This is a genomic window from Flavisolibacter ginsengisoli DSM 18119, from assembly GCF_900129295.1.
Classification (GTDB): Bacteria; Bacteroidota; Bacteroidia; order Chitinophagales; family Chitinophagaceae; genus Flavisolibacter; species Flavisolibacter ginsengisoli.
Genome location: NZ_FQUU01000011.1, coordinates 57,672 through 115,342, shown reverse-complemented (window position 1 = coordinate 115,342; position 57,671 = coordinate 57,672). Strand labels below are relative to the sequence as shown.

Below are 57,671 nucleotides of genomic sequence, written 5' to 3'. Positions count from 1 at the left end.
CAATAGGTGATCAAAAAGGACGCAAGACCTCAATGACTATTTCTGTATTATTAATGTCATTGGGTTCTTTGATTATTGCCTGTATTCCTGGTTATGATACCATCGGCGTGGCGGCCCCGGTTTTATTGGTTTTGGCCAGGATGGTACAAGGCTTAAGCCTGGGAGGTGAATATGGAAGTTCTGCTACTTACCTGAGCGAAATGGCCCAATCTCACAGGAGAGGATTTTATTCCAGCTTTCAATACGTAACACTAATCGGCGGTCAATTGATAGCCCTGGGGATTCAATTGATATTGCAACAATTTATACTTACGGAATCACAACTGTTGCAGTGGGGATGGCGCATCCCTTTCTTTATTGGCGCCATACTTTCTGTGGTTGCTTTTTATATCAGGAATAACCTGCAGGAAACTGATCATTTTAAAAAGATCAACATCCACGAAAACGACAGGGGTACAATCAAAATGCTCCTGCTGCATCCAAAAGCCATCCTGACTGTTATAGGATTGACGTTAGGTGGAACAGTGGCATTTTATACCTATTCCATTTATATGCAAAAATTCCTTGTCAATACAGTTCATTTAACCAAATCACAATCTACACTTGTGTCTTTCACGAGCTTATTTGTATTTGCTTTAGTCCAACCACTATTTGGCTTGTTATCAGACCATATGGGACGTAAACCTTTACTGTTAGGATTTGGTATCATGGGTTCTATACTAACCGTGCCCCTGTTATCTGGCTTGAGCAGGGCTACTACTGCTCCTGGTGCCTTTATATTCATTATGGCAGGGCTCTTTATCGTAAGTGGATATACTTCCATCAATGCTATAGTGAAAGCTGAATTGTATCCTTCTGCCATCAGGACCCTTGGTGTGGGTCTGCCCTATGCTGTTACTACGGCCATATTTGGCGGCACTGCAGAATACATAGCTCTTTGGTTCAAAAACCGGGGAAATGAATCTTATTTCTATTGGTATGTATCGTTTTGCATCCTGGTTTCATTGATTGTATACCTGACAATGCAGGACACTAAAACTAATTCACGGTTAAATGATTGATTGTGTTTGTAACGGGAAGGTTTAATTGCAATAAACTTTCAATTCAGGATGCCTGTCAAAAGTCTATTATTATGATTTATATTTATGCAATTCATACAGGGTTTTGCTCAATTCATACCCAGTAAATTTCAAATAACCTCCTGCTCCCTGAACTGAGCAATTAAAGGCCTTAACTTTAAAATGATGGCTGGTTATATAAAGTTTGAAAAATATAATAGCAAGGAACTGCATATCATGGTGCTCACCATGTTTCCTATGGCCATACTTATGAATTATTTTTTATTTGGCTCAGTTTATTTCAGCGAATTGCGGGTTTTTGCCTGGGCCACACTTGTCACATTTATTGTATTGTGTTTAGCGTTTTTTATATATGGACAAATAGCAGTATCCCTTCGCAACCGCTTCCCAAATGCACACGAAGTTTACAGAAGATTGTTTTTGACCATAACTGTATTTGTATTATTAACAGGGGTTTACCTGTCTGTACTATGCCGCGCCTATGACCTGTTTCATTTTATGGGTTACTCCTATGATGAATCAAACTTTGGCAAATGCTTTTTGACGTTTGCTGTAATGAATGTATTCCTCACTTTTTTGAACGAAGGTGTTTCGCGATATGAAAGTTACCGGGTAACCTTATACGAAACAGAGCAACTCAAAAAAGAATACATGCAAAGCCAATTGCTGGGATTAAAAAGCCAGATGAATCCGCATTTCCTTTTTAATGGTCTAAACACCTTATCCAGCCTTATACATGAAGATGCAGACAAAGCAGAAGATTTTCTTGATCATATGAGCAAGGTTTACCGCTATTTACTTCGTAATAATGAAGAGCAATTGGTGAGCCTGCAAACTGAAATTACCTTTATCAGGTCCTATTATTTTTTATTAAAGGCCCGGTATGCCGAGGGGTTGCAGCTGGCAATTTCCATAGATACAGAACAATACGAACAATATTTGCCGCCGCTTACATTGCAAATGCTTTTTGAAAATATTCTAACATTCAACGAGTCAAGTAAATCAAATCCCCTGTTAATTGAGATCAGCAGCAAAGGGCCTAATGAACTGGTGATCAAAAACACGGTACAACTAAAATTAAATTGTAGTGATTGTTTTGACGAAGGAATTGAAAACATTTCCAATAAGTTCAAACTGCTTTGCCAAAAGGAAGTCCAAATTACAGAAACTCCAACCTATAGAACCATTCAACTGCCTTTATTGAAAACTAAAGAATTAACTGAAGCATGATCAAATGGATCAAACCAACGAGGACTGAATGGACATCATTTTTTATAATGATGCCCTTTATATGTCTTCTTTTGAATAACCTTTTGTTTGGTTCAAGGGCATTTACAGATGTGAAAGTCTGGCTCTTTTCGTTTCCATTGATCTATTTCATTGGTTGCGTTTCCTGGTATCTTCAAATAGCATTAATGAACCGACTGAGAGAGGAATTTCCTGATATCAGGCAAACGCCACGGCGCCTGGCCATATTAGGACTATCACATTTTTTAATCCGAACGTTAGCCTTTATTTTCATTTTCACTTTTTTTGATTCACTGCATTTCCTTGGTTATGAATTAAACCTTCAGAAATTGGGTTTTGCAGTTTATTGTAGCCTGGGGCTTACGCTTATGTCTACCTCTATGTGGGAGGCTAATTATACATTCAACCAATGGAAATTATTGGTGGTTGAAAAGGAAAAGCTGGAACAACTTACCATACTGCAGGAATTTGAAACACTTAAAAGCCAGGTCAATCCCCATTTCCTGTTCAATTGTTTCAACACATTGTCATCACTTATTTCTGAGGACAGGAAACAGGCAGAGGTTTTTTTAAATGAATTAAGTAAGGTGTATAGATACTTGCTTAGAAACAATGAGGATGGCTTAAGCACTTTGCAGACAGAGATACGCTTTATTGAATCGTATTACCAATTATTGAAAACAAGGCATGGAGATGCGGTTCAACTGGAGATAGAAATTGATAAAAAATATGACCAGTACCTTTTGCCATCTCTTTCTTTACAATTATTGCTGGAAAATGCAGTCAAACACAATGTGCTCTCAAAAAACAAGCCCCTTGTCATAGATATATTTACTACAACAGGAAATAAACTTGTAGTAAGTAACACGCTTCAAACCCGGTCCATAAAGGGCCCTTCCAACAAAATAGGATTGGAAAATATCCGGAACAAATATGAACTACTAAGCCAGCCAGGATTCCAGGTGTTGGAAGACAAAACAAGTTTTAGCGTGGTGCTGCCGCTTATATGGAATAAGATCACCCAACAGAAATTAGTATCTAATGAATTCATAATAAAACCTTGGAAATGAATATTCTAATAGTAGAAGATGAAGAACTGGCTGTAAAAAAGCTTAAAAAGACATTATTGACAGTTGACGAATCTGCCAACGTTGTTGGAGAAGCCGACAGTATAAAAAGCACGGTAAACTGGCTGCAAAACAATCCTTCTCCTGACCTGATACTCATGGATATTGAGTTGGCTGACGGTCAGAGTTTTGAAATATTCAATCATGTCCAGGTAAAAAGCCCCGTAATATTTATTACTTCTTATGATGAATTTGCTTTGAAAGCATTTAAGGTGAACAGCGTAGATTATTTATTAAAACCTGTACAGAAAGAAGACCTGCAAGCCGCACTGGAAAAATACAGGGAAATGAAAAAAATGTATACTTCGGATGTATCTACACCTAAAGTATTGATTGAAGATCTTGTAAAGGAATTGCAGCAAAAATTACAGACAAAAGAATTCCGCAAAAGATTTTTAGTCAAACATGGTCAAAAACTGGTTTCGGTGGAAGTAGACGATATAGCCTATTTTTTCAGTGATGGCAGGTTGAATTTTTTTAAAACATTGGATAATAAAAAGTTTGTGGTGGATTATACCATGGATGAATTAAATGAAATGTTGGATCCCGATAAATATTTCCGCATCAGCCGTTCATTTTTTATTTCGGTAAATAGTGTAGCACAGATCCATGATTATTTTGGAAACCGCTTGATGCTACAATTAAAACCTGAAACAGATAAAGAAGCAATCGTTAGCCGTGAGAAAGTAACTGAGTTTAAAAACTGGCTAGGTAAATAGAATCTCCCGAAAATATTTAAAAAGCTGGGGCAATAAAAAAACTCAGCTTTTTAAGTTAACCAACAAAACCACTGAAATGCTTTTATTGTCTGTAGTGACTTCCATATTTGCTGAAAGATTCTCTGATCGTTTATGCATGGCTTTTTGAAACCGGCTTTTAAAATCAGCTGTTGACTCATCACATTCTGAGAGAATTTCTACCATCATTTTAGACTTTACCTGGTTGATGTTCACAAAAATCTGGTTGCAACAAATATTCTCAAGCATATAGGTCAATGCTTCTTTATAGAAGAAAAATATATCATGCCGAAATTTCATGTCCAATTCCAACAGCTGCACTTTATGATCTACGATCAGGTCTATATCAACATCATAAGAAGATCGTAACCCTTCTGTCAACTCCTTGATACGCAGGATAGTTTTTTTCATGCTGTCATTCTGCGGATCTATGCTCCACAACATATCATCCATAGCCTCCATCATATACCTGCTCTTGGAACTTATTTGTGTGATGAAATCTTTTGATTGCTCTATGTTCTTATCAGCCTTGATCTTAGCGATCTCACTCAATACATTAATATTATTCAGTGTTCGGCTGATCTCCTGGTGAAGGTTTCCTGCAATTTGCCTCCGCATTTGCCTTAATGAGGCCCTTTTATTGATCCTTTCCTTATCAAGAACATAGAGAATGGTAATGATCAATAAGATCACCAACCCATAAAACCACCAGGTACTCCAGAATGGCGGCCTTACGATAATTAAAAAAGAAGCGATCTCGCTGCTCGTAATACCATCCGTATTTTCTGTTTTTACCTGGAATGTATAACTTCCCGGCGCCAGGTAATTATACAATGCTTCCGAAGGCTTATCAGCATGTATCCAATCCTTATCAGCACCCTCAAGCCTGTAGTAATAGTGCAGCTTTGTTTGTTGTAAATAGCTTAAAGCACTGAAATTGATGCCTATGGAGGTATTATCATAATTCAGGATCACTTTGCCGGCTTTCGAAAGCGAATCCATTGACAGCGCTTTTCCTCCCAACATAAAAGAGGTGAGATAGGGCTTATAAGGTTTATTACGCTGCGTAAAAATGGAAGGGTTAAACACCAGGAAATTATGATCGGTAAAAAATACCAAACGACCGTCATTTAACTCCTGCACACCCGTTTTTGCAAATTTATCATAAGCAATACCATCCCTCCTGTCATAATAGCTGATCAGCTTTTTGGAAAGATTTACCCTACAAATTCCATTGGTCATTCCCACCCAAAGAATTCCATTGTCGTCCTTTTCGATTGATTCTGCAGTGTTAGAAGGAAGTCCGTCAACATCACTAAGAAAACTAACTTTATTCGTGCGGGTATTCACGATATTAATAGCCCCCCCTGTCACTATCAATGTTGTGTCATTATAGTAAGTCATGTCGGAAGGAAAATTGTTAAATATTCTTTCTCCCTCAACACTTTCTTTGGTAAACCGTTTGACGATTCTTTTTGTCCTGGTATCAATCTTTAAAAGACCATCTCCGAAGGTACCTACCCAGATAAAACCCTGGTAATCGAAATGCACTTTATAGACCATAGTAGTCTGGCATACCAACTCATATCCTTTGGATGGATCCCCATTGGCTTTGTCTATATCCCATTTAATGACTTTGCCATTTTGAGTGCCGAACCACATATTACCTGATGTGTCTTCATCTATCTGCCTGATGGTTGATTTGCTAAATATTTCCGGGTAAGACTCAAAGAGCTTATTGGTTTTAGGATTGTAGATCACCAGCCCCCCTGCCTGCAGGGTGATCCATAATTCACCTGTTTTACTATTTACAGCCATATCCCAGACCGTATAGTATTTTCCTTTTTCCTTCATGCAAGAAGGCAAGGGAATAGGGTTGAAATTCTTGTCAAAACAATATATTCCACTAGAGCCCCAGGTACCCACAAAGATCCGGTCATCCTTTAACTGGATCACTGCCTGTACAGGCCTCTCTTTTGTGGCCTTGTCTCCCGGGCCCACTAATCCATAAGTATTAAATATCTGTGCATCGGGATTAAAAAGGAAAACTCCATTATCAGTAGAAATCCAAATATTGCTTTCCCTGTCTTCAAATGCCTGGTAAGCATAGTCATACTTGATCTTTGGCTCATCAAGGTTTTCACCGGATAAAAGAATAAAGGGTTGCTTTTCTTCTGTCCACTCCATAAAAAATGGCATACCGTATACCCATAACCTGCCATTTCGTTGCAAGAGGAAACCATTGATCTCGTGGTAACCCAATTGGGACCATAATTTAAAACTCTCCGTTTTTTTTGTTTCTTGATTATAGCGTTTGATCTCGGGTGCTCCCTGGGTCGGTGGCCAATAAACAAATACAAGGTTGGAATGTGCGTCAGAAAATGCGCCAAAAGGCTTTAGCTGGTTTTTGAAAGCCTCTATTACCGGATCGTTATCAACATTATGACCACGATAATTTACATGCTTAGATTGAGGGTCATATTGAACCAGGCCTGAATCGCAACTGATCCAGTATCTTTTCCTGGCAGTATCCCAATAAATATCATTAAGCACCCAGTTATGTGGCAATCCGCCAATTAACCTCGCCGGCGCAAAAAAATTTTCCTTTTCACTATACTCATATAAAAGCCCATAAGCTTTTAATATTAATTCCCCAGTAGGCAACTGTCTGAAAGATACAGGATCATAAAAGGGCTTTTTATCCTGTACAGACACTTCTTTAAAAATAAATTTGCGTGTATCAAAAATGCCCACCTTTTGATTATCACCATAAAGCCATAGACGTTTTTTATTATCAAGGAACAGAGTTATGATATGAGTGCTTGGAATAGCGTGGGGATCCTTTTCGTTTGATTTAAAAGTGATAAACCCATTGCCATCATAACGTTGAAGGCCATTAACTGTGGCAAACCACATATACCCCTGGTCGTCCTGGATAGTGGCACTAACTGTATTAGAGGCCAATCCATTGGAAACAGAAAAATGCTTAAAGGAATACTGCCTGGCATGCTGGGAATAGGCAGTAACAGTTAAGAACAAAAGCAGAATAACAGAATTGACAAATCTTACCAATGCAGCCAGTATTATAATTTCAAATTTAATGCGCAGAAATATTATACAGGAATATTTCATCCCAACATAATTGCAATTGATTACAATAATCACTCAATTCATCTTTTTATTAAAGGAATTGAGTGCATTCAAAGCCGTTTCAACTCATTGCCGCATATGTCCAATTCATGCATAAACCGCTTTTCCTTGATCGCTGCATGACTGAATTTTACATCCAACAAATCATTAACCACAATAAAAACAAACCAAGAACAGTTTTATGAAAAAAGTTATTGCATTATTTACCATTGTTGTTGCCCTGGTGTCCTGCAAAAAAGATAAGGATAATACCAATTTCTTCAAAGGACCCGAATCAGAAGTTTACCATGGTAAAGCCTGGAGCTCTTTAAAACTTAATAGCGAGGGAAATCCTGAAAAACTAACCTTAACTCTCGATGCTGCTACATTGGCCTCCGTACAAGTAGGAGAATCTGGATCAGGAGAAGGTCATACACACGAAAACAATATACTGATCACATTACCGGGAAAAGCACTTGAAGCAACTCCTTTCAAGTTTATTATGCTTAATTGGAACCCAATGGGACATGAACCTGCCGGGGTATATGATACAGCTCATTTTGATATGCATTTTTATTTAACGGCGCCAAACGAGGTAATGAATTATGTAGATATGGCAAAGATGGAAAATCTGCCTTCCACTGATTACGTGCCCGCCAACTACATCGCAGGACCTCCTGTACCTATGATGGGAAAGCATTGGATTGATGTGACTTCACCTGAACTTCACGGCGTTCCCTTCACTCAAACATTCTTATATGGATCGTATGATGGCCAGGTTGTATTCTATGAACCCATGATTACCCTTGCTTTCTTAAAAGCAACTTCTTCTTTCCAACGCACCATTCCTCAACCTTCTAAATTTAAAGTATCAGGATATTATCCTACCCGGATGACAATTAATAAAGAAGCAGGTACTACTAATATTTCACTCGAAGGCTTTGTGTACCGCCAGGCTTCCTGATAAGTACTATATATTATTACTTAACCATAAATACATTAATCATGGAAAGGTTCAATATTTTTAACCAGATACACAAAGGTCTTCGGGCAGCCTTATATGATACTGCACTACAATTGCAACAGGCAGATTTCACCTCAGTCTCTGAATCAGAATCAGCCCTAGAAAAAGTAAGGGAAGTGGTGATGTTATTTGACGAACATGCCCACAAGGAAGATACATTTGTTCTTCCTGCTATTTTACAATATGAGCCCTCAGTAGTAGATAGTTTTGAGCAGGAACATGTGGCTGACCTTGCATTGGCAAGCCAATTATCTGATGCGGTAAAACAGCTTGACAATTTATTGAAAGCCGCTGACAGGGAAATCGCAGGCAGAAAACTCAATGTAATATTCGTGGAGTTTGTTGCCTTCAACCTGAAACATATGGCTAAGGAAGAAGATGTTATCAATAACATACTTTGGAGATATTACACAGATGGAGAAATACTTCAGATACAAAACAGGATCGTTGAATCAACTGAGCCCTGGCACCAGGATTTTTTCTCAAAATGGATGTTGCGTGGTATAAACAATAAAGAGGCTGCTGCCTGGCTCATGTCAGTACAACGCACAGCACCTGCAATTGTTTATCAAACGCTGTTTGATAAGGCCAGGCAGGAATACCCAAAAAAACGCTTCCAGAACCTGGTGGAATCTTTACAGGAAAGCGTGGTTTTAAATTAATAAAATCATATAAAATGAAAAAAGTATCGATAGTCCTGTGTACCATCAGCTTGCTGGCTGTCACAGCCATTATAGCCTGTAATAGTGATAAAACTCCTTCCACTAATAATGAAGGTGTAGTGGAAGTGAAAGGAATTACAGAAGCAGGCAGTAAAGAAAACATGGTCAGACGCGGGCAATACCTGGTGACAATAATGGGATGTAATGATTGTCATTCACCAAAGGTCATGACGGCACATGGACCGGAAATAGATAGCGCAAGAATGCTTTCCGGTCATCCTGAAACTATTCCAGTGCCGAAGATCAATGCGCAGGAATTGCAAAACTGGGTGCTGTTTAGTCATAACCTTACCACCTTCGTAGGACCCTGGGGTGTATCGTTTGCTGCTAACCTGACCTCAGATGCAACGGGTATAGGCAACTGGACCGAGGGACAATTTATCAATGCTATCAGGCATGGAAAATATAAAGGATTGGAAAATTCACGTCCCCTATTGCCTCCAATGCCATGGGCCATGTATAAAAATGCAACGGACGATGACCTGAAGGCCATTTTCGCTTATTTAAAGTCAACACCGCCAGTGCAAAACAGGGTGCCCGGGCCAATAGCACCTGACCAAATAGCTAAACTGAACTAGATAAATACGGGCAATTTTCATGTGTTAACCCCTCTGTATCAACAGAGGGGTTTTTAATTTGGATTATTTTCTATACCAGGTTGTGGTTATTATATTCCATTTGACTTACTACCTCTCCATAATGATTGAACGGAAACCGCTCTCTTACTTACCGACAGTAAATATTAAACCGTTTGATTTACAGCAATGCTGAAGATGACTGGGAAATCCAGAATACAAATACCCGATGCACTCCATGAATTAGTTTTATTGTAGTAAGTATGTAATGAAGAGGCTAACCTGGCAGAACATGACATTTCTAGAAAATTAATAAGGATGGCAGGAACCTATTGGCTTTAAAATCAGCAGTAGCCAGAATCTCCTGGGTCCCTTCCTGTAGCTTGAAATTATTGTTAGCGCAATAAATTTTTTTACTGGTGCCAGCATGCAGTAGCACAACGCAGAGTAGAAAAGTCAAAATCAATGATAGGGTTAAAAGTATTCTGGTGTGCATGTCGAATGGTTTACTGAATTATTCTTCTCCCCTTTATTAAATTTTGAACAAGCTATGACCATCGATCCCAGCTTGCAATTGGAAGGTGTATGAAGTGCTTAATTACAGTAATGATTTGTGTTAAAATAATACAATCACATTTCATGAACCGCATGCAACAATTCATACAATACAGGGTTGAATTTGCTTTCAGCCGCATTTAGCTTCGCTGTGTCATTTTAAATACATCAAATAATTTTTAATAACCTGATCATGAACATTGATTCCATACTTCCTGGCAGCAAGGTATTATTTGCCAATTTTCCTGGCGACGGTCATTTTAATCCTTTAACCGGTCTGGCCATGCATTTAAAAAGCCTGGGTTGTGATGTACGCTGGTACACTTCAAAAAAGTATGAACAGAAGATAAACAAACTGGGCATACCATTTTATGGCTTAAAGAAAGCATTGGACTTTGCTTCAATGCCGGATATTGATGCTGTATTCCCCGATAGAAAAAAATATAAAGGACAGGTTGCCAAGCTTAAGCATGATATGATCAATGTTTTCATTCTTAGAAGCCCGGAATATTATGAAGACATATTGGACATTTATGAAGAATTCGAGTTTGAAGTTATGGTGGCCGATATAACCTTTGGTGGAATCCCTTTTGTAAGGGAAAAGATGGGCATTCCTGTGATTGGGGTTGACATTATTCCTTTAACGGAAACTTCAAGGGATCTGCCTCCAGCCGGGTTAGGATTGACACCTTCTACTGGTTTTTTTGGTAAAAGAAAACAGGATGTACTCCGCTTCATTGCTGATAAGGTCTTATTTGCCAAACCCACCCGTGTAATGACAGAAATTCTTGGCAAATATGGAATTGATACAGGTGGTTCCAACTTGTTTGATATCCTTATTAAAAAATCAACCATAGTTGTACAAAGCGGTACTCCGGGTTTTGAATATAAACGCAGTGATCTAAGCAAACACATTCATTTTATCGGGCCGTTACTTCCTTACCATCCAAAAAAAGAAAGGCAGAGCTGGTTTGATGAAAAATTAAATCAATACAGCCGGGTGGTCCTTGTGACGCAGGGAACTGTGGAAACAGATGTAGAAAAAATCCTGGTACCTACTCTTGAAGCATTTAAGAACACAGACGTTCTGGTTGTTGCAACTACTGGAGGCTCGCAAACCGAAAAATTAAAAATCAGTTATCCTGAGCCTAATATAATTATAGAAGATTTTATCCCCTTTGAAGATGTGATGCCTTATGCAGATGTGTACATTACCAATGGTGGCTATGGGGGTGTTTTGCTTTCAATTCAAAATGAGTTGCCACTGGTAGTAGCAGGAGTACATGAAGGGAAGAATGAGATCAACTCCAGGGTAGGTTATTTTAAATTAGGAATAAACCTTAAGACAGAAAATCCAACTGCCGCGCAATTGCAAAAGGCCGTGGAAGAAATATTCGAAAACCCGGTCTATGCAACCAATGTAAGCCAGCTTAATAAGGAATTCAATGAATATGAACCCAACAGCTTGTTTGCCGATCATGTTGCGTCCCTGCTCAGAAGATCCAAAAGACAATTACAGGCAAAGCAAACCCTGGAAGAATCCATATATTGATAAATGCAACCGGTTATCCATTGGTAACCGGTTGATTTTTTATTAACAAGAATAAAATTTTATAAAGCCACTTGTTTGTAGAAAAATAATCCCATCCATAATTATAACCATGGAGCATATTCTAATGTTCAATTTGTTTTTAGTTAAATGTTATACAACTTCTTACGTCGAAACACTTAATTCATTCCTTTTGCCTTGCTAAATCTATTTTATAACTGCTTGGGTACAATATTCGATTATAACATGCTAATTGAAAATACCCTTATGTTACTTTTCTCAACTGTTTTATTTGTAGATGGAAACCCGGTAGGCTACCAGGTATTTGAAGAAAATGACCAATTGATATTAAATCCTGCTGAAAATCCAAGCCGTGAAATTGTGCCTCCAAGGTTATCTGCAAGTCAATCTTCCGGTAGTTGGAAAGTTGAAGGAACTTTAAACAGGGACCTGATAGACCAGGTAATTGAGGATATCAATTACAGTAACTGCCTTCCCAAAAATGGTTTGAGTGCTGCACCCTGATACACGATTGATAGGTAATATTTCCAAGTCGCTCTACTCTATTCCTGCTGTTTTCCGTTCTTTGCTAATAAAGCAGCGCCATGAAGATTTCCCTTTGGTCGATAGGTAAGTCAAATGATACATATGTGAAGGAAGGAATTTCCGAATTCACCAAACGCATATCTAAATATTTTCCCGTTGAATGGACCATTATTCCTGTTCCAAAGAATGCCGGCATGCTGTCAGAGATGGATCTGAAGAAAAAAGAAGGTGAGATTATTTTACAATGGATCAGCCCTACTGATTTCCTTGTAGCCCTGGATGAAAGAGGAAAGGAAATGACCTCAGAAGGCCTTGCCAATTTTATCCAGCAGAGGGCAACAGAAAGCACCAAAAACATTGTATTCCTCATTGGTGGTGCATTCGGTATTGATGAATCAGTAATAAAAAGAGCTAATCTGAAATGGTCTCTTTCCCAACTTACCTTCCCCCATCAACTGGTACGTCTTATACTTGCCGAGCAGGTTTACAGGGCCTGTACCATATTGAGAAATGAAAAGTACCATCACAAGTGACCCTTTCATATTTGGTGATTGATATGGTGTGCATTAGTTTAGCACCTGTTTGGTTCATTCATACATATTATAGCATATGGAGCTTTCAATAACCGTTATCATTATTATTGTAACATCGTTAATTTCTTTTGGAGGCTTCAGTAATCAAAAGATCATAGACGACCTGATATTTTACCCACCAGCAGTTACCCAAAGAAAACAATGGTACCGTTTCTTCACCTGTGGTCTGATACATGCAGATTTCGGACATCTCATATTCAATATGCTATCGCTCTATCTTTTCGGAAGATTTGTGGAGAACAAATTCACGGAAATATTCGAAGCCAATGGAAAATGGTTTTACCTGGCCATGTACATTTCTTCCCTGCTGGTATCCATACTTCCTACCTATTTCAAACATCAGAATGACTATTCCTACAGAAGCCTGGGCGCTTCAGGTGCAGTCAGCGCCGTGGTTTTTGCAGGCTTGATGATAGCTCCTTATGTGGAAGTAGGTTTCTTTATTATTCCTCCTATCATTCCGGGTTTCATTTTTGGTCCTCTATACTTGTTAATATCTGCATTACTGGATAAACGCGGAGGTGATAATATCAACCATAGCGCCCATATCTGGGGAGCTATCTATGGTGTTTTATTTATAATTATTGTTGGAAAGCTGGCTGGTTTCAATGCCATACAGGAATTTATAGACGGTGTAAAATTTTACCTAAGATCTAAGGGTTGGTCAAATTGATCTTCAGCACATTCCTGGTTGTTGGTATTATTTTGAACCTTTCATCTATGCGCATTCCTACCACCCAGATGATCTTCTTTCCTGATTCAAGAATCCAGGTGTTTTCTTTTACATTTCGGGAAAGCTTTTGATCGATAAAAAAACGGGAAACCTTTTTCTTTTTGGTCATACCCAGTGGATAAAAATAATCCCCTGTCTTCCATTTTCTAAGTACAAGTGGATATTCTATGTGTTTCGCATCCAGCAAGGCGATGTTCGCCTCATTTTCCAGCTTTAATTTTCCTGCTGAGAGTAGGTTGAATTCCAACATGCCTCCGGGAAACCGAACCATTTGCTGGTCCTTATCGATGGCAATAATCCCAGTAACTGGAGTTTTTAAGGCTATAATGAGCCAGTTTCTATGCCTGATCACCTGGAAGTTTTCATTTTCAACAAACCTTCCGGATGTGGCATTCAAAAGCTTTTGAACATCGGGCACCTGCTTCTCTCCAAAACCATAATCTTTTATGATATCATATATCAAAGATGTATCACTGTATTTCTCCAGCTTTTTGATGGGAATACGGATATCATTTTCACCTTTTTCACAGATCTTATCTTTTAAATCTGCAACCATTTGCTGGTACAGCTTATATATTTTAGTGAATCGTTCAATGTTATCTAAAAGGTTTTCTTCTACCTGGGGAAATACTTTTTGAATAGAGGGAATCAGTTCATGCCTGAAATAATTGCGCGTATACTTCACAGAACTGTTAGATGAATCCTCTACCCAGGTCAAACCCTGCTCATGCGCATATTCAATAATTTCCTTTCTTCGAATAGTAAGCAACGGCCTCAATAAACGTTTTTCTTCTTTAGTTCCCCCCGGTATAGCTGTCAAACCTTTCAAACCTGTTCCCCTGAAAAAATTCATTAACGCTGTTTCGATATTGTCATCGGCATGGTGCGCCAATAATATAAAATCAAAGCTGCCGCTGTTTTTTAATTCATCAAACCATTGATAGCGGAGTACACGCGCTGCTTCCTGTATAGACAACTTATTTTGCTGCGCAAACTGGCTGGTATCAAAATGTATCACCTCTAAAGGCACTTCCAGTTTCTGAGCTAAAGAACGGACGAATGCTTCATCCCTATCGCTTTCTTCGTTCCTGAGACGAAAATTGCAATGCGCCAACCTGAAATGAAAACCTGATCTCTTGCAAAGATCTGCCAGCACTATAGAGTCTATACCTCCACTGATAGTAACAATAAATTGGCAAGACGTTGGGTCGATTCCTATTTCCTGGAAATACTGATTAAAATGCTGGAGCAAAGCAGGGATGATTTGAGTTAATAAACAAGATCTTCATATGCGGCCCTTAATTCGTTATAGGCATGATCATCATGTGCTTCTTTTGCTTTAAGCATTCCTGTCTCATACCATTTGATGGCACTCTCTTTAGCATCATTTCTCTCAAGCAACCTTGCCAAATGATAATAACTGCCAATGTAATTTTCATCTCTTTCCAGGAGTTCCTCTAATAACCGGCGGGCCTCTGCGTCATCACCTTCTTTAACATACTCAAGGGCCAATGCATGTTGAACAAAGCTGTCCTGGGGATTTTCAATTAAAAAGGCTTTCAATTTTTCTATTCTGTTCATGCTATTGCAAATTCTTGTTCAGGTATCTTTGCGCACTATATTTGCAAAAGTATTAGTTGCATAAGCAACTAAATCAATTTTTCTTTAAATTAGCTATATGAAAATTCTTGTCTGTATAAGTAAGACACCTGACACCACAGCAAAAATAGCTTTCACTGATAACAACACGAAATTCGCCGAAGCTGGCGTACAATGGATCATCAATCCTTATGACGAATGGTATTCCCTTGTAAGAGCTATTGAATTAAAGGAGAAAGATCCCTCTACCATTATCAATCTTGTAACGGTTGGAGGTGCAGATGCTGAACCTATCATAAGAAAAGCCCTTGCATTGGGTGGTGATGAAGCCATACGTATAAATGCCGAGCCATTGGAAAGCTACCAGGTTGCTTCCTTGATAGCAGAAATTGCAAGGAATGGAAACTATGACCTGGTACTTACAGGTAAAGAAACAATTGATTATAATGGTGGAGCAGTAGGTGGTTTGCTGGCGGAGGTGCTGGATCTACCATATATTGCCAATGCTACAAACCTGCAGGTAAACGGGTCAACTGCGACAGTAAAAAGGGAAATAGAAGGTGGCGAGGAAACCATTGAATGTCCCTTCCCTCTTGTGTTAAGTTGCCAAAAAGGAATGGCAGAGGCCAGGATACCTAACATGCGTGGAATCATGGCTGCCCGCACTAAACCATTAAAAGTAGTGGATCCTTCTCCAGTTCAAACCTTGACCAAATTCTCTGAATTTCAATTACCTCCGGCTAAGCAAGGTGTCAAACTGGTTTCTCCGGACAACGTTGATGAATTGGTCCGATTGCTTCACGAGGAGGCCCGCGCTATTTGATATTTTAATTGTTTATTAATCCATTAAACCCGGAAATACAAGGGTTTCACTATAAATAAGAATCATGAGTGTTTTAATTTTCGTTGATCACATAGATGGACACATCAAAAAAGCTTCACATGAAGCATTGAGTTATGGTGCTAAAATAGCAGAACAGACAGGTACTACTGCGGAAGCCGTTATCCTCGGAACTGTTAATGATGACCTGGAGAAGCTTGGAGAACATGGGGTGAAAAAAGTTTACCAGGTACAAAATGAACAATTACAGCAATTCGATTCACAGGTATATACAAAAGTAATAGCGCAGGTAGCGCAGCAATCAGGCGCTAAGGTGATTATATTTTCTAACAACAGTAGTGGAAAGGCATTAGCACCCAGAGTAGCTGTTCGCCTTAAGGCTGGCCTGGCTGCAGGCGTTAATGCCTTGCCTGATACATCCAATGGATTTACTGTAAGAAAAACCGTTTTTTCAGGAAAGGCATTTGCCCAGGTTGCTATTGATACAGAAATAAAAGTTCTTTCATTAAATGTAAACGCTTTTACCATCATTACTGGTGAGGGAAAAGCAGAGGTTATTCCATTTGATGCAATAGTGGAATCGCCAAAACTAAAAACCATTGATAGTACTAAAACATCAGGGAAAGTCAGTTTAACAGAAGCCGATGTAGTAGTGAGTGCGGGAAGAGGCCTTAAAGGTCCGGAAAACTGGGGTATGGTAGAAGAACTGGCAGATACTTTAGGAGCTGCTCTTGCCTGTAGCCGCCCTGTTGCCGACGCGCATTGGAGACCTCATAATGAGCACGTTGGTCAAACTGGTATAGCTATAGCTCCTAATTTATATGTAGCGGTTGGTATCAGTGGTGCCATACAGCATTTGGCAGGCGTTAACCGAAGTAAAGTTATAGTAGTGATCAACAAGGACCCTGAGGCGCCCTTCTTTAAAGCCGCAGACTATGGAGTGGTGGGCGATGCCTTTGAAATTGTTCCTAAACTGACGAGCGCCATTAAAAAATTAAAAGGACAATCTTAAGTTGATATTTCTTATTAAGAAATTGAGCTTATTAATAAAGATAGTACCGCATGGTAATATGGAAGTTGAAACCATAATTTTGTAATGAATAAGTGTCCTGCACGGTAAGTTTCGGGTTCAGGCTGAGTTTTCAGGTTTTGGCTTAAAATCTGTAGGTTTGCAAACCTTAGCAAAAGCGTTGTTTTATTTATAGTTATGAAGAAAATTGAATTGGAAATTGTGGCACTATCACATAGTATAACTCAGACCCATTCTTATGCTGTAGTGCTGGGAGAGGTAAATGGTTTGCGTAGATTGCCAATTGTTATTGGTGGGTTTGAGGCCCAGGCTATTGCAGTGGCTCTGGAAAAAATGCAGCCCAGCCGACCTCTTACACATGACCTGATGAAGAACTTCATGACTGCATTCAACATTGAACTTCACGAAATTATTATATCAGACCTCCAGGAGGGTATTTTTTATTCTAAGCTGGTTTGTTCCTCCGATAATGATACCATAGAGATAGACTCAAGAACTTCGGATGCACTTGCATTAGCTGTCCGTTTTGGTTGCCCGGTTTACACTTACGAGCATATCCTGGAAAGTGCCGGCATTTTAATGGAAGATCCTGGCACAACAGGTAAAAAGAAAAAATCTCCTTCCATTTCATCTCCCGAAGAAGAAGCCGGGAGTAAAGGAGACTTAAAGTCCATGAGTCTTGAAGATCTGAATACTTTACTGAATGAGGTTTTAGAACAGGAAGACTATATAAGGGCCATAGCCATCAGGGATGAGATCAACAATCGAAAGAAGGACTAACCTGCTTTAACAGCTTCCCGTGATCACGTTTCCAAACTGCAAAATCAATATAGGTCTTCGTGTTACCGGGAAAAGATATGATGGTTTTCATGACCTGGAAACAATATTCTATCCTATTCAATTATGCGATGGTTTGGAGATCATACAAAACCAGCATTCTTCAGAAACAAAATTGGGATTATCAGGATTGGTAATAGACAGCCCAATCCAGGATAACATTTGCTATAAAGCATTCAGTTTATTAAAAATAGACTTCCCTGACCTTCCCCCGCTTCAAATACACCTCCATAAAGTAATTCCAACCGGGGCAGGATTAGGAGGTGGTAGTTCTAATGGTGCTTTCACACTGTCATTGATCAATCAAAAATTTAAACTTGGACTGGATACGCAACAGTTGCTGAAATATGCATTGCAACTCGGCAGCGACTGTCCCTTTTTTATTATTAATAAACCTGCCTACGCAACAGGACGTGGTGAAAAACTGGAAACCGTCCAACTTGATTTATCTGATTACAACATTGTACTCATCAATCCAGGTATTCACATTAATACAGGATGGGCTTTCTCTAGGATAAACCCCGGATCTTCCAACTTTAGTTTGAAGCAAATCGTTGACACTCCTGTTTCAACATGGAAGGATATTGTTCTTAATGATTTTGAAGTTCCTGTATTCATGGAATATCCTGCTATCAAGAAATTAAAGGATCTGTTTTATAATAAGGGAGCAATTTATGCCTCAATGACAGGGAGTGGATCAACCGTCTTTGGTCTTTTTGAAAAATCCTTTACACCTCAATTAGATATCCCCTCCCACTATTTTATGAAATCCCTATAAAGGCATATTATACGCTTCACTTACTTTTGCGCCAGAAATAACAGCATGGAAATTTATAAGGAGTTTTCTTTCGATTCAGCACATTTTCTTCCCAATGTTCCCGATGGACATAAATGTAAAAACATGCATGGCCATACCTATAGATTACGGGTATTTATCAAAGGTCCTATTGATCCCCAACTTGGCTGGATCATGGATTTCAAGGAATTAAAAGATGCTCTTTCTGGTGTTATTGACCAGTTGGATCACCAGTTGATCAATGATATAAAAGGCCTGGAAAATCCCACAGCTGAAAATATCACTTCCTGGATCTGGACACAAATCAAACCATTACTTCCGCTTTTATTCAAAATTGAACTCTACGAAACGCCTACTACCGGGGTCATTTACTATGGGGATTAATCTTTCTGAGTTTTTACCTATTAAAGTATAACCTCTTTTGATTCATTGCTGCAATAATTTTCTTTCCATATCGCTCCATTAGATTATCCAGAAGGTTTGACAAATTGAATTTCCTGCCGGATTTCGTTAGTTTTATATAACAATACATGTAATGAAATACAAGGTTTCCTTTTTGTCCGCCAACCTGGACCTCCTCAATCACTAACCGTAGTACTGTTGCTAACGGTTACTCTTCCCCTATAATTTTTAAACTTCATTACCATGCAAACAGTAAATGTTTCAAAACATAGTACCCAATATTATTTAGATTTAGAAGAAAAATACAGTGCCCATAATTATCACCCCCTTCCTGTGGTTTTGTCCAGGGGAAAGGACGTTTTTGTCTGGGACGTGGAAGACAAACGCTATTATGATTTTTTAAGCGGTTATTCTGCTGTAAACCAGGGACATTGCCATCCGGCGATTGTTAAAGCCCTGGTAGAACAGGCGCAGCGCCTGACATTGACCAGCAGGGCTTTTCACAATGATCTTCTTGGTGAATACTCAAGTTATATTACCAGGCTTTTCAATTACGATAAGGTCCTTCCAATGAATACCGGTGTTGAAGCCGTAGAAACCGCGATCAAGCTTGCAAGGCATTGGGGCTACTTAGTTAAGAGAATTAATGACCAACAAGCCAGGATCATTGTTTGTGAAGGAAACTTTCATGGCCGTACATCAGGAGTAATTTCCTTTAGCACAGACCCCTCTGCCAAAGATAACTTTGGTCCTTTCATGCCTGGCTTCATACAAATTCCCTATAATGACCTGGATACTTTAGCTGCTGTATTGAAAGATGATTCTATTGCAGGTTTTTTAGTTGAACCTATACAGGGAGAAGCAGGAGTATTGGTTCCCGATGAAGGATATCTAAGAAGTGCCTACGAATTGTGTAAAAATGCCAATGTTCTATTTATTGCAGATGAAATTCAAACAGGCTTATGCCGGACAGGCAGGATGCTTGCCTGCGATCATGAAGATGTTCACCCTGATATATTGATTTTAGGAAAAGCTTTAAGTGGTGGCTGTTTACCTGTTAGTGCCGTATTAGCCAATGATGAGATCATGTTAACGATCAAGCCAGGTGAACATGGTTCAACATATGGTGGAAACCCCCTTGCATGTAAGGTAGCTATCGCTTCATTAGAAGTATTGCAGAATGAAAACCTTTCAGAAAACGCTTCTGTTATGGGCGACTATTTTAGAAAAAAGATACAAGAATTGCAAAGTCCTCATATCGAGAAAATTAGGGGAAAGGGGTTGTTGAATGCTATAATTGTAAAACACAAAGACAAAAATGCCGCATGGGAATTGTGTTTAGAACTAAAAAATAATGGATTGCTCGCCAAACCTACCCATGGTGATAAAATAAGAATGGCCCCCCCATTGACCATTAACATGGAACAAATTGATGATTGTATAGAAATAATCCGCAAAAGTTTATTAATCTTGGACTGAAGCTACCCTTATAATAAATCATACTTAGCCAGGTAAACTTACCAAAACGAAAATTGATCATTGGAATGGACATTCATTTACACCACACAGAAGAGCATTTAGAAAGCAGTGATTTCATCAAGGATATTGTTATTGGCATGGCTGATGGTCTGACTGTACCCTTTGCGTTAGCGGCTGGATTAAGTGGTGCGGTAGACACTACAAGCATCATAGTAATTGCCGGTATTGCTGAAATAGCCGCAGGATCGATAGCCATGGGGTTGGGAGGATACCTGGCAGGTAAAACAGAACAGGATCATTACAATAGTGAGAAAAAAAGAGAGTATTACGAGATAGAGCATCTAAAGCACCTGGAGATCGAGGAGACAAAGGAATTTTTCGCCAATATTGGTCTGAGTGAAGAACTGCAGGAAAAAGCCACGGCAGAGATCTCCCAGGACAAAGATAAATGGGTGGATTTTATGATGAAATATGAATTAGGGCTGGAAGAACCAGATCCTAAACGGGCTGGAAAATCTGCTTTCAATATAGGAGCTTCTTATATAGTTGGAGGTCTTGTCCCACTATCTCCTTACTTTTTCGTTGACCATCCTATCGATGGGCTGAAATACTCCGTGATGGTTACGCTTTTATGTTTATTCATCTTCGGATGGTTTAAAAGCAAAATAACAGGCATTAATCCATGGTGGGGCGCCATCCGGGTTACGCTTATTGGTGCCATGGCTGCAGCTGCTGCCTTTATGGTGGCCAAAATTTTTGAAGGCAGATAATAATTCGGTTAAAAGCAAAGCAATTTGCGTTTTTCAAATGAGGGATTACCAATTTCCATTTTATTTAATTTAAAAGCATTTAGCACCCCAGGGTATGGTCTAAAGCTTACTTTGCTAATTCTAAAGGATACTATTACCCCATCATTTACTTTCTATAGTTATTTCTCAAAAGCTATTTCTTGAAATCAGTGACAGGCTGGCTTTATAGTTCAGCTATAGCAAGAGTTTAGCTACTCTATAGTTGCAGTATAGATACTCCGTGATAGTACGGAGTATCTATACCTTAGATAGGAAGTTGACAGGCCTCAGCTATATAGGAAATGTTTAGTAATTACCATAAAGGAAGGGTTGAACTTAAGAGGAAGAAGATTGCGCCAGAATGGCACTAATGATTGATAATTGAAATTCTAAACTTTGTATTACCTATTTATATAAAAAAAAGACCGCCCTGGAAAGGCAGTCTTTTTACATAAGTATTATAAAAAGTTATCTCAGGTCCACAACTTCTACTCCAGGATACCTGGATTTATCGAAAATGAAATATGAATCTGAAATAGATGGTGATGATTTTAATGAGTTTACAACGTAGCTATATCGCTCACCAGTTTTTTCCAGGAATTTGGCGCTATAAATTCTATTAGTGGCCTTATCTATCAATACATAGATTTTATGAAAAGGACGTGTTTTATCTGTAGGAGTTAATTCGATTTCCTGCAATGATTTGCCGCCTTCTTTTTTGACGCCATTTAATTTATAATAGAAGTCCCTGTCATAGAAATTAGTGAAAAGCTTTTGCGGGGTCATGGCACTGCCACTGGAATTAACGTTATCAACAGTCACTTCATTGGCACTTTTATCAAAATTCCAGGTGGTTTTACCATCTGAATAGATTTCCATTCCATCAAGGTTTACTTTATACCTGTTTCCCTTCATGGTTACCACACCCTTTTTTGAAGAAAGCACCTTTCCCTGGGCATTTTCCACATTATAGGTAAATGTAGCCTGCGGGGCGTTCAAAGCTTTAAACCCGGAACTTACTTTATCCAGGATCTTTTTAGCATCCGGGTCATTTTGAGTTGGGTTTTTTCCAGGTTGGGCCTGTGCGATAAAGGTCAATGATACAAAGCTCAGCAGTGTAAATAATTGCTTCATTTATTCTTATTTGATTATGAAATCAGGGCAAATATAGCCCTTACCATATCTTAGAAGGCAATTGGTATACCGTGTTTAACAACAAGTTTGATCTTAACACTAACTTAAATTATCAAGATATTCCAGTAATTCAGATTCAGTTTTAATTAATACCTCGCGGGCCTTACTGCCCTGGTTAGGACCAACAACTCCGGCAGCTTCCAATTGATCCATTAATCTTCCTGCCCTGTTATAACCTAATTTCATACGACGTTGCAGTAAAGAGGTAGAACCAATCTGGTTTTGAACGATCAGCTTAGCCGCATCTTCAAATAATGGATCTTTATCTGATGCATCGAAATCTTTCCCTTCCAGTTCTTTTTCATCAACATATTCCGGAAGCATAAATGCCTGGGGATACCCTCTCTGATCTGCAATAAACTCCACTACCCTTTCCACTTCAGGTGTATCTACAAAGGCACATTGCAACCGTACAATTTCTCCATTATAGGAGATCAACATATCACCTTTACCGATAAGTTGTTCAGCTCCCCCGGCATCCAGGATAGTCCTGGAATCGATTTTGGAGGATACTTTAAAAGCGATACGTGCCGGGAAGTTAGCTTTGATGGTACCTGTAATGATATTTACCGACGGTCGTTGGGTGGCAATGATAAGGTGAATGCCAACGGCTCTTGCCAACTGAGCCAGGCGGGCAATAGGCATCTCCACCTCTTTTCCGGCTGTCATAATAAGATCGGCAAACTCATCAACAACCAGCACAATAAAGGGCAGGTATTGATGGCCTTTCTGTGGGTTTAGCCTTCGCTTAGTGAATTTTTCGTTGTACTCCTTGATATTCCGTGCACCTGCTTCTTTTAACAGGTCATACCTGTTATCCATTTCAATACATAGCGCATTCAGTGTATTGATCACCTTTTTTGTATCTGTGATAATGGCATCTTCCTCGCCAGGCAATTTTGCCAGGAAATGCTTTTCTATATGACGGTAAATGCTAAGCTCAACTTTCTTAGGATCAATGAGCACAAACTTCAATTGAGAAGGATGTTTCTTATACAGCAGGGAAACAAGGATTGCATTTAATCCAACAGATTTACCCTGTCCTGTTGCACCAGCCATTAATAAATGCGGCATGCTTGCCAGGTCGACAATGAAGTTTTCATTATCGATCTTTTTACCAATGGCAATTGGCAGGCTGAAGTTATTATGTATAAATTTTTCAGAAGCCAAAAGAGTTTTCATACTAACCACTGACTTCTTGAAATTGGGCACCTCTATTCCTATGGTACCTTTCCCAGGTATGGGTGCTATGATACGAATTCCTAGAGCAGCCAGGCTTAATGCAATATCATCTTCCAGGTTCTTTATCCTGGATATACGTACACCCGCTGCGGGAACAATCTCGTATAAGGTAACAGTAGGTCCAACTGTAGCACTTATTTTCTGGATCGTTATATCATAGTTTTTGAGTGTAGTAATAATCTGGTTTTTATTAGCCTCCAGCTCTGCAGGGTCTTGCACTATCTTTTCGCTGCCATGAGTTTCCAGCATATCCACTTTTGGATATTTATAATCCCGAAGGTCAAGCGTTGGTTCATAAGGCGGCAGGTCACTATAATCTTTTTCAGAGGTCTCATCATCGGGCGACAACTCTTCTGCAGATTTGATTTCTAAAGGAAGATCCTCAATGATGTCCTTTTTCGAAGGCCTTGAAACGGGCAGTTCCACAGGCTCCTCCTGTGGTTTAAATTCATCATGTTTATGTAATAGATCCTCTGTTATCTCCTTTTCAATAATTGGCTCATTTATAGTGAGCGCATTTACATCTTCGTCTTTTTCTATTACGTGAAATACATTATTGTCATCTTCAAGATCTCCGGCACCATTAATAAGCATTCCCCCTTCTCCCTTAAGGATATTACCTTTTTCAGGCATTTCTCCTTCTGCTTCATCCGCATATAGATCATTAATTGAGGCTGGAGCCAACCCTGACCTGATAGCCGGTGCTATGGGTCCCTCCTGTTCAACATCATCTTCGATAACCTCCTCATCCTGCCTTTCTGTACGTTTCCATTCAGGTACATTAAAAGTGGGGTTGAACTGCCAGATCAGGTAAGAAATACCTACTACTAATAATAAAGCGGCAGTGCCAAGTGTACCCAGGAAATTAGAAAGCCAATTGCTGATCATATCTCCTACACGACCACCAAAAGGAAAATCAGCGCTCGAGAAGATGAAGGCGAATGTTACAGACACTATCAGTAAACCTATAGTAACATACTTCAGGTTTCTCCAGATTGAGAAAACCTTTCGGTTTACCAGTAAATTGATACCCACAACAAAAAAGAAGGTACAAAATAACATAGATGCTATTCCAAAACCCCGGTAAATAAAGAAATGAGAAATATAGGCACCTAGTCTGCCTAATAAGTTAGCTACGCGGGTATCATTATCTGTAAGAAAAGAAGAATCATTATTTAATACCTTATCCTGGTCTTCTTTCCAGGTGAAGAAATAAGATACAAAAGCAATAAATAAGAATATAGATGTAAGTAGGGAAACAGTACCTATGATTTTCCAGGTGCGTTCATCACGGGCCAGCTTTTTAAAGTCTACCTTTTCCTCCTTATCTGTTTTAAATTTATCAGCAGAAGGTTTAGGGCTTTTTTCCTTTTCAGGCTTTTCTGGTTTTTCCGCAGCAGCTTTAGGTGTAGTGGATTTCTTTAGCTTGTTAGCCATAGAATCAAAGATAGTAATATGAACAATGAAATGCAGGCCAGCAGGCCGTTTAATCCAAAATAAACATTATTTTCTGATAATACCGAGGAGGAGTAAAATCCAGCCGATTATAAACAGCAATCCTCCTACGGGAGTAATAATGCCAATATAGGTTGGGATAGCTTTATTCATAGCCTGCATAGACACGATCAGGTAGAGCGATCCGGAGAAAAAAACCACCCCTCCCAGGAACATAAGGCCGGAATAATTGAGAAAACTGTTGGCTGTTCGTTCCGTTAAAATACCCAGGAATATCAGTGCCAAAGCATGGTACATCTGGTAATGCACACCAGTCTGGTAGGTGGCAATTGTTTCGGGTGCAACCAGTTTCTTTAAACCATGAGCACCAAAAGCACCTAAAGCCACCGCTAAACCACCTAATACAGTTCCGAGTATTAAAAATATTTTATGCATGGATTCATTGTTCATGAAATATACGTTCTATTAATTTGTCAATACTAACCTCGTCATCATTAATAATGATATTAGCCTGCTGGTAAAAGATCTTCCTGTTGGAGAACTTTTTTATTATAAAAGATTTCAGCTTATCATCTGATACATCCCTGATCAGTGGTCTTTTGTCTTTTTCCTTTATAAGGCGATGGTACAAACAATCAACCGAACAATTTAACCATACTACAGTTCCCTTCTTTTTTAAATAATCTATATTATTATAATAACAGGGAGTTCCACCGCCACAGGACATCACAAAGGTCTCATGGCTTTCAGTGAGCATATATAAGATCTCTTTTTCAAGCAACCTGAAATGTTCCTCACCATTTTCAGAAAAGATTTGAGGGATCTCCTTGCCTGCCTGCTCCGCTATTTTTTCATCCAGGTCAAAAAAAGGAATAGAAAGTTTCATGCTTAATTCCTTCCCCCAGTGTGTTTTACCACACCCCATAAAACCAATGAGGAAAATTTTCATATCAATATGTCAATCCTGCAAATCTACACTTACATCTTAAGCAATGATCACTTACAAAACAATTTACCTTTCCCCCATCAGAAGGCCACCACGGAATGCTTGAAGTATTTGAATATCCGCGGATATTAGAAGCGCTGTATTATTTAAAGGCATTCAATCCCGTAACGTCCATACCTGTAATTAACAGGTGAACATCATGTGTGCCTTCGTACGTTATAACACTTTCGATGTTCATCATATGACGCATGATACTATACTCACCGGTTATTCCCATACCTCCCAACATTTGCCTTGCATCCCTGGCAATATTCGCTGCAATTTCACAGGAGTTGCGTTTAGCCATTGACACCTGCTGAGGAGTAGCCCTACCTTCATTCATCAAAGTCCCCAATCTCCATACAAGCAATTGAGCTTTGGTGATTTCTGTGATCATTTCAGCAAGCTTTTTTTGTTGCAACTGAAAGCCCCCGATAGGCCGGTCAAATTGGATTCTTTCCTTACTATAACGTAACGCAGTGTCATAACAATCCATGGCAGCACCTAAGGCTCCCCAGGCAATTCCATAGCGTGCTTTTGTAAGACATCCTAAAGGTCCTTTCAAGCCTTTTACAACAGGGAAAATATTTTCTTTTGGCACTTTTACATTATCAAATACCAGTTCACCAGTTGCAGATGCCCTAAGACTCCACTTGCCATGTGTGGTTGGCGTAGAAAAACCTTCCATGCCTCTTTCCAATATCAAACCGCGGATATCGCCTGATTCATCCTTTGCCCATACAACAGCCACCTGGGCATAAGGTGCATTGGAGATCCACATCTTGCTGCCATTTAATAAATAATGATCTCCTTTATCTTTTATATTGCTTAGCATGCCGGCAGGATTGCTGCCATGATCGGGTTCTGTAAGCCCAAAACAACCAAGCCATTCTCCGGTTGCCAGCTTTGGCAGATACTTCATTTTCTGCTCTTCGCTTCCATAAGCTGAAATAGGATACATGACTAGTGATCCCTGCACAGATGCAGTAGAACGTACCCCGCTATCTCCTCTTTCCAACTCCTGCATCATTAACCCATAACTAATATAATCGAGCCCCCCACCTCCATATTCCACAGGTATGGTAGGACCAAAGCATCCCAGGTCACCCAACTCTTTTACAATCTGCACTGGGAATTCAGCTCTTTGGGCATAATCTTCAATTATAGGAGAGATATGCTTTTTAACATAGTTGCGAACGGTTTCCCTAATGAGTTTATGTTCCTCTGTCAAAAGTTCATCTACAAGGAAATAGTCTGGTGACTGAAATTGATCTGTTGCCATGAAGGCAAAAATAGTCGATAAGTTAATTGGTTGTAATAAAGCAGGTATAGCTGTAAATACCAGGTAAGATTTACAACTGTTAATGAAATCCGGGGGAATATCGATGAAATTATGGTGATGTTAATACTGGTTATCTTGCACCAAAAGTTTGTGTCCAATAGCTACCAACCTTTGCGACAGCCATTTCCTTGTAACCCTTATTCATAATGTTTTTGCAATGGCCGGGGCTCTTAAGCCAGCCTTCAACCATTTCCTTTTCATTTTTGTATCCCATGCCAATATTTTCACCATACATCATCCAATGATAGCCTGCCTTCTCAATCCTGTCACCTGCTTTAAAACCTTCAGGAGAGACATGGCTGAAATAATTCCTCCTATACATATCATTGGAATGCTCAAATGCAGCTTTTTCCAATTGCTCGTTCCAGATTAAGGGTGGTGCTGCATAATAATAGGTATCACCACATTTGCACCCTTTTTTACGTACATCATTCACGATGATAACCGTTTTATTGAGACCTATAGTCGGTCCAGGTCCTGGATTTGAATGGTCCATTGAAAATGCAGCTTCAGAGGACATACAAAATAATAAAAAGAAAGTTACAGGGAAGGCTACTTTCATAATATCAGCTAAACGCCATTAGTGCAGGCAAATTGCACTGCAAATAGTTAAAAATTTGTTGGGTAGATCACCCGTTAGCAATAGAATTTTTATGCGTGCCAGTGCGATATTAAACATTCGAAAGATACACGCCCATTTCCTCCCGGTATTGTTGGGCCACAATCCTGGCGGCTTCTGCAAAGTCCTCACCTTTCGAAGCATATATTATAGCCCGGCTGGCATTAACCAGTAAACCACAGTCGGCTATCATAGCTTTTTCCGAAATCTCCCTTAAGCTTCCCCCTTGTGCCCCTACCCCCGGCACAAGCAGAAAATGATTGGGGATAATCTTTCTTATAGATTCAAATTCTTCAGCCTGGGTTGCTCCTATCACGTACATAGTGTTTTGGTCAGTCCCCCATAGAGATGAAGTAGTGAGCACAGTTTCATATAAATAATGGGTTTCATCCCTGGTTATATGAATGCCTTCATCGAGGGTTTCTTTATGCTTAACCAATTTTTGAAGTTCAAAATCTCTGGAACCGTGATTTGAAGTTAATCCGAGGATAATGGTCCATTTATCAGGATAAGCAAGAAAGGGCTTAACACTATCTTCCCCCATATATGGGGCTACTGTTATAGCATCAAAAGATAAAGTTTCAAAAAACGCTTTAGCATATTGAGAGGATGTATTGCCAATATCGCCTCTTTTAGCATCTGCAATTTTAAAATGAGTAGAAGGAATATAATCTACAGTTTTTTCCAGGGAAGCCCATCCCTTTAAACCCTGGGCCTCGTAAAAAGCTGTATTGATCTTATAGGCCACACATACATCTTTCGTAGCATCAATAATCCTTTTATTAAACTCAAAGACGGGGTCTTCAAAAGATCTTAAATGGGCTGGTAATATTGATGGATCAGTATCCAATCCAACGCAAAGGTAGCTTTGCTTAGAAAAAATCTCATGAGCCAATTGCTTACGTGTCATATGGCGAAGATATACCAGCGCGGGATATTATGCCTGCTTGTGAAGTGTATTGTTATTTGTATGGGAATTGAACTGCGCCAGTATCAAATCCTCAACTTCTTTTGAGTCCCACTTTTCTTCAATACCCGGCAAAGCCATAACCATTTGCATTATGGATTCCTGTTTTTCACTATTTGCAAGTGCTGTACTGTATCGTATTTCCGGGTGAAAAGTTACCTGCGAATAAGCTGGTATCCATTTATCAGGATGTCTTTCATGTAGTTTTGATTCAATCTTTTTCTGTAGTAAAAAATTAGGATCAGCCGTTTTTGCCCTCATCTCAACAAAGTTATTTACTGCCAGGTCTGCAATGGCATCCCCATCTGGTTTGCGTAGTTTTTGGAATGTTGATAATATAGTTTCCCAATCATCACCATGCAAATCCATTAATGTATTTAAAATACTACAGTCTTCAAATCCTGCATTCATTCCCTGGCCAAAAAATGGAACTATTGCATGAGCTGCATCTCCAATGAGACAGAATTTGCCATCACGTATCCAGGGAAAACATTTTACGGTAACAAGTGAGGAAGTGGGATTATTAAAAAACTGGTCTGCAAGGTCAGGGATGATGTCTACAACATCAGGAAATGTTGTTTTAAAAAAGGAAGTAACTGCTTCTTTAGTTGTCAACCTTTCAAAAGACAGCGGTCCTTCAAAAGGGAAAAACAATGTGCCTGTAAATGATCCATCAGTATTAGGTAATGCTATTAACATGTAGTCCTTACGAGGCCAGATATGGAGGGCATTCTTCTCTAGAAGAAAACTGTTGTTTTCTCCGGCAGGGATTGATAATTCCTTATACCCACAATCAATATAATACTGGTTATAATCAAATTTGTTATGATGAAGCATATGAGCTAACCGTGCCGCTGAAAATGCTCCATCTGCTGCAAAACATAATGAAAAAGGAACTACAGGTAATTCATCTTGTCCTACGTGAAATGTTATTTCATTTTTCTGCCAGTCAATATCCTCACATTTATGATTAAACTTTATGGAAACGCCATGATGTTCGGCAAGGTCCATTAGCCTGCAATTCAATTCGTACCTTGAAACGGAATTGATGAATTCACCAGTCTTGCCATAAGGTTGAAAGGCATGAATACCTTCAGCAGTATGAATGTATCGCCCATGCATAGGTATAGCTATTCCCAGAATGTCATCAATTATACCAACCTCTTTTAATGCTTTGATTCCCCTGTCACTTAATGCAAGGTTGATAGATCGCCCGGCCTCCACCGTTTCTGTCCGCATATCATTACGGCGTTCATATATGGTTACTGCATGCCCTTTCTTTGACATGTAAATGGAAAGTAATGAACCTACCAGGCCGGCACCAATAATAACAACTTCCTGCTTCTTCATTTGTTCAAAATTGTTTGAATGATATTACCAAATGTCCATACCTCTTCAAAGCTGTTGTATAAGGGCACAGGTGCAAGCCGGATAACATTAGGTTCCCGCCAGTCTGCAATTACACCATGATCAATCAACGCTTCAAAAATTTCCCTTCCTTGTTCCAGCATGAACAATGAAACCTGGCAACCGTGTGCATTTTGCGGGGTTATCAATTGGATCACTTTCCTGTGGTGCTTTTCATTGATATCCCGCAGAATATAAAATAAGAATTTTGTAAGCTGTTTACTTTTTATAAGCAATGCTTCCATACCTGCTTTATCAAAGATTGCCAGTGCTGCTTTATGTGCTGCCATAGAAAGTATTGGTGCATTGCTTACCTGCCATCCCTCCGCTGTGGGTATAGGATCAAATTGTGGATGCATTTGAAAACGGTTCTTTTTTGAAGTGCCCCACCATCCTGCAAGCCTTGGTAATTCCTTATTTGCTGCATGCTTTTCATGAACAAAGGCACCGGCAACACCACCTGGTCCGGAATTCAAATACTTATAACTACACCAGCATGCAAAATCAATTTGCCAGTCATGTAGTTGCAATTGGATATTTCCTGCCGCATGAGCCAGGTCAAATCCCGCATAGGCACCAAATTTATGCGCCGCGTAAGTTATAGCTGGCATATCAAATACCTGCCCTGTATAATAATTTACACCACCAAATAACACTACAGCCGTACTGCTGCCATGCTCGTCTATCACTTTTAAAATATCATCTGTCTGAATAATGTTTTCGCCTTCCTTTGGATGTACCTCTATAATGGCATCAGATGGAGATAAACCATGAAGCTTCACCTGGCTTTCTAATGCATATTGATCAGATGGAAAAGCTTTAGCCTCGCAAATGATTTTAAATCGCTCCCTTGTAGGTCTGTAAAACGTAGCCAGCAATAAATGCAGATTAACCGTTAGCTGGTTCATGGCCACAACTTCTGTAGGCAGTGCACCTGTGATCCTGGACAATGGCTCTGCTAAAGATTCATGATAATTTACCCATGGATTCCTGGCATTGGCATGACCCAAAACACCTAATGCTGCCCAGTCTTCCAGTTCCTGGTTGAGGTAATCAATGGTTGATTTTGGTTGCAGTCCCAGGGAGTTTCCATTAAAATACACTGCATCTTTATTATTGTGCTGAGGTATAAAGAACTGCTTTCTGAAATCTCTTAGCTTGTCTGTTGAATCTAATTCCTTTGCAAATGCAATAGTATTCTGATAATCCATTTTAATCAATTGTTGCTATCACTTTTAATTCTATAGCAATGGGAGTAGGCAAGCTTTTAACTCCCACAGTTGTTCGGCAGGCCTGCACATCGCCGAAGTAATCATTATAGATCTTATTGTATTTGGGAAAATCTTTTTCCATATGGGTAAGAAAAACTGTTACATCTACGATCTTTTCCCAACTGCTTCCTGCTGATTCCAATACGGACCTTACATTTTTAAAAACGGCATGACATTCCGCCTCAATATCATACGAGATGACCTTCCCTTTTTCATCGGTTGTAAGTCCGGGAATGCTATTGTCCAGTACATTCCTCGAACCAATACCCGAAAGGAACAAAAGATTACCAACTCTTCTTGCATGAGGATAAGCACCTAAGGGCTTTGATGCTTTATCTGTGTTAAATATTTCATTCATGTATTCGAATTCTTTTTTATTAAATCTCAATGCACACATTTTTAGCATCAGTAAAAAAACGAAGTGCTTCCCATCCGCCTTCCCTGCCTACTCCACTGTTCTTGAACCCACCAAAGGGGGTGCGAAGATCCCTAAGCAGCCAGCAATTGACCCAAAGAATCCCTGCATTCAGTTCCATTGCTAACTTATTAGCTATTGAGATGTCCTGTGTCCATATAGTTGCTGACAAACCGTAATTACTTGCATTAGCCAGGTCAATGGCCTCCTCCCTGGTTTTAAATTTCTGTAGTGTGACTACCGGTCCAAATATTTCTTCTGTATTGGTTTCGCAAGCTGGTCCCAACCCTTCGATAACAGTAGGTTCAATAAAAAATCCTTTACCGCAGCGCCCTCCCGGGTTTACTGCTTTTCCCCCACACAAAATAGTACCACCCTCCTTTTTTGCTGTCTCTATGGCCCTGGATATCTTTTCAAAATGTTGCAGGCTTACAATGGCCCCTTGCTTTGAGTCTTCACTCAATGGATCTCCTACACGCAATAGTTTTACCCTTTCAATAAATTCCTTTTTGAATTGATCGTATACAGTTTCTTCTATTATGATCCTGGAGCCACAAAGACATATCTGACCTTGGTTGGAAAATGATGATTGTATGGTTGTTCTCATCATCTTGTCCCAATTACAATCACCAAAAATGATGTTCGGATTTTTGCCTCCTAACTCCAGTGATAACTTTTTAAACATGGGTGCAGCAACGGAAGCAATCCGCTGACCTGCTCTTGTGCTGCCTGTAAACGAAATTGCTTTTATGGCAGGGTGCCTGATGATTGCCTCTCCAGCCTCCTCCCCCTTACCATGCACTATATTTAAAACACCATTAGGGAGCCCCGCTTCAATGCAGATCTTTGAAAGCAGGTAGGCGCTAACAGGAGTTATTTCAGAAGGTTTAGCAATAACACAATTACCGGCAGCCAGGGCTGGAGCTATCTTCCATGTAAAAAGATATAATGGCAAATTCCAGGGTGAGATGCACCCTACAATACCTATGGGTTGCCTTAAAGTATAATTGATCGCCTTGTCTTCCATCATATGGCTTTCTGCAGCAAAATGCATAATGCCTGTAGCGAAGAACCTGAAATTGGCTGATGCCCTGGGAATATCTACTTTTTTACTTAACCACAATGGCTTGCCATTGTCTTTAGTTTCTGCCAATGCCAGTTCATGGGCATTGCCATCTATTAGTGCAGCTATTCGATTTATTATAAGGAACCTGTCTTCTGCAGAAGTCCTGCTCCATTGTATGAATGCATTTTTAGCTGCTTCCACTGCTGTTTCAATGTCCGACTCATTACTATTGGGCACATAATTAAATAAGGAACCTGTAGCAGGATCTATATTTTCCATGTAGTTGCCTGATCGTGGTGGAATTAATTTTCCATCAATAAAGTTTTCCAGGTAAAGTGGGATGGATAGATCCATATCAGCAAACTTATTATTAATTATTGTTGCGATTATATACTTCCGGTTCTGCCACCATCCACCGGAATGCTCGTTCCATTAACATAAGCAGCAGCCGGCGCTGCAAGGAAAGCAGCAACTGCAGCTATCTCGGAAGCTTCCCCAAAACGCTTGGCAGGCACTTCTTCCATCATTTCCCTTTCTATAACCTCAATAGCTTTTCCTTGTGCTTTAGAATTGGCTTGCACAAGTGATTCCAACCTGCTGGTCCTGGTGAAGCCAGGTAAAATATTATTGACTGTGATACCAAATTCAGCTAATTCGTTGGACATGGTCTTAGACCAGGAAGCTACACTTCCCCGTATAGTATTTGAAACGCCAAGGTTTCTTAATGGTATCCTGACTGAGGTTGAAATAATATTAATGATCCTGCCAAAATGTTCCTCTTTCATGGCTGGAATCACTGCAGTGGTAAGAATATGATTAACGATAAGATGTTGTGTGAATGCCTGGAGAAATTGCTCTGCTGTTGCCTCAACAATAGGTCCCGCCTTGGGTCCACCACTATTATTAATGAGAATATGTACCGGCTTCTCACTACAAATATTTTTGATCAGCTTTTTGACAGCTTCAGTATCATTGAAATCAATCGCCTGAAAAGAATGCGATTGCCTGAGTGTAGTATCTAACTGGCTCACAGCTATTTTAAGGTTTTCTTCATTCCTGGCTAATAAAGTGCAATTAGCCCCCATCAGCGCGAGTTCCTCGGCAATAGCATATCCTATTCCCTGGCTGGCACCACATATAACTGCATTGCGACCTTCCAATGATAAATTCATACTTTCAAACTTAAACAGATTTGTTGTAATTTTTGATTGGAATTCACAAGGTATCACGGTTATTGAAAAACCTTTTATAACCAAGGATACAAAAACGCTTAAACTCTTTATATGATTGCTGCTCCCTTTAACCTGAAAAAATGGATAGATGAAAACCGTTCCCTCTTAAAACCACCTGTGGGAAATCAATGTATTTACAAGGAGGCAGAGAATTTTATAGTTATGGTTGTTGGCGGTCCCAATGCCAGGAAAGATTACCACTACAACGAAAGCGAAGAGCTTTACTACCAGGTGGAAGGTAATATAGTTTTAAAGATCATCGACAAGGGCGTGCCCAGGGATATAGCTATCAATGAAGGAGATATTTTCCTGTTGCCACCGCAAACACCTCATTCTCCCCAAAGACCAGCCAACACCGTAGGACTTGTTATCGAGAAGATCAGGCAGGAACAGGAAAATGAAGAAGATGCCTTTATGTGGTTTTGTGAAAACTGTGGCAACAAATTGTATGAGGAATCTGTATTTGTAAAGGATATCGTAAAGCAGTTACCGCCTATAATGGAGCGTTTCTATTCAAATGAAGCATTAAGAACCTGCAGCAATTGCGGTACAGTCATGCAGCCTCCACAAAAAGCTGTTTAAGTATCAAAATAATTAGGGTATATAATGGGGTTAGACTTTCTTTGTCTGCCTGAATATGAAAATTGATATACACACGCATATAATGCCTCCCTCAATGCCCAACTGGGTAAAGAAGTTTGGTTATGGCGATTTCATTCATTTGGAACACCGTAATTGCAAGGCCTGCATGATGAAGGGAGATAAAGTTTTCAGGGAGATAGAAGATAATTGCTTTGATGATTCTGCCAGACTAAAAGATATGGAAAGTACCGGGGTAACAACCCAGGTGCTTTCAACCATTCCTGTACTCTTTAATTATTGGGCACGTCCGCAGGATGGTTATGAAACTTCCCGTTTTTTAAATGACCATATTGCCGAAACAGCCGATAAGAACAGTAAAAGATTTATTGGTATCGGCACAGTGCCACTTCAGGATGTTGACCTGGCCATTAAAGAAATGGAAAGATGCATTTTAGAATTGAAAATGCCTGGTCTCGAAATTGGCACTAATATCAATGGGAAGAATCTTAACGATAAAGCTCTTTTTCCTTTCTATAAAAGAGCCGAGGAATTGGAATGTTCTTTATTTATTCATCCATGGGAAATGATGGGTGAAAAGGAAATGCCCCAATACTGGCTCCCCTGGTTGGTTGGTATGCCAGCTGAAACAACACGTGCCATTTGTTCTCTTATCTTTGGTGGTGTATTTGAAACCTTTCCAGGCCTAAGGATTGCTTTTGCACATGGTGGAGGAAGCTTTCCTTACACACTTGGCAGGATATCACATGGCTTTGAAGTAAGGCCTGATCTTACACAAACAGATAATAATATTGATCCGGCAGATTATTTGGGCAGGTTCTGGGTAGATAGCCTGGTGCACGATAAACGAAGCTTTCTATTCCTCAAGGAAACTGTGGGTGATGATAAAATTTGTATGGGTAGTGATTATCCTTTTCCCCTTGGAGAACATTGCCCCGGTGAAATGATAGAGTCTTTACATTTATCACCAGTAGAAAACCACAAACTTTTGTATAAGAATGCGATCGACTGGCTTGGAATGAAAGCAGAAATACTTATTTAGAAAACAACTGGCTTTGCCTTTTTTCCATTTCTGCTGCAATTGTGTTTTCGTCAGGGTTGCCCAGCTCTAAATGATTAATAATATTGTGATAGCTTTCCTCGTCCCTGTTCTGGCTTAATTTAAAAACGTTCTCTATTTCTTCAACCTTTACCTCGAATGCTACTATAGCTTTCATTAACCGCTCAGTATATTCTTTGGACAAATTGTCAAAGGTTGTAGTAGACTGAGGGTTATAATTTTCAAAATGTGCACTTGTCTTTTGTAAAACAGTAACCAGACCTGCATCATCTAAGAATTGTAATTGTCCTCTTACGTGTACAGACATATAATTCCAGGTAGATGCCTGGTGAGGGTCACTGTATAAAGTGGCACTGACATAGCAATGATGCCCGGTGAATACACAAAGTACATTTGGATTTCGTTCGAAGGCTTTATGATGATCTGTTTGTTTCATCATATGCCCTGTCAGAAACAGTCCGTCCTCCTTCTCTTCAATAAATACAGGGATCTGTGTAGCCACTGGTTTTCCTTCGGAAGAACAACCTGTTATAAATGCGAAAGGATGGTCATGAATAAACTTCATGACCACCTTGGGATCTTTTTCTTTAAAATACGGAAGACTATACATCTGGGAAACTTATTTTTCTTCAACTACTTCAGCTACTTCTTCGCTTTTCATATGGGCATTGCGCATGGAAACACTTCTGGCCACTGTACCCGCAAATTCAAGAAATGCTTCTTTAGTTATCTCGTCATCATTCAACATGGCCGGAACACCAATGTCACCACCTTCTCGTATGCTTTGCACCAACGGAATTTGTCCAAGAAAAGGAAGGTCATATTCTTCTGCCAGGCGCTTGCCGCCCTCTTTACCAAAAATATAATACTTATGACCTGGAAGTTCAGCGGGGGTAAAATAACTCATGTTTTCCACAAGCCCAATGATAGGTACATTCATCTGCGCCTGACCAAACATGGCAATGCCTTTTTTGGCATCAGCCAATGCAACATCCTGTGGAGTTGTCACTACAACTACCCCGGTAACTGGGGCAGTTTGCATAAGCGTAAGATGTATATCTCCTGTTCCGGGAGGCATATCGATAACCAGGTAATCGAGTTCTCCCCAGTTTACATCGGTAATGAATTGGCGGATGGCATTACTTGCCATTGGACCTCTCCATACCACTGCATTTTTTTCATCTACCAATAATCCTATGCTTAGCAATTTGATACCATAGCGGTCCAATGGAACGATCATTCCTTTTCCATTGATCTCAGTCATGATGGGTCTTTCTCCACGAACACCAAACATTATAGGAACACTGGGTCCATAAATATCAGCATCCAGCAAGCCAACCGAGGCACCACCTTTTGCAAGAGCAAGAGCGAGATTGGCAGAAACGGTGCTCTTACCAACCCCACCTTTCCCACTTACTACTGCAATAATATTCCTGACACCCGGAAGCACTGTGCTTTTATCAGCTCTTATTGTGGTAGTACTGGAAGTGAAATTTACTTTTACTATTGAAGCAGGTTGTATCGCTTTAATAGCAGTAATGCATGCATTTTTTATTTGCTCTTTTAATGGACAAGCGGGGGTAGTGAGTACTACGGTAAAGGAAACATAATTTCCATCAATCTCTATATCTCTAACCATGTTGAGTGTAACAAGATCTTTCCCCAGGTCAGGCTCCTGCACTGTACTGAGCGCCTGCAACACATTATCTTTTGTCATACTGTAAATGTTAATGAAGTCGCAAAGTTACTTTAAACAAACATCCCTTTTCCTGATATAACTCATTGGACATTAATTTTGAAGAGATGAAAAAACTTTTACCCCTTTTATTGCTTTTTAGCATTGCATTTACAAAGCACGCTAATGCGCAATTTGAAACGGTTAAAGATTCAGTTGTTCAATTGTATGGTATTGTCATGACTGCAGATAGCCTGGTTGGTATCCCAGCGGTAAGCATTACCATAAAAGGATCGCATAGAGGTACTATTACAAATAACCAGGGCGTTTTTTCTATCGTTGTATTAAAAGGTGATGTTGTTGAATTTACCCACGTTAGCTATAAACCAAAAACCATCATTATTCCCAGGAACCTGGAGGGAAACCAGCAAAGCATAGTTCAGTTGATGGTGGAAGACACCACCTACTTACCGGTAACAATTATACGTCCCCGTCCTACTCCACAACAGTTTGAAAGAGATTTTGTAAAAACAAAAGTGCCCGACGACCAGATAGAGATCGCCAGGCAAAATAATGATGTAGCGAAAAGAAGAATTTTAATGAACTCTATTCCCGGTGATGGCTCTGAAGCCTCAAGCCTGCAGTTTCGGAATATTGCCACTAAGGCTACCTATACTGGCCAGATACCTCCCATGAATATTTTCAATCCTGCCGCATGGTCAGAATTTATCCAGGCATGGAAACGTGGAGATTTTAAAAATAAGCATTAAACTTCCCTGGTCATATTGATCTCTTCTTTTTTGCCGGGAACTTCCTTGTTGATCAATAATAAAAACACAGTTGCTGCTATAGGAGCAATTAAAATAATGTATAACGAGATATGTTTTGTTGGGCAAATCCCTGCACTGCAGGCAGAAATGGAAATAAAATTCCGCAGGCTCCATGCAATGTTAAAGGCAGAAATAAAAAATGCAGTCTTAAAGCTCCATAATTTGTTTAGCAATAAAAGCATCATCATTATTACTGATAATACTATATGCAATAAACCTGGCTTTCCAAAGTTAATAGCCTCCGCTTTCATACCAGTAACCATTATATTTTGTGACTCAATAGTTACCCAGGGCAAAAAGCAACTGTAGATCAATAAGGCCAATGTGGCAATGGACAGCCATTTCATAATTTGCATGGGGCGAAGATAAACCAGCAATAAATTACAGTGTTACAATTCAATAATTTACCTGGATATACCAATCAAAAAAGCCAGTTCTGAAGAACTGGCTTTTTTTGAATAGCAGAAGAATTATAATTTGAATCCCAGGGTTATGCTTACAACCCTGTTCTTATTATTATTGTCCTGTGTACTATTGCTACCAGATTGAAGCTTGGCAAGCCCATATCCATAATTAACACCCAATACAATAGATTTTCCTTCAAGGCCCACAGTTCCATTCACTCCATAATCAAACCGCTTAACAATACCGAAACCCGCTCCTTCTTCCTCATTTAAAGTAGTGGGATCATCATTAGAGAATTTGATCTTTTGATCGTTAGAATAAGTTACACCCAATAAAGTTTGTCCTTCGGTCTTAGTTTTACCTCCAACTCCAATACCCAGGTAAGGTCCGGCACCAACAAAGAAACTACCAGTTTTTCCTAAAGGCGCCTTTATTAAAATATTGGCAGGTACTTCGATGTAATAAGGATTAAATGTCTGCTTGAAATATCCATTTGAACCTTCTGTGCCCTTCTGTACTTTTGAGCCTTTACCAGTAAATAACACGCCAGGTTGCAAATATAATATGCTTCCCAGGTGAACATCTCCTATAATACCCAACTGGAAACTACTAAGCATATTGGCATCATCAACACGGCCATTCTCATTTACCGTTATATTAGCCAGGTTAATACCAGCCTGGATGCGGGCATTAGATTGTGCTTTTAAAGAAGTAGAAGCAATTGCTGTGGCGCCAAGTATGGCCAGAAATCTCATTTTCATAGTGTATATAATTTTTGTTCTTGTATTTGCAAAAGCTTTGCCATCATAAGTATTCATTTGTTCAGGCATCAACCTTTACAATTTCCAGCATTGTCAGATATTATTAAATCATGAAAGTTTAATTTACCGGAAGTAATTCCCTGTTTCTAAGTATAAATGCTTAAGCTATTAGCCCGATTTCAATTATTACCATTATATGTTTTTCATGCAATTAAAAAACCCTGTCAATGACAGGGTTTTTTAAAAACTTTTATGCTAGTTGTTGGCTTCAACCTGAATACTCAACTGGTGAATATACTTACCGGCCAGGATACCATGGTTCTTCTCCGGAAAGATTAACAGGTAAAGGTAGGAAACCGGATCTTTAATCAATAGTGAGAAACTACTGCGAAAATATAAAACAGTAACTGAAAATAGTAAAATTTATAGCAGATAATTTTTATGATACAGGCGCCTACATAAGGTTTTCCAATAAGCCCCTCCTTAGAAATAAATTTGCATTACTTCCTATTTTATTTCAGGGCATTGACCGGTACTATCAGCCATTGCATACGAAATAGCTAACCATTCTATACAGTAAAACCGGGCAATATAATTGAATGTCCTTGCTATGAAGAATTACTAAAAGAGAAGAGAGTTGTAATACCGAATCCTGTGGAGCATTATAGAATTAAAAAAGGATTATCCTTATCAAACGGGGATTTTACTTTTTTTGAACCTGAGAACCGGCTTCGTATCCAATTGAACATTTTAGTAAGCATAAACACTGGTTTTTGAGTGAATATTATGGTTAGAGGTCCAGAGGGATGGATTAGGTCGCAATTACAGGGCCAAAAATGAAAAGATAATCAGGAAAGCAGCATGTAGTGGATATCATCAAGATACAACTTTTTGCGTAAAATAATCCCTAACCCCGCAAAAAAATGTAAAAATTACAGGTTTACCTGTGCTCCTATTAAGAGGTTTATATGGGCTGCAAACCAATGCTGGTTGCCGTAGCCATCTTTAATAACAAAATGAGTATAGTCAGCATACGCACCCTTTACGCTTGGCATTACATAGAAATGTTTTGCGAATGTGTACCGGACTCCACCTTCTACAGCCATAACAAAACCTGAAATTTTGTATGTATCATCACGGTGTTTACCCACTTCATTTCCGGCGGCTATTGTAGAATTGGTTTTTGGAATCACAGGGCCCGCTCCTGCCTTAAATACAAGGTCCAGGACATGAGCCGGGTTCTTGCCAACCCAAAGATTTTTCCATTTTACGAAATTGAACAGGGCATAATTGGCACCGTCACTATGTTCAAACTGGATGAAATTCGGAGTCAATGTAGTGTCAGTATCATATGACTGGCCTTTGATCGATCCTTTTAAATGTACTACCTGGTTTTGGCGTACAAAGTATTTAATATGGTCAAAATTGAATTCTATTCCAAAATTCTTTTTCTTGAAATAATAACCTACCTGGTAACTATACTGCGCTGCTCCGCCTCCATCGAATTTCAACCCGCCATCATCCTTGCCCCTTACCTTATATAAGGTAAAGTCGAAGTCCGAGGAATGGAAATGAAGATCACTTTTTGAATAGAAAGACAGGTTGGTTCCAAAGCCCATGTATAAAACACCTTTTCCACCAGCCATCTCTTGCGTATGCTGTGCATTGACATTTTGAAAACAGAACAGTGAAACAAGTAAAATACTGAAGAAAGGTTTCATATTCAAAAATTGACGGTAGCCATTGATGCGCAAATTTACTTAATTGTACCAGATATAACTTTACTAAGGAAATTCAGGAATGATCTCAATAAAAAAGTCTCACTATTTCTAGTGAGACTTTTTTCGAATACTATATCTGTTAACAGATGTGATTGGATTAATAATCCATTCCACCCATGCCTGGCATACCTGCAGGGGCGCCGGCAGCAGACTTAGGTTCTGGCTTATCAGCAACTACACACTCAGTAGTCAATAACATACCTGCAATAGATGCCGCATTTTCCAAAGCGATACGGCTAACCTTAGTTGGGTCGATAACACCAGCTGCGATCAGGTTCTCATACACTTCAGTACGTGCATTAAAGCCATAGTCGCCCTTACCTTCTTTCACTTTGTTCACCACTACGCTTCCTTCAATACCGCAGTTCTCAACGATCTGGCGCAGGGGCTCTTCCAGTGAACGGCGAACGATCTGAACACCAGTTGCTTCATCAGAATTCAATGTATCGATATTGCTTAATGCTTCAATAGCACGAACATAGGCAACACCACCACCTGGAACGATTCCTTCTTCTACAGCAGCCCTGGTTGCATGCAAGGCATCGTCAACACGGTCTTTCTTTTCTTTCATTTCAACTTCAGTAGCAGCACCAACATTCAATACAGCCACACCACCGCTTAATTTCGCCAGGCGCTCCTGTAATTTTTCACGGTCGTAATCTGAAGTTGTATTTTCTATCTGTGATTTGATCTGGTTGATACGACCTGTAATACCATCTTTCTCACCTTTACCACCAACAACTGTAGTGTTGTCTTTGTCGATCACTACTCTTTCAGCTTTACCTAAATAAGTCAGGTCAGCATTCTCTAATTTATATCCTTGCTCTTCAGAAATCACGATACCTTTTGTAAGGATAGCGATGTCCTGCAGCATTTCTTTTCTCCTGTCGCCAAAGCCTGGAGCTTTAACAGCAGCAACTTTCAATGTACCGCGTAATTTATTTACTACCAGGGTAGCTAATGCTTCACCTTCCAGGTCTTCTGAAATGATCAGTAAAGGAGCACCTTGCTGAGCCACTTTCTCCAGAATGTGCAGAATATCTTTCATGCTGCTGATCTTTTTGTCATAGATCAGGATGTAAGGATTTTCCAATTCAGCCTGCATCTTCTCACTGTTGGTAACAAAGTAAGGAGAGATGTAACCGCGATCAAACTGCATACCTTCAACTACATCAACTGTAGTTTCAATTCCTTTAGCTTCTTCAATTGTGATAACACCATCTTTAGAAACTTTTTCCATTGCCTGGGCAATCAGCTTACCAATTTCACTGTCATTGTTGGCAGAAATAGTAGCTACCTGCTCTATTTTCTGGTTGTCATTACCAACAGTCTGAGATTGAGAACGAAGATTCTCTATAACAGCTTTTACAGCTTTTTCAATTCCACGCTTCAGGTCCATTGGATTGGCACCAGCAGCTACGTTCTTTAAACCTTCAGTAATGATAGCCTGGGCCAGGACAGTTGCAGTAGTTGTACCATCACCTGCTATATCAGCAGTTTTAGAGGCAACTTCTTTCACCATTTGTGCACCCATGTTCTCAATGGCATCTTCCAGTTCTATTTCTTTGGCTACGGTAACACCATCTTTAGTAACAGAAGGAGATCCGAATTTCTTTTCTATAACCACGTTACGGCCTTTAGGACCAAGCGTAACTTTCACAGCGTTGGCCAATGTGTCAACGCCTTTTTTCATTTTATTGCGGGCATCAGTTTCGAAAAACAGTTGTTTAGCCATAATATTTAATTTGATAATTTGATAATTCTAAAATCGCTAATGAATAATTGTACCTGCCGACCATTAGCTCATCAGCAGATAAGTAGTAGAGGTTAAACTATTGCCAGAATGTCACTCTCTCTCATGATCAGGTAATCCTGACCTTCAATTGAGATTTCAGTACCAGCATACTTACCATATAGAACAGTGTCGCCTTCTTTAACTGTTACAGGCTCATCTTTCTTTCCAGGACCAGCCGCGATCACTGTACCACGCTGAGGTTTTTCTTTTGCTGTGTCTGGAATAATGATACCACCGGCAGTTTTTTCTTCAGCTGCAGCTGGCTTCACTATTACTCTGTCGTGTAAAGGGGTAACATTTACTTTGTTAGCCATTTCTATGAATTTTTGGTTTAATGAAATTATTCAGATTTCCTAACGGTTGTCAGGCGGGCAAAGGTAGGCGAATAGTGTGCCACTAGGTCAGAAACGGAAAAAATTTCAGGTTCTTTGAAGTTTGCACCTGTTTCATAACCTATTTATAATTTAGAACTTGACATTTTTGCACATTCAGGAATAAACGTCATGGCTCAGCTTTTGCATCATTGATGAAAAATCAATTGTATGGGTTTCGATCAATACCACGAGCCTCCGGAAGAACTTTCTGCCGAGACAAGAACATTTGCCAGGATGATCGTTTCATTAACTGAAGAAGCTGAAGCCATTAACTGGTATGAACAACGTATTTCTGTGGAAAAAGATGCAGCTGCCAAAGCCATCATGCAAAATGCACAGCAGGAGGAATTTAAACATTTCGGGATGGACCTTGAATTTTTGCTTCGCAAAAAGGACAAATGGCGTACTACCTTAAAAGAGATCCTGTTCACTACCGGTGATATTGTCAAATTGGGAGAGAAAGGGGAAGAAAAAGCCGATTAAATAATAGTTTTCCTGGCCGTTGATAGCTTTAGCAATAAATTATTAGCTTCCTGTGCAGCATTTTAGATATTTGTAAGCTCAACTATCAAGGCCAGGAAACTGTTTATGAAACTTTTTTTTTCTATTCTCTCCTTTTTTTTGTTCTCCATATGCGGGAAAGCTCAAATCTGTACCACTCCAGGACAAACTCCTTCCACTGCTTTTCCTGTATGTGGCACAAGTGTTTTCCAGCAAACTACCGTACCTATTTGCTCTTCTCATACATTGATTGTACCCGGGTGCAGTGACCAGGGAGGTGCTGTGTACGAGGATAAGAATCCTTATTGGTACAAATTCACCTGCTTTAAATCAGGGAAATTGGGATTCGTTATTTCTCCTACTGACCAGGGAGATGACTACGACTGGCAACTCTATGATATAACCAATAGAAACCCGGAAGATGTATTTAAAGATAAATCGATGATCATAACCGGAAACTGGTCCGGAAGTTCTGGTAATACGGGTGCATCAAGTATTGGTGTGAATTTTATTCAATGTGCTTCTATTCCTGACGAAAACAGAAGTACCTATGCTGCTATGCCAGAGATCACAGCAGGCCATACTTACCTTTTGATGGTAAGTCATTTTACTGATTCCCAGGTTGGCTATTCTCTATCCTTTAAAAATGGTACTGCTGTTATTACTGATTCTACCACTCCACGACTGAAAAGTGCAGATGTCAATTGCGGGCGTAATATTATCAGGGTCAAGCTAAAGAAGAAAATAAAATGTTCAAGCCTTGATCCTTCAGGTTCTGACTTTATACTCAGCACAGGGTCAGCAACCATTACTAATGCTACCGGCATTGGTTGCAGTGTAGGCTTCGATACTGATTCTATTGAATTACAATTGTCATCTGCTCTTTCTCCCGGCAATTACAATGTTAGTATCAGGAAAGGTAATGACGGAAACACTTTGCTGGATTACTGCGACAATGCAGTACCAATAGCTGATAAAATAGATTTTGAAGTATTTCCTCTTGTACCTACTCCTATGGATAATATGGAGCCGGTTCATTGCCTGCCACAGATGTTAAAGCTGGTTTTTAGTAAGCCGATCCTATGTTCAAGCATTGATCCGGATGGTAGCGATTTTTCAATTTCAGGCCCTTATGCTGCAGACATTTTTGGCGCCTCCGCAAAATGTTCAGGGGGCTCTACAAAGGAAATACTGATCAATCTAACAACCCCTCTTTATAAACAAGGGCAATTCACATTGCACTTAAAGCAAGGAAATGATGGAAATACAATAATTGATGAGTGTGGAGTTCCTACTCCTGCAGGTTCTTCTATCAACTTTACTGTATTCGATACTGTTAGTGCAGATTTTAGCTATAATAAGATCTATGGCTGCAGTGTGGATACTATCCAGTTTTCTCACCCGGGTGGCAATGGCATTACCGAATGGCATTGGAGCCTGGATGATAATAAAACCAGCACTGTGCAAAATCCCACAGCCCTATATACAAAGTTTGAAAAAAAAGATATCCAACTCATTGTCAGCAATGGTTTTTGCACAGATACCAGTTTCCAGTCTGTTCTCCTGGACAACTTTTTAAAAGCTGATTTCACTGCATACGAGGATAATTGTCCCAATGAACCAGTGCAGTTTACCAGCAATGCACAGGGCCATATTTTACAACATCAATGGTCTTTTGGTGATGGTGCACAATCCTCAGAGGAATCTCCCGCACATACCTATACCCAACCGTACAATACTAAAACCTATTCTGTGAATTATTCAGTAACAGATAGCTTCGGTTGTGAGAGTAAAGCCACCAAACCCATTATTATTTACAGCAGTTGTTACCTGGCCGTACCCAATGCCTTCACACCCAACAATGATGGAAAGAATGATGTATTAAAGGTCCTGAATGCTATAAAAACTGAAAAACTGGAATTTAATGTGTACAACCGCTGGGGGCAACTGGTTTATAAAACAAATAACTGGAAAACAGGTTGGGATGGCAAGGTCAACGGAACGCCCCAGGGTTCCGGTGTCTATGTTTGGTTCCTGAAATATACAGATCGGGATACTAAAGAAACCAGGGTTTTAAGGGGAACAGCCACCCTGATCCGTTAAGACTGCTTTCTTTTGGCAACCTGTTTGATACATATACTTCATAATTCTTTTATTATGAAGAAAATATCTTTATTAACAATAGGCATATTGGCTTTTGCTACAATAACAATTGCCCAGGATAAAAATGCACCACAAAAAAAGGTCAGGGCACACCATTATAAACAAAGAACTCAGGATAATAAACAAAGTACCCAGAAAACAGATACTGTAAAACTCAGCAACAGGAAGATCTATCATTGGAAAGATGGTCAACGAGCTACACCTACAGGCCATGTGGCAACGCCCAGCAACGGAAGCCAATATGCTGCAATAAAAAAAGACACGACGATATTACCAAAGAAGCAAGATCAATAAAACGTCATACTTTCTCCTTTAACAGGGGTTTTAACGAATAGAGTAAGCTAATCCTTGTTTTCATTTACCCTATCATTCCTATCTTCGCCGGCTCAAATAGTTCTTAAACGATGATTAGCAGAAGGAATATAAGGGTGAAAGTGATGCAGACCATATACACTTTAAGTACCCTTGAGCAGGGATTGAAGCCTGGAGAACCCGTCCATTTATTACAAAAACATTTTGACCAGTCAAAAGAGCTTTTTTTATACCTCACTTATTTTTTGTCAGAAATAGCTGGATATGCAGAGAAGGATTCTTATGTACGTTCTGGCAAACACTTACCGTCCACAGCAGATCTCAATGTCAACACCAAAATTGCCGGGAACGAGTTGCTTTGGCGGATTAAAGAAGATGCCAGCTACCAGCAGCAACTGGGAAAGGCAAAATTTGAAAACCGCATTGACAAGGAACTGGTTAAAAAGATATACATCGAACTAGCCGAGTCGCCCCAATACCGTGCTTATATCAGTGTCAACGAGCGAAACGCTAAGGAAGAAAGAGAGATCCTTGAATTTCTCTTTAACGACCTCCTCATTCCCAATGAAGTTTTCATCAGTCACCTGGAAGAGCATTTTATGAATTGGGATGATGATGCTGATATGGTCATTCAGTTGGTACAGGGACTATTATTAAAACCTTCAGCTATTAATTTTAATGAAGTGGTAAGTGCTGACAAATGGAATTTTGCCAAAAACCTCATTACCACGGTCATTGATAAAAAGGAACACCTTGAAACCCTGATCATACCAAAATTAAAGAACTGGGATGCTGAAAGGATAGCTGCCCTTGACATGATCATCATGCGTATGGGAGTGGCTGAATTGCTTTATTTCGAAACCATACCACCCAAGGTTACCATTAATGAATATATAGATATAGCCAAGGAATATAGCACACAGCAAAGTGGCCAGTTTGTAAACGGTATCCTGGATAATATTCATAAAGAACTGGTGCAACAAGGTAAACTGCACAAAACAGAGTTTAAAAAAACAAAAGTGGCCCCGCAGGATAATTTAAAGGAAGAAAAACCCTGATGGCTATTTCCGGTTAACTTTGCCACGCAAAAATTATAAGATGAAGTATTTAGTCATTTTTTTAATCTCAGGATTGATACTATCCTGCACCAATTCAGACAAGAAGGCCGCTTCTACCAACAGGGATTCGTTGAATAGTGTAGCACTGGAAGACTCTGCAAATTATACCAGCCTTCAGTGGGTGGACTCTACCTTCCAGGACCTTGGAAAAGTAAATGAAGGCCAGGTGGTGGATATCACATGGCATGTAAAGAATACAGGAACAAAACCATTGGTGATCGCCAGTGTAATTCCCGGCTGTGGCTGCACTGTAGCAGAAAAGCCTACTGAACCTATAGCCCCGGGTGGTGATGGTGTTATCAAGGCAAAGTTTGACAGTAAAAACCAGACAGAAGGTGAACACCGGAAAAGTATTACCGTTAATGCCAATACCAAAGAAAAGTCCTATTTCCTGGCATTTAATGTTAACGTAACAAAAAAGTAGTTTAATCATTCAATCATCTAATATGTATTTATTACAAGCACCGGCAGGTGGAGGTTCTTTTCAGTTCATTTTCCTGGGATTAATGATCCTTGTGTTTTGGTTATTTTTCATCAGGCCACAGGCTAAAAAAGCTAAGAATCAAAAGACCTTTATAGATAACCTGCAAAAAGGTGACAAGATCGTTACTATAGCAGGAATACATGGCACCATCAATAAAGTAAATGATGATGGCACTACTATTCAACTCGAGATCAATCCTGGTAGCTATATCAAAATTGAAAAGAGTGCTATTTCAATGGAATGGACAACGCAACTCAATAAACCACTTACCCCGGTAGTGGAGAAAAAATAAGTAAACTATAATTAATTTAGAGATCCGAAGCTTACAGCTTCGGATTTTCATTTCAATATGCTTAAGATAGGATTAACAGGAGGTATTGGTTCGGGAAAAACTACGGTAGCTAAAGTTTTTGAACTATTGAATGTTCCTGTCTATTATGCAGATGAAGCATCTAAAAGATTGTATCATACCGATCCTGTTTTAAAAGCTGCAATGGTCAAACATTTCGGTGCTGATGTTTACAAAAATGAACAGTTGGATAGAGCCCACCTGGCCCAATTGGTTTTTAATGATCCTGGAAAACTGGAGTTGCTAAATAGCCTTGTACACCCTCCCACCCTTCTTGATGCTGAAAAATGGATAGCCAGTCAAAAGGCTCCGTATATTATTAAAGAAGCAGCCTTATTATTTGAAGCCGGTTCAGCAGGACAACTGGATTATATAATAGGAGTCGCCGCTCCTGTTCATCTTAGGATCAAAAGAGTCATGGACAGGGATGCCATTTCCCGCGAGCAGGTTCAGCATAGAATGAACAGGCAAATGGATGAAATTATCAAGATGCGCCTGTGTGATTTCATCATTCACAATGATGAACAGCAGCTGGTGATCCCTCAGGTATTACACCTTCATGAAGCACTATTGAAATTAGCTTCGCATCTCCAGTAATTACACAAGTATATCCCTGGTTCTACTTCAGTTTCTTTAATGCTTCAGTAATCCGGGCAAATCCTTTTTCAATGTTTTCCATGCTGTTGGCAAAAGATAACCTTAGACATTGACTATCACCAAAGGCACTACCGGTAACGGTAGAAACATGTGCCTTATTCAGTAGGTACATACAAAGGTCATCAGCATTTTTGATCACTTCTTCCCCATCGGACTTTCCAAAATAAAAATCCACACATGGAAAGGCGTAAAAGGCTCCATCGGGTTCTGAAAACTTAAAACCTTCAATGCCGTGCATAAGCTCCATTACCCTTTTTCTTCTTCTTTCAAATTCCTTTAACATTTCATGGGTTGCATCCAGGGGTGCAGTCAGCGCAGTGATGGCCGCCCGTTGTGTAATAGAACTTGTTCCGCTGGTAAATTGACCCTGCAATTTTTCGCATGCCTTTGCTATTTCAACTGGAGCTGCCATATAACCCAGTCTCCATCCTGTCATCGCAAAACCCTTACTCAGTCCATTGATGATAATGGTCCGGTCTTTCAGGTAGTCAAATTGTGCAATACTTTCTGGTTTACCTCCGTAGTTTATATATTCATATATCTCGTCGGATATGATATATATATGCGGATATTTTTCAAACACACGGGCCAGTCCCTCCAGTTCATCTTTTTTATATACTGATCCACTTGGGTTGCAGGGCGATGAAAAAATAAAAAGCTTTGTGCGTGGTGTGATGGCTGCTTCCAGTTCTTCAGGCGTTATTTTATAGCCATGTTCCAGGGAGGATTTCAATAGCACCGCTTCCGCGCCTGTTATATCCACCAGTGCCTGGTAGGTTACCCAAAATGGTGTGGGTATGATCACCTGGTCACCTGTTTCTACAATACTCAGTATAGCGTTTGCCAGGCTTTGCTTGGCACCTGTGGACACTACTATATTTTCCGGCTTATAATCCAGGTTATTATCCCTTTTAAATTTCGAACATACAGCCTGCCTGAGATCAAGGTATCCTGATACCGGTGTGTAATGACTCCAGTTTTCATCAATCGCTTTCTTTGCTGCTTCTTTAATGTGTTCGGGCGTATCAAAATCAGGTTCACCCAAACTCAGGTCAATAATATCTAAACCTTTGGCCCTCAGTTCCCTGCCCAATTTGGCCATGCGTAAAGTTTCGGGCTCACTGAATCTTGAAAGTAATGAAGATAATTCCATGCGTATTTTTCAAAGGCACAAATGTAAGTATTACACTAACTAATTAATCATAGGTTATTTTAAATTGATCCAATGAGGCCTTGTGCTTACGGTTACGTTTTAATTCATATTGATAGATCACCTGTCCCAGTTCTTTTAGGAAAGGAAAACCGATTGATTCATAATCATAATGATCATCATTGAATATTCCATCTGAATTGCAATAGATATTGGCACTCAGAAAAAACTCCACATTGTTTTTAAGGTCAACTATGTAGGCAACATCCGTTAAAAAACCATAAGCATCCCCTTCCTTATTAAAGATCCTGATACCAGGGTCTTCTATTTTACCCTTTCCGCCAAATAACAGGAGTTTGGAATATGCATCATTGAAACTGGAATCGTATTGAGGAAATTGCGATTCGCCTGGTTTCATAGACATATACTTATATAAAAAGGCATAATCCTCATTATTAAGTTGAAAACGTTGCTTTTTGGGCATTGCTTCGGGAAAGATCACGCTCATTAATATAGAATGCAGGTCGATTAATGTGAACCGGTTCTTTTTTGAAAAGTCAAATGGTTCATTAATTAGTTTACCTCCTTTCATATATCCTTTTCCCAGCAAGGTATTTCGCGTTTGGTACCTCATCCCACTCCTGAGCAATGGTTTTTCCCAAATCAAATGGGAGGCAGTATCATAGAACTTTACGGGATTGGTAGCCCGGTTCTGATCTTCGGTCAAGCTTACATCCAGCCTGTGAAGGACCTGCGCACTGTCGTACCCCATTTTATGCAGGCTTTCATTAATGTACTCCTGGCCTAAAAACTCATACAACCGGTTAAAGGCATCATTATCACTGACCAAAAATATCTTCTTGATGTAATGTGCCACTGTAGGCCTTCCGTCTGCTGAAGAAGGATCATTATAAACCTGTGTTTGGCCAGCATAAGCCGATTCCGTGATCATAGTGGTTTGCTTATCCAGCCCTGGCTGGTTTAGCTGGTTTAGCTTTTGAAGAGCCAGGAAGGCAACAGGCATTTTAACAGTGGAAGCAGGATAAAAATACTGGTTGGGATCTGCGTTGTAATAATAATTGGTAAACCTGGGCTTGCCGGAAGCTGACCTGTCAACCTGCGTATAAATGATCTTTACATGGTACTGATCTTTTAACTGTAACAGGCTGTCTAAATGAGGTGAAGCCTGCCTGACCAGGTTCTTCAAAAAAGAATATGAAAGCAGTTTTCCAGGATCTTTTTTCATTTCCAGGGAGGGAGTCATAGTGTGTTTTGAAGTGCGGCAGCTACTAAAGATTATCAGGGGAAACAGCAATAGTACCCCAAGGTATTTAGATATCATAAAGCTAAAAAAAGGCTAAAAGCCTTTAAACAGGCCGTTTTAGACGACCAAAAGGCTTATAATTAAGGCCTGAATTTAAGGCGAAAAAACTATCTTTGCCCACTCTTAAAAAAACCGTGTATGCAATTGAAAGGCTTAGTCCGCTTTTTTACTATTCTGCTTATCCTTTATTCTATTTACGAATTATCCTTTACATGGGTGGTACGTAGCCATGAGAACAAAATGCAGTCAAAGGCTAAATCCTTTGTAGCCCAAAACTATGCTAATGCTGACGAGACTTTGAAAGACTCTGTTTACAAAGCCCGTCTGAAAAGATTATTAGACAGTACCAAAGATGTTACTGTTCACTACAGTTTCACAGGTCCTGTTAGTTACCAGAAAGCCAAAGAGGAAGAATTAAACCTGGGTCTTGACCTCCAGGGTGGTATTAACGTTACCATGGAAGTTGAGCTTTCAGGCTTGCTTCGTTCCATGGCCAATAACACCAAGGACCCCAACTTCTTAAAGGCACTTGAAAATGCCAACGTCAGGAAAGCCAACAGCAGCGCAGATTACATCACCCTGTTTGTAGAAGAATATAAAAAGCTGAATCCCAACGGACGCCTTGCTTCTTTGTTTGCTACCGGTAACCAGGACCGCATCAAGGTTACAGACAGTGATGATAAAGTAATTGCCGCCATCAGGCAGGAAGCCAATGATGCCTTCGACCGTACTTTCCGCGTATTGCGCACACGTATCGACCAGTTTGGTGTGGCACAGCCCAACATCAACCCTGACCGCGACCGTGGTGTGATCACCGTAGAATTACCAGGTGTGCAGGATGAAGAGCGCGTACGTAAGTACCTGCAGTCATCTGCCAACCTCCAGTTCTGGGAAGTATATAAAATAGAAGAATTGCAGAATTCTTTTGTTGCCGCTGACCAGGCTTACAATGCCATTGTTACCGGTTCCAAAAATACACCTGCAACCACAACCCCTGCAGATACAACAAAAGCAGCCACTACCACGCCTGCTGATACTTCCAAAACAGGTAAGTTATCAGAGGAAATGAAAAAAGATACTGGTAAGAAAGCCGCTGACACTACCCTTTCCGGAAAACGTTCTTTAATGCAGGAATTCTTCAAGCCCGGTTTGACCGTAGCTATAAAAGATACTGATGCATTAAGGTCGTACCTGAATATGGAGGAGATCCGCAGTGCTTTCCCTTCCGATGCGAAGTTTGCCTTTGGTATACCTGCACGTGATGCAGCAGGCAAACAGGAGAAAGTGGTTCCTTTCTATGTATTAAAAACAAACGGTTCTGAAAAGCCTCCAATGGAAGGCGAAGTAGTGACTTCTTCCAGACCTACTTTCGACCAGTTTGGAAAGCCCAGTGTGTCTATGACCACCAACAGCGTGGGTTCACGCCAGTGGGAGCAGATCACACGCAGAAGCTATGAGCAAAAAAGACCTATCGCCATCGTTCTGGACGATATCGTTTATTCAGCACCTATTGCACACAACGGTCCTATCACAGGTGGTAATACGGAGATCTCCGGGAACTTCACCCCTGAAGAATCTACTGACCTTGCCAATATATTGAAAGCTGGTAAGCTGCCCGCTCCTGCCAAGATCGTACAAGAGCAGGTGGTCGGTCCTACCCTTGGTGAAAATGCCATCCATGGTGGTATGCTTGCTTTTGGTATCTCTTTCCTTGTCATCTTCATCCTGATGCTGGTTTATTATAATACCAGTGGATGGATCGCCAATATTGCCCTGATCCTGAACCTGCTCTTTACTATCGGTGTACTGACTGGATTAGGTGCTACATTAACTGCTCCTGGTATCGCCGGTCTTGTACTGACCATTGGTATGGCCGTGGACACCAACGTAATTATTTACGAGCGTATCAAGGAGGAACTATCCAAAGGCAAAGGCTATATACCAGCAGTGAATGAAGGCTACAAGCGTTCCTTACCACCTGTACTGGATGCCCACGTAACTACCTTATTAACTGCCATCATCCTGTTCTCTTTTGGATTAGGCCCTGTTAAAGGTTTTGCCACTACCCAGATCATTGGTATCTTATTATCCCTGTTCTGCGGTATCCTGGTGAGCCGTTGGGTAACTGCCTGGTTTACCAATAAGAACCACCACCTGGAATATTTCACTCCATTATCAAAGCGCATCTTCAAACATGCCAGCTTTAAGTTCATTGAATACAGGAAGGTTGCCTATGTGATTTCCTTTATTGTATTGGCATTAGGTATTGGTGCCATCTTCAATGGTTTTGATGAAGGTGTGGAGTTCAAAGGCGGTCGCAGCTATGTAGTAGCCTTTGATAAAGATGTAACTAAGGATGTAGAAAAGATCCGTGAGGACCTGACCAAATCATTTGGCGAAGCACCAGTTATTAAAACCATTGGCGCTAACAATCACCTTGATATTACTACCTCCTACCAGATTGAAAATACCTCGCCTGAAACAGGTACGATGGTATTGAACAAACTGAAAGAAGGTTTGCATAACTATATCCCTGCAAACAAAAGCTTCGAGAAGTTTGACAAGGAAAACGTTATCGGAAGAACTACTGTATTACCAACGATTTCTGATGACCTTAAGAGCGGTGCCAAATGGGCAACGTTCTGGTCGGTATTGATCATTGCCATTTATATCTTTATCCGCTTCCGCGACTGGAGATATTCACTAGGTACCATCATCGCCTTGTTGCACGACGTATTGGTAACACTTGCGGTATTCTCTTTCCTGAAGAATGTAGTACCATTCCCATTAGAACTAGACCAGCACTTTATCGCTGCCATTCTAACGGTGATCGGTTTCTCCATGAACGACACGGTGATCGTATTTGACCGTATCAGGGAGTACAGTCACCAGATGCTCGGTGCACCAAAAGAAGTGGTGATCAATAAAGCCATCAACGAAACCTTAAGCCGTACCATCATGACGTCCTTAACGGTGTTTCTGACGATATTGATCCTATTCCTGGTAGGTGGAGAAGTTACCAAAGGATTCGCCTTCGCGATGTTGATAGGTGTGGTAACAGGTACCTATTCCTCCATTTTTGTGGCGGCTCCAATCCTGGTTGACCTTGGTGGTAAAAGAGCACTTGCTGCTTCCAATGGTTCTACCGGCAACGAAAAGCCTGCAACAAAAACAAAGCCTGCAATAGCTAAACATTAATCTTTTGCAATCTCATATAAAGAGCCTCCTTCGGGAGGCTTTTTTTATGAAAGCAAATCAAAGCTTCACGATAATTACAGCGAACCATGCCGTTTATTCTTCAACTGGGTGAAGCGTTATCCAGAAGCCCTTTGCGATCCTTTGCGTGCCTTTTCTCTACGTGCTTTGCAATACTTTACGAAATCCAGTAACGCAAAAGACGCTAAGAAATGCGCAAAGAAAATCGCAAAGAATAGGTGCTGGAATCATTGCAATTGCAATCCTTTCTCCAGCCTAAATACTGACTGCAATAGAAATGCACTTCCACCTAACGAACAAAAAACAAAAAACAAGAAACCAGAAACTTGCTTAAACAGCATGCTTAAGCATAAACAATGGGATCCTGTAATCCTCCGGAAAGTCCCCTTCAAACTTTATGGTCCACTCTATATCATCCATATAAAGCTTAAAGTATTCTATATCCTCTTCACTCAAAGGAGCTTCTACCTTAATATGCATCTTGTTTTTCATCTTCTTTTCCTTTTCTGGCTTTTGTTCTTGTATCCTTGCTTTTAGTTCCTCTTCAAAGGAAGACAGGAGTAAATCAAATTGCTCCCGGGTAAGGGAAATACGCTTTTGCTCTGTAAGAAAGGTAAACAAGGCTGAAAACACATCCCTTTTTTCACTTCCCTGCTTTAAAAAAGCAATGGCTATTCTTCTTACCTGGGTAAACAGCCTTGGGTATCTTCTTTTTAATGGTACAAACCGGTAGATAATAGATGACATAATATTACCGATTGCAAACCTTTCAGCGCTTCTCCTGCTGCCTTCAAAGGCAGGGTCCTTCCAGAAGCGCTTAGAATCCACTCCCGGAAGCATTCTTACCAAAAAACCCCAGTCCACATCCTTATAACAATTAATATCTCCACATACTGTACCTGTTAGTTTTACATGACCCACTTGCTTTGCCATATGATATTGGTTTTATTGACTGTAAAGATTGCTAAAATACTTAGTAACACCAAGCCGCCATGGCCGATTTGGCTGCTTTTGGCCGATTTGACCGGTTTTGTCCGCTTTTGTCCGGAAGGGCATTGAGTCGGGAGTATTGAGTATGGAGTCGGGAGGAAGAGAATATAGCAAGCAAATGGTAGCCTTAGGGCAGGTAACTTACTATCAAAGCCCTACCAACGGTATAGATACTGCGTGATCACCACGCAGTATCTATACCGGAGCTATATAGTTGATAGGCGGCAGCTATACTGCAGCCAGGGAGAAACCTGGGAGTAACCAGGCAGCAGACAGGGTTAAGCTATTTTGAATACAAAGGGATTTACTTGAGGAAATAATCCCTGGATCTCCAGGTGATGAAAATGGAGTATCAATAAAAAATTGTAAAAGGAAAAATGTAACAGCCTCAGCCCAGAGATAGAGTAATCTTCCCCACTCCTCTCCAATCCTTCCCCTCCTGGTTCTTTCGGGATAAAGGAACATTCACGTCGCTGCTTACTTGAAAATATAAAGAGCCCAGAAATTAAAATCTGGTAAAGTTTAAAGCATGCAAGAGATAAAGTACGCTTCCCAACTCCTCAATAATCCTCTCCAATCCTGCCAATCTTAGTTCTTTTATACCGCAAAACTACTTCCGCATCCGCAGGTGCTGGAAGCATTGGGGTTTTTAAAGGTAAAGCCACGGCTGTTCAACCCGGCCTGGTAGTCGATCTCCATATCCACTAAATACATTTCATGGGCCCTGTCAATTATGAATTGGAAACCGTCAGATTCATAGATATGATCGTTGGGTTTTTGAGCATCAAACCCTAAGAGGTAAGACATACCGGAACAACCACCGCCCTTAACGCCTACACGCAGGTACTGGGTGGTATCAAACCCAGGCTCGTTTTGTAAACGATTGATCTCGCTTATAGCGCCTTCTGTAAATTTTACCGGTGATAGTGTTTTCGTTTCCATGATGCAAAGTTATTTAATCCGGAGGTCTTGTTTGCTTGTTTGACTGTTAGCTGACAGAAGGTTAACAATCCTGTTTAATAGGAACGACGCAGTTTATTTTTAATGGGTTTTAAAAGTTTACGTAATGGTTGCAAAGGTTCACCCTCTAGGCTTGTCCCGACGAATGAAAGGATCATTCCGAGGCACAAGGAATCTTTGGATTGTGGATGGAGTGGCTAGAGTGTTGTGGATAAAAGTTCAGGCCTTTGCTATTAAGAATTGTGTTTTATGGAATGATTGCCTTAGGTGGTTTACTACTTATTATTTTTGTTTGCCTTCGGCGAGTCACTTTCTTTTGATGCCCAAAAGAAAGTAACCAAAGAAAAGGGCAGGCAAACACCATCGCTCCGCGGGTTTTGCCAGGCCAGCGCACTATTGCCCTTACTACAGAGGGCTACAGTTATTACGAATACAGACTTTCCTTGAGATTGTTTACCTCACTACATGTAGTTAAAGTCTCAAATCAGTATTACGTGCTATGTGCAGATACTGAAGGCACTGAATTGCGGACGAAAGGCTTCGGCCTAAAATGGTTTCAGTAATCGAATACCCGCAATGAGG

56 protein-coding genes (1 of these 56 only partly in view) are annotated in these 57,671 nt (G+C 40.0%); 29 read left to right on the top strand and 27 right to left on the bottom strand.

The features are described 5' to 3' along the window. The 4 genes from BUA53_RS13470 to BUA53_RS13455 form a co-directional block, all read left to right on the top strand. On the top strand, positions 1–1,061 hold the 3' portion of the coding sequence (locus BUA53_RS13470) for an MFS transporter (RefSeq protein ID WP_072835909.1). Its footprint begins 217 nt before the window's first position; the window shows 1,061 of its 1,278 coding nt (coding positions 218–1,278); its start codon lies off the left edge, out of view; the stop codon is at positions 1,059–1,061. Positions 1,062–1,241: 180 nt separating this feature from the next. Then, the gene (locus tag BUA53_RS13465; protein ID WP_072835908.1) at positions 1,242–2,309 is read left to right on the top strand and encodes a sensor histidine kinase; all 1,068 of its coding nucleotides are present in this window, start codon (positions 1,242–1,244) and stop codon (positions 2,307–2,309) included. Then, positions 2,306–3,397 carry a sensor histidine kinase gene (locus BUA53_RS13460; RefSeq protein WP_072835907.1) on the top strand — a complete coding sequence of 364 codons (1,092 nt, stop codon included), beginning with the start codon at positions 2,306–2,308 and terminating at the stop codon, positions 3,395–3,397. The genes BUA53_RS13465 and BUA53_RS13460 overlap by 4 nt, the downstream gene beginning before the upstream one ends. Further along, entirely contained in the window at positions 3,394–4,173 is a 780-nt protein-coding gene (locus BUA53_RS13455) for a LytR/AlgR family response regulator transcription factor (protein WP_072835906.1), read from the top strand. Before BUA53_RS13460 ends, BUA53_RS13455 begins: the two co-directional genes overlap by 4 nt. Positions 4,174–4,215: 42 nt before the next feature. Here BUA53_RS13455 and BUA53_RS13450 read toward each other — a convergent pair whose 3' ends face one another. Beyond that, positions 4,216–7,323, bottom strand: a complete 3,108-nt coding sequence (locus BUA53_RS13450) for a ligand-binding sensor domain-containing protein (protein WP_072835905.1) — start codon at positions 7,321–7,323, stop codon at positions 4,216–4,218. A gap of 199 nt (positions 7,324–7,522) precedes the next feature. On the opposite strand from BUA53_RS13450, the gene BUA53_RS13445 reads away from it, so the two are divergent. The 7 genes from BUA53_RS13445 to BUA53_RS13410 all read left to right on the top strand — a co-directional run bounded on the left by BUA53_RS13445 (position 7,523) and on the right by BUA53_RS13410 (position 13,557). Then, entirely contained in the window at positions 7,523–8,284 is a 762-nt protein-coding gene (locus tag BUA53_RS13445) for a hypothetical protein (protein WP_072835904.1), read from the top strand. A gap of 41 nt (positions 8,285–8,325) precedes the next feature. Next, positions 8,326–9,006: a hemerythrin domain-containing protein gene (locus BUA53_RS13440; protein WP_072835903.1), complete on the top strand. Its 681-nt coding sequence runs from the start codon at positions 8,326–8,328 to the stop codon at positions 9,004–9,006. 14 nt (positions 9,007–9,020) lie between these two features. Next, positions 9,021–9,644 (top strand): c-type cytochrome, encoded by a 624-nt coding sequence (locus BUA53_RS13435; RefSeq protein ID WP_072835902.1) that lies wholly within the window; start codon positions 9,021–9,023, stop codon positions 9,642–9,644. A gap of 745 nt (positions 9,645–10,389) precedes the next feature. Continuing rightward, a complete protein-coding gene (locus BUA53_RS13425) occupies positions 10,390–11,748 on the top strand; it encodes a glycosyltransferase (RefSeq protein ID WP_072835900.1) in 1,359 nt (452 codons plus the stop codon). A 264-nt stretch (positions 11,749–12,012) separates the two neighbouring features. Next, on the top strand, positions 12,013–12,270 hold the full coding sequence (locus BUA53_RS13420) for a hypothetical protein (protein WP_139256436.1): 258 nt from the start codon (positions 12,013–12,015) through the stop codon (positions 12,268–12,270). Positions 12,271–12,350: 80 nt separating this feature from the next. Beyond that, the gene (locus BUA53_RS13415; protein WP_072835898.1) at positions 12,351–12,824 is read left to right on the top strand and encodes a 23S rRNA (pseudouridine(1915)-N(3))-methyltransferase RlmH; all 474 of its coding nucleotides are present in this window, start codon (positions 12,351–12,353) and stop codon (positions 12,822–12,824) included. A gap of 76 nt (positions 12,825–12,900) precedes the next feature. Beyond that, a complete protein-coding gene (locus tag BUA53_RS13410) occupies positions 12,901–13,557 on the top strand; it encodes a rhomboid family intramembrane serine protease (protein WP_072835897.1) in 657 nt (218 codons plus the stop codon). Here BUA53_RS13410 and tilS read toward each other — a convergent pair. Both tilS and BUA53_RS13400 read right to left on the bottom strand, forming a co-directional pair. Then, complete coding sequence (gene tilS / locus BUA53_RS13405) at positions 13,538–14,869, bottom strand: tRNA lysidine(34) synthetase TilS (protein WP_072835896.1); 1,332 nt, start codon at positions 14,867–14,869, stop codon at positions 13,538–13,540. The genes BUA53_RS13410 and tilS overlap by 20 nt on opposite strands. A gap of 17 nt (positions 14,870–14,886) precedes the next feature. Then, on the bottom strand, positions 14,887–15,198 hold the full coding sequence (locus BUA53_RS13400) for a tetratricopeptide repeat protein (protein ID WP_072835895.1): 312 nt from the start codon (positions 15,196–15,198) through the stop codon (positions 14,887–14,889). Positions 15,199–15,295: 97 nt separating this feature from the next. On the opposite strand from BUA53_RS13400, the gene BUA53_RS13395 reads away from it, so the two are divergent. The 7 genes from BUA53_RS13395 to BUA53_RS13365 all read left to right on the top strand — a co-directional run bounded on the left by BUA53_RS13395 (position 15,296) and on the right by BUA53_RS13365 (position 21,371). Next, positions 15,296–16,039, top strand: coding sequence for an electron transfer flavoprotein subunit beta/FixA family protein (locus BUA53_RS13395; protein ID WP_072835894.1), 744 nt, complete (start codon positions 15,296–15,298; stop codon positions 16,037–16,039). A 64-nt stretch (positions 16,040–16,103) separates the two neighbouring features. Beyond that, the gene (locus BUA53_RS13390) at positions 16,104–17,069 is read left to right on the top strand and encodes an electron transfer flavoprotein subunit alpha/FixB family protein (RefSeq protein WP_072835893.1); all 966 of its coding nucleotides are present in this window, start codon (positions 16,104–16,106) and stop codon (positions 17,067–17,069) included. 195 nt (positions 17,070–17,264) lie between these two features. Next, complete coding sequence (locus BUA53_RS13385; RefSeq protein ID WP_072835892.1) at positions 17,265–17,867, top strand: bifunctional nuclease family protein; 603 nt, start codon at positions 17,265–17,267, stop codon at positions 17,865–17,867. A 19-nt stretch (positions 17,868–17,886) separates the two neighbouring features. After that, complete coding sequence (ispE, locus tag BUA53_RS13380; protein ID WP_072835891.1) at positions 17,887–18,702, top strand: 4-(cytidine 5'-diphospho)-2-C-methyl-D-erythritol kinase; 816 nt, start codon at positions 17,887–17,889, stop codon at positions 18,700–18,702. A gap of 45 nt (positions 18,703–18,747) precedes the next feature. After that, the gene (gene queD / locus BUA53_RS13375; protein WP_072835890.1) at positions 18,748–19,104 is read left to right on the top strand and encodes a 6-carboxytetrahydropterin synthase QueD; all 357 of its coding nucleotides are present in this window, start codon (positions 18,748–18,750) and stop codon (positions 19,102–19,104) included. Between the two features lie 261 nt (positions 19,105–19,365). After that, positions 19,366–20,601, top strand: coding sequence for an ornithine--oxo-acid transaminase (gene rocD / locus BUA53_RS13370; protein ID WP_072835889.1), 1,236 nt, complete (start codon positions 19,366–19,368; stop codon positions 20,599–20,601). Positions 20,602–20,666: 65 nt separating this feature from the next. Further along, positions 20,667–21,371, top strand: coding sequence for a VIT1/CCC1 transporter family protein (locus BUA53_RS13365; RefSeq protein ID WP_072835888.1), 705 nt, complete (start codon positions 20,667–20,669; stop codon positions 21,369–21,371). A gap of 486 nt (positions 21,372–21,857) precedes the next feature. Here BUA53_RS13365 and BUA53_RS13360 read toward each other — a convergent pair whose 3' ends face one another. The 12 genes from BUA53_RS13360 to BUA53_RS13305 all read right to left on the bottom strand — a co-directional run bounded on the left by BUA53_RS13360 (position 21,858) and on the right by BUA53_RS13305 (position 34,524). Continuing rightward, entirely contained in the window at positions 21,858–22,523 is a 666-nt protein-coding gene (locus BUA53_RS13360) for an outer membrane lipoprotein periplasmic chaperone LolA1 (protein ID WP_072835887.1), read from the bottom strand. Between the two features lie 99 nt (positions 22,524–22,622). After that, the gene (locus tag BUA53_RS13355; protein ID WP_072835886.1) at positions 22,623–25,262 is read right to left on the bottom strand and encodes a DNA translocase FtsK; all 2,640 of its coding nucleotides are present in this window, start codon (positions 25,260–25,262) and stop codon (positions 22,623–22,625) included. Positions 25,263–25,328: 66 nt separating this feature from the next. After that, on the bottom strand, positions 25,329–25,715 hold the full coding sequence (locus BUA53_RS13350; protein WP_072835959.1) for a DUF423 domain-containing protein: 387 nt from the start codon (positions 25,713–25,715) through the stop codon (positions 25,329–25,331). A gap of 4 nt (positions 25,716–25,719) precedes the next feature. Further along, positions 25,720–26,229 (bottom strand): shikimate kinase, encoded by a 510-nt coding sequence (locus BUA53_RS13345; RefSeq protein WP_072835885.1) that lies wholly within the window; start codon positions 26,227–26,229, stop codon positions 25,720–25,722. A gap of 139 nt (positions 26,230–26,368) precedes the next feature. Then, positions 26,369–27,547 carry an acyl-CoA dehydrogenase family protein gene (locus tag BUA53_RS13340; protein WP_072835884.1) on the bottom strand — a complete coding sequence of 393 codons (1,179 nt, stop codon included), beginning with the start codon at positions 27,545–27,547 and terminating at the stop codon, positions 26,369–26,371. Between the two features lie 130 nt (positions 27,548–27,677). Further along, positions 27,678–28,169 (bottom strand): CAP domain-containing protein, encoded by a 492-nt coding sequence (locus tag BUA53_RS13335; RefSeq protein WP_072835883.1) that lies wholly within the window; start codon positions 28,167–28,169, stop codon positions 27,678–27,680. 109 nt (positions 28,170–28,278) lie between these two features. Continuing rightward, entirely contained in the window at positions 28,279–29,136 is an 858-nt protein-coding gene (pyrF, locus tag BUA53_RS13330) for an orotidine-5'-phosphate decarboxylase (protein WP_072835882.1), read from the bottom strand. Between the two features lie 27 nt (positions 29,137–29,163). Beyond that, complete coding sequence (locus tag BUA53_RS13325) at positions 29,164–30,543, bottom strand: FAD-dependent oxidoreductase (RefSeq protein WP_072835881.1); 1,380 nt, start codon at positions 30,541–30,543, stop codon at positions 29,164–29,166. Beyond that, a complete protein-coding gene (gene kynU, locus BUA53_RS13320) occupies positions 30,540–31,811 on the bottom strand; it encodes a kynureninase (protein ID WP_072835880.1) in 1,272 nt (423 codons plus the stop codon). Before kynU ends, BUA53_RS13325 begins: the two co-directional genes overlap by 4 nt. Before the next feature lies 1 nt (position 31,812). Further along, a complete protein-coding gene (locus BUA53_RS13315) occupies positions 31,813–32,229 on the bottom strand; it encodes a RidA family protein (protein ID WP_072835958.1) in 417 nt (138 codons plus the stop codon). Between the two features lie 19 nt (positions 32,230–32,248). Beyond that, the gene (locus BUA53_RS13310; RefSeq protein ID WP_072835879.1) at positions 32,249–33,706 is read right to left on the bottom strand and encodes an aldehyde dehydrogenase; all 1,458 of its coding nucleotides are present in this window, start codon (positions 33,704–33,706) and stop codon (positions 32,249–32,251) included. Positions 33,707–33,738: 32 nt separating this feature from the next. Next, positions 33,739–34,524 (bottom strand): SDR family oxidoreductase, encoded by a 786-nt coding sequence (locus BUA53_RS13305; protein ID WP_072835878.1) that lies wholly within the window; start codon positions 34,522–34,524, stop codon positions 33,739–33,741. 111 nt (positions 34,525–34,635) lie between these two features. On the opposite strand from BUA53_RS13305, the gene BUA53_RS13300 reads away from it, so the two are divergent. Beyond that, on the top strand, positions 34,636–35,166 hold the full coding sequence (locus tag BUA53_RS13300) for a 3-hydroxyanthranilate 3,4-dioxygenase (RefSeq protein ID WP_072835877.1): 531 nt from the start codon (positions 34,636–34,638) through the stop codon (positions 35,164–35,166). A gap of 55 nt (positions 35,167–35,221) precedes the next feature. Continuing rightward, the gene (locus tag BUA53_RS13295; RefSeq protein WP_072835876.1) at positions 35,222–36,226 is read left to right on the top strand and encodes an amidohydrolase family protein; all 1,005 of its coding nucleotides are present in this window, start codon (positions 35,222–35,224) and stop codon (positions 36,224–36,226) included. Here the strand turns inward: BUA53_RS13295 and BUA53_RS13290 are convergent. Together BUA53_RS13290 and BUA53_RS13285 are read right to left on the bottom strand one after the other, a co-directional pair. Beyond that, a complete protein-coding gene (locus BUA53_RS13290) occupies positions 36,219–36,854 on the bottom strand; it encodes an FMN-binding negative transcriptional regulator (protein ID WP_072835875.1) in 636 nt (211 codons plus the stop codon). The two genes, BUA53_RS13295 and BUA53_RS13290, sit on opposite strands and share 8 nt — an antisense overlap. A 9-nt stretch (positions 36,855–36,863) precedes the next feature. Then, positions 36,864–37,961, bottom strand: a complete 1,098-nt coding sequence (locus BUA53_RS13285) for an Mrp/NBP35 family ATP-binding protein (RefSeq protein ID WP_072835874.1) — start codon at positions 37,959–37,961, stop codon at positions 36,864–36,866. Positions 37,962–38,047: 86 nt separating this feature from the next. Between BUA53_RS13285 and BUA53_RS13280 the strand changes: the two genes are divergently transcribed. Next, positions 38,048–38,689 (top strand): carboxypeptidase-like regulatory domain-containing protein, encoded by a 642-nt coding sequence (locus BUA53_RS13280; RefSeq protein WP_072835957.1) that lies wholly within the window; start codon positions 38,048–38,050, stop codon positions 38,687–38,689. Here BUA53_RS13280 and BUA53_RS13275 read toward each other — a convergent pair. The 5 genes from BUA53_RS13275 to BUA53_RS13255 form a co-directional block, all read right to left on the bottom strand. Further along, positions 38,686–39,105, bottom strand: a complete 420-nt coding sequence (locus BUA53_RS13275) for a hypothetical protein (protein ID WP_072835873.1) — start codon at positions 39,103–39,105, stop codon at positions 38,686–38,688. The two genes, BUA53_RS13280 and BUA53_RS13275, sit on opposite strands and share 4 nt — an antisense overlap. 114 nt (positions 39,106–39,219) lie before the next feature. Further along, on the bottom strand, positions 39,220–39,915 hold the full coding sequence (locus BUA53_RS13270; protein WP_175546078.1) for an outer membrane beta-barrel protein: 696 nt from the start codon (positions 39,913–39,915) through the stop codon (positions 39,220–39,222). A gap of 932 nt (positions 39,916–40,847) precedes the next feature. Continuing rightward, positions 40,848–41,636, bottom strand: coding sequence for a hypothetical protein (locus BUA53_RS13265; RefSeq protein ID WP_139256435.1), 789 nt, complete (start codon positions 41,634–41,636; stop codon positions 40,848–40,850). A 157-nt stretch (positions 41,637–41,793) separates the two neighbouring features. Continuing rightward, positions 41,794–43,431 (bottom strand): chaperonin GroEL, encoded by a 1,638-nt coding sequence (groL, locus tag BUA53_RS13260; protein WP_072835870.1) that lies wholly within the window; start codon positions 43,429–43,431, stop codon positions 41,794–41,796. Positions 43,432–43,523: 92 nt separating this feature from the next. Then, on the bottom strand, positions 43,524–43,805 hold the full coding sequence (locus BUA53_RS13255) for a co-chaperone GroES (protein ID WP_072835869.1): 282 nt from the start codon (positions 43,803–43,805) through the stop codon (positions 43,524–43,526). Between the two features lie 228 nt (positions 43,806–44,033). On the opposite strand from BUA53_RS13255, the gene BUA53_RS13250 reads away from it, so the two are divergent. The 7 genes from BUA53_RS13250 to coaE all read left to right on the top strand — a co-directional run bounded on the left by BUA53_RS13250 (position 44,034) and on the right by coaE (position 49,389). Further along, positions 44,034–44,348 (top strand): ferritin family protein, encoded by a 315-nt coding sequence (locus BUA53_RS13250; RefSeq protein WP_072835868.1) that lies wholly within the window; start codon positions 44,034–44,036, stop codon positions 44,346–44,348. A 105-nt stretch (positions 44,349–44,453) separates the two neighbouring features. Then, a complete protein-coding gene (locus tag BUA53_RS13245) occupies positions 44,454–46,469 on the top strand; it encodes a T9SS type B sorting domain-containing protein (RefSeq protein ID WP_139256434.1) in 2,016 nt (671 codons plus the stop codon). A gap of 54 nt (positions 46,470–46,523) precedes the next feature. Further along, positions 46,524–46,823, top strand: coding sequence for a hypothetical protein (locus BUA53_RS13240; RefSeq protein ID WP_072835866.1), 300 nt, complete (start codon positions 46,524–46,526; stop codon positions 46,821–46,823). A 143-nt stretch (positions 46,824–46,966) separates the two neighbouring features. Beyond that, on the top strand, positions 46,967–47,899 hold the full coding sequence (gene nusB / locus BUA53_RS13235) for a transcription antitermination factor NusB (RefSeq protein WP_245793119.1): 933 nt from the start codon (positions 46,967–46,969) through the stop codon (positions 47,897–47,899). Positions 47,900–47,939: 40 nt separating this feature from the next. Beyond that, positions 47,940–48,383, top strand: a complete 444-nt coding sequence (locus BUA53_RS13230) for a DUF1573 domain-containing protein (RefSeq protein WP_072835864.1) — start codon at positions 47,940–47,942, stop codon at positions 48,381–48,383. Between the two features lie 22 nt (positions 48,384–48,405). Further along, positions 48,406–48,735: a preprotein translocase subunit YajC gene (gene yajC, locus BUA53_RS13225; RefSeq protein WP_072835863.1), complete on the top strand. Its 330-nt coding sequence runs from the start codon at positions 48,406–48,408 to the stop codon at positions 48,733–48,735. 57 nt (positions 48,736–48,792) lie between these two features. Further along, entirely contained in the window at positions 48,793–49,389 is a 597-nt protein-coding gene (coaE, locus tag BUA53_RS13220; protein WP_072835862.1) for a dephospho-CoA kinase, read from the top strand. Between the two features lie 22 nt (positions 49,390–49,411). On the opposite strand, the gene BUA53_RS13215 is transcribed toward coaE, so the two are convergent. Both BUA53_RS13215 and BUA53_RS13210 read right to left on the bottom strand, forming a co-directional pair. Next, positions 49,412–50,602: a pyridoxal phosphate-dependent aminotransferase gene (locus BUA53_RS13215; RefSeq protein WP_072835861.1), complete on the bottom strand. Its 1,191-nt coding sequence runs from the start codon at positions 50,600–50,602 to the stop codon at positions 49,412–49,414. 43 nt (positions 50,603–50,645) lie between these two features. Then, complete coding sequence (locus BUA53_RS13210) at positions 50,646–51,863, bottom strand: serine hydrolase (RefSeq protein ID WP_072835860.1); 1,218 nt, start codon at positions 51,861–51,863, stop codon at positions 50,646–50,648. A gap of 198 nt (positions 51,864–52,061) precedes the next feature. Here BUA53_RS13210 and secDF point away from each other — a divergent pair, with 198 nt between their 5' ends. After that, the gene (gene secDF / locus BUA53_RS13205; RefSeq protein WP_084080066.1) at positions 52,062–55,121 is read left to right on the top strand and encodes a protein translocase subunit SecDF; all 3,060 of its coding nucleotides are present in this window, start codon (positions 52,062–52,064) and stop codon (positions 55,119–55,121) included. A gap of 348 nt (positions 55,122–55,469) precedes the next feature. On the opposite strand, the gene BUA53_RS13200 is transcribed toward secDF, so the two are convergent. The 3 genes from BUA53_RS13200 to BUA53_RS13190 all read right to left on the bottom strand — a co-directional run bounded on the left by BUA53_RS13200 (position 55,470) and on the right by BUA53_RS13190 (position 57,071). Then, positions 55,470–56,072: a hypothetical protein gene (locus BUA53_RS13200; protein ID WP_072835859.1), complete on the bottom strand. Its 603-nt coding sequence runs from the start codon at positions 56,070–56,072 to the stop codon at positions 55,470–55,472. A gap of 285 nt (positions 56,073–56,357) precedes the next feature. Further along, positions 56,358–56,594 carry a hypothetical protein gene (locus BUA53_RS13195; protein WP_072835858.1) on the bottom strand — a complete coding sequence of 79 codons (237 nt, stop codon included), beginning with the start codon at positions 56,592–56,594 and terminating at the stop codon, positions 56,358–56,360. A gap of 132 nt (positions 56,595–56,726) precedes the next feature. Then, positions 56,727–57,071, bottom strand: a complete 345-nt coding sequence (locus tag BUA53_RS13190) for a HesB/IscA family protein (protein ID WP_072835857.1) — start codon at positions 57,069–57,071, stop codon at positions 56,727–56,729. Between the last annotated feature and the right edge of the window lie 600 nt (positions 57,072–57,671).

What these genes read in the sequence shown, in the direction of transcription:
- BUA53_RS13465 (WP_072835908.1), top strand. Translation starts at nt 1,242, where the DNA reads ATGATGGCTGGTTATATAAAGTTTGAAAAATATAATAGCAAGGAACTG.
- BUA53_RS13460 (WP_072835907.1), top strand. Translation starts at nt 2,306, where the DNA reads ATGATCAAATGGATCAAACCAACGAGGACTGAATGGACATCATTTTTT.
- BUA53_RS13455 (WP_072835906.1), top strand. Translation starts at nt 3,394, where the DNA reads ATGAATATTCTAATAGTAGAAGATGAAGAACTGGCTGTAAAAAAGCTT.
- BUA53_RS13450 (WP_072835905.1), bottom strand. Translation starts at nt 7,323, where the DNA reads ATGAAATATTCCTGTATAATATTTCTGCGCATTAAATTTGAAATTATA.
- BUA53_RS13445 (WP_072835904.1), top strand. Translation starts at nt 7,523, where the DNA reads ATGAAAAAAGTTATTGCATTATTTACCATTGTTGTTGCCCTGGTGTCC.
- BUA53_RS13440 (WP_072835903.1), top strand. Translation starts at nt 8,326, where the DNA reads ATGGAAAGGTTCAATATTTTTAACCAGATACACAAAGGTCTTCGGGCA.
- BUA53_RS13435 (WP_072835902.1), top strand. Translation starts at nt 9,021, where the DNA reads ATGAAAAAAGTATCGATAGTCCTGTGTACCATCAGCTTGCTGGCTGTC.
- BUA53_RS13425 (WP_072835900.1), top strand. Translation starts at nt 10,390, where the DNA reads ATGAACATTGATTCCATACTTCCTGGCAGCAAGGTATTATTTGCCAAT.
- BUA53_RS13420 (WP_139256436.1), top strand. Translation starts at nt 12,013, where the DNA reads ATGTTACTTTTCTCAACTGTTTTATTTGTAGATGGAAACCCGGTAGGC.
- BUA53_RS13415 (WP_072835898.1), top strand. Translation starts at nt 12,351, where the DNA reads ATGAAGATTTCCCTTTGGTCGATAGGTAAGTCAAATGATACATATGTG.
- BUA53_RS13410 (WP_072835897.1), top strand. Translation starts at nt 12,901, where the DNA reads ATGGAGCTTTCAATAACCGTTATCATTATTATTGTAACATCGTTAATT.
- BUA53_RS13400 (WP_072835895.1), bottom strand. Translation starts at nt 15,198, where the DNA reads ATGAACAGAATAGAAAAATTGAAAGCCTTTTTAATTGAAAATCCCCAG.
- BUA53_RS13395 (WP_072835894.1), top strand. Translation starts at nt 15,296, where the DNA reads ATGAAAATTCTTGTCTGTATAAGTAAGACACCTGACACCACAGCAAAA.
- BUA53_RS13390 (WP_072835893.1), top strand. Translation starts at nt 16,104, where the DNA reads ATGAGTGTTTTAATTTTCGTTGATCACATAGATGGACACATCAAAAAA.
- BUA53_RS13385 (WP_072835892.1), top strand. Translation starts at nt 17,265, where the DNA reads ATGAAGAAAATTGAATTGGAAATTGTGGCACTATCACATAGTATAACT.
- queD (WP_072835890.1), top strand. Translation starts at nt 18,748, where the DNA reads ATGGAAATTTATAAGGAGTTTTCTTTCGATTCAGCACATTTTCTTCCC.
- rocD (WP_072835889.1), top strand. Translation starts at nt 19,366, where the DNA reads ATGCAAACAGTAAATGTTTCAAAACATAGTACCCAATATTATTTAGAT.
- BUA53_RS13365 (WP_072835888.1), top strand. Translation starts at nt 20,667, where the DNA reads ATGGACATTCATTTACACCACACAGAAGAGCATTTAGAAAGCAGTGAT.
- BUA53_RS13360 (WP_072835887.1), bottom strand. Translation starts at nt 22,523, where the DNA reads ATGAAGCAATTATTTACACTGCTGAGCTTTGTATCATTGACCTTTATC.
- BUA53_RS13355 (WP_072835886.1), bottom strand. Translation starts at nt 25,262, where the DNA reads ATGGCTAACAAGCTAAAGAAATCCACTACACCTAAAGCTGCTGCGGAA.
- BUA53_RS13350 (WP_072835959.1), bottom strand. Translation starts at nt 25,715, where the DNA reads ATGCATAAAATATTTTTAATACTCGGAACTGTATTAGGTGGTTTAGCG.
- BUA53_RS13345 (WP_072835885.1), bottom strand. Translation starts at nt 26,229, where the DNA reads ATGAAAATTTTCCTCATTGGTTTTATGGGGTGTGGTAAAACACACTGG.
- BUA53_RS13340 (WP_072835884.1), bottom strand. Translation starts at nt 27,547, where the DNA reads ATGGCAACAGATCAATTTCAGTCACCAGACTATTTCCTTGTAGATGAA.
- BUA53_RS13335 (WP_072835883.1), bottom strand. Translation starts at nt 28,169, where the DNA reads ATGAAAGTAGCCTTCCCTGTAACTTTCTTTTTATTATTTTGTATGTCC.
- pyrF (WP_072835882.1), bottom strand. Translation starts at nt 29,136, where the DNA reads ATGACACGTAAGCAATTGGCTCATGAGATTTTTTCTAAGCAAAGCTAC.
- BUA53_RS13325 (WP_072835881.1), bottom strand. Translation starts at nt 30,543, where the DNA reads ATGAAGAAGCAGGAAGTTGTTATTATTGGTGCCGGCCTGGTAGGTTCA.
- kynU (WP_072835880.1), bottom strand. Translation starts at nt 31,811, where the DNA reads ATGGATTATCAGAATACTATTGCATTTGCAAAGGAATTAGATTCAACA.
- BUA53_RS13315 (WP_072835958.1), bottom strand. Translation starts at nt 32,229, where the DNA reads ATGAATGAAATATTTAACACAGATAAAGCATCAAAGCCCTTAGGTGCT.
- BUA53_RS13310 (WP_072835879.1), bottom strand. Translation starts at nt 33,706, where the DNA reads ATGGATCTATCCATCCCACTTTACCTGGAAAACTTTATTGATGGAAAA.
- BUA53_RS13305 (WP_072835878.1), bottom strand. Translation starts at nt 34,524, where the DNA reads ATGAATTTATCATTGGAAGGTCGCAATGCAGTTATATGTGGTGCCAGC.
- BUA53_RS13300 (WP_072835877.1), top strand. Translation starts at nt 34,636, where the DNA reads ATGATTGCTGCTCCCTTTAACCTGAAAAAATGGATAGATGAAAACCGT.
- BUA53_RS13295 (WP_072835876.1), top strand. Translation starts at nt 35,222, where the DNA reads ATGAAAATTGATATACACACGCATATAATGCCTCCCTCAATGCCCAAC.
- BUA53_RS13290 (WP_072835875.1), bottom strand. Translation starts at nt 36,854, where the DNA reads ATGTATAGTCTTCCGTATTTTAAAGAAAAAGATCCCAAGGTGGTCATG.
- BUA53_RS13285 (WP_072835874.1), bottom strand. Translation starts at nt 37,961, where the DNA reads ATGACAAAAGATAATGTGTTGCAGGCGCTCAGTACAGTGCAGGAGCCT.
- BUA53_RS13280 (WP_072835957.1), top strand. Translation starts at nt 38,048, where the DNA reads ATGAAAAAACTTTTACCCCTTTTATTGCTTTTTAGCATTGCATTTACA.
- BUA53_RS13275 (WP_072835873.1), bottom strand. Translation starts at nt 39,105, where the DNA reads ATGCAAATTATGAAATGGCTGTCCATTGCCACATTGGCCTTATTGATC.
- BUA53_RS13270 (WP_175546078.1), bottom strand. Translation starts at nt 39,915, where the DNA reads ATGAAAATGAGATTTCTGGCCATACTTGGCGCCACAGCAATTGCTTCT.
- BUA53_RS13265 (WP_139256435.1), bottom strand. Translation starts at nt 41,636, where the DNA reads ATGAAACCTTTCTTCAGTATTTTACTTGTTTCACTGTTCTGTTTTCAA.
- groL (WP_072835870.1), bottom strand. Translation starts at nt 43,431, where the DNA reads ATGGCTAAACAACTGTTTTTCGAAACTGATGCCCGCAATAAAATGAAA.
- BUA53_RS13255 (WP_072835869.1), bottom strand. Translation starts at nt 43,805, where the DNA reads ATGGCTAACAAAGTAAATGTTACCCCTTTACACGACAGAGTAATAGTG.
- BUA53_RS13250 (WP_072835868.1), top strand. Translation starts at nt 44,034, where the DNA reads ATGGGTTTCGATCAATACCACGAGCCTCCGGAAGAACTTTCTGCCGAG.
- BUA53_RS13245 (WP_139256434.1), top strand. Translation starts at nt 44,454, where the DNA reads ATGAAACTTTTTTTTTCTATTCTCTCCTTTTTTTTGTTCTCCATATGC.
- BUA53_RS13240 (WP_072835866.1), top strand. Translation starts at nt 46,524, where the DNA reads ATGAAGAAAATATCTTTATTAACAATAGGCATATTGGCTTTTGCTACA.
- nusB (WP_245793119.1), top strand. Translation starts at nt 46,967, where the DNA reads ATGCAGACCATATACACTTTAAGTACCCTTGAGCAGGGATTGAAGCCT.
- BUA53_RS13230 (WP_072835864.1), top strand. Translation starts at nt 47,940, where the DNA reads ATGAAGTATTTAGTCATTTTTTTAATCTCAGGATTGATACTATCCTGC.
- yajC (WP_072835863.1), top strand. Translation starts at nt 48,406, where the DNA reads ATGTATTTATTACAAGCACCGGCAGGTGGAGGTTCTTTTCAGTTCATT.
- coaE (WP_072835862.1), top strand. Translation starts at nt 48,793, where the DNA reads ATGCTTAAGATAGGATTAACAGGAGGTATTGGTTCGGGAAAAACTACG.
- BUA53_RS13215 (WP_072835861.1), bottom strand. Translation starts at nt 50,602, where the DNA reads ATGGAATTATCTTCATTACTTTCAAGATTCAGTGAGCCCGAAACTTTA.
- BUA53_RS13210 (WP_072835860.1), bottom strand. Translation starts at nt 51,863, where the DNA reads ATGACTCCCTCCCTGGAAATGAAAAAAGATCCTGGAAAACTGCTTTCA.
- secDF (WP_084080066.1), top strand. Translation starts at nt 52,062, where the DNA reads ATGCAATTGAAAGGCTTAGTCCGCTTTTTTACTATTCTGCTTATCCTT.
- BUA53_RS13200 (WP_072835859.1), bottom strand. Translation starts at nt 56,072, where the DNA reads ATGGCAAAGCAAGTGGGTCATGTAAAACTAACAGGTACAGTATGTGGA.
- BUA53_RS13195 (WP_072835858.1), bottom strand. Translation starts at nt 56,594, where the DNA reads ATGTTCCTTTATCCCGAAAGAACCAGGAGGGGAAGGATTGGAGAGGAG.
- BUA53_RS13190 (WP_072835857.1), bottom strand. Translation starts at nt 57,071, where the DNA reads ATGGAAACGAAAACACTATCACCGGTAAAATTTACAGAAGGCGCTATA.